Raw genomic sequence first — 56916 nt, forward strand, 5'->3', positions numbered from 1 at the left:
CGGGGACGGCGAGCTGGAGCGCATGAACCGGGCGGCGCAGATCAACACCTTCGGGGGCGGGGTGAGCGAGGTGCAGCGGGAGATCGTCGCGACGGCCCGGAATTCTCCGGGCGCCCACCCGACCGCAACCATCAATTGAGCAACCCCCGCGGCGAGCATCCAGGTCCGCGAGAGCGGCGGCGGTTCAGCCGCAAAGATCAGTCCCGCGCCTCGGCGAGCAGCTTCTGGATCCGCGAGACGCCCTCGACCAGGTCCTCGTCGCCCAGCGCGTAGGACAGCCGCAGGTAGCCCGGCGTGCCGAAGGCCTCGCCCGGCACCACCGCGACCTCGGACTCCTCCAGGATGAGAGCGGCGAGCTCCACGGAGTTCTGCGGGCGCTTGCCGCGGATCTCCTTGCCGATCAGGGCCTTCACCGACGGGTACGCGTAGAAGGCGCCCTCCGGCTCGGGGCACACGACGCCGTCGATCTCGTTGAGCATCCGCACGATGGTCTTGCGGCGCCGGTCGAAGGCCTCACGCATCTCCGCGACGGCCGTCAGATCGCCGGAGACGGCGGCGAGAGCCGCGGCCTGCGAGACGTTCGCGACGTTCGACGTGGCGTGCGACTGCAGGTTCGTCGCGGCCTTCACGACGTCCTTGGGGCCGATGATCCAGCCCACACGCCAGCCCGTCATCGCGTAGGTCTTCGCCACGCCGTTGACCACGACGCACTTGTCGCGCAGCTCGGGCAGCAGCGCGGGCAGGGACACGGACGACGCGTCACCGTAGACCAGGTGCTCGTAGATCTCGTCGGTCAGCACCCACAGGCCGTGCTCGAGGGCCCAGCGGCCGATCGCCTCGGTCTCGGCCTCGCTGTAGACGGCACCGGTCGGGTTCGAGGGCGACACGAACAGCACGACCTTCGTGCGCTCCGTGCGTGCGGCCTCCAGCTGCTCCACGGAGACGCGGTAGCCGGTCGTCTCGTCGGCGACGACGTCGACCGGCACACCACCGGCCAGCCGGATCGACTCCGGGTACGTCGTCCAGTACGGCGCCGGGACGATGACCTCGTCGCCCGGGTCGAGGATCGCGGCGAAGGCCTCGTAGATGGCCTGCTTGCCGCCGTTGGTGACGAGGATCTGCGAGACGTCGGGCTCCCAGCCGGAGTCGCGCAGCGTCTTCGCGGCGATCGCGGCCTTCAGCTCGGGCAGGCCGCCCGCCGGCGTGTAGCGGTGGTACTTGGGGTTCTTGCAGGCCTCGACGGCCGCCTCGACGATGTAGTCCGGGGTCGGGAAGTCGGGCTCGCCCGCGCCGAAACCGATCACCGGACGGCCGGCGGCCTTGAGGGCCTTGGCCTTGGCGTCGACGGCGAGGGTCGCGGACTCGGAGATCGCGCCGATGCGGGCGGAGACCCGGCGGTCGGTGGAAGGAGTTGCAGCGCTCATACACCCCATCGTTCCAGACCGGAAACCACCGCGGCACACGGGTTTCACACACCGGGCACCAAGGGACGGACCACCACGCTGAGTGGGCGACTGAGCGGGACCTGCCGCTTTCTGTTCGACGACCGGCTCCAGAACACGTACACTCTCTTCCCGTTGGCCTTCACCGGCCGTACTCGTCCCACGCACTCCGTGCATGTGGATGAATGCGGTACGTTGGGGGAACCAAAGGGTCGTAGCTCAATTGGTAGAGCACTGGTCTCCAAAACCAGCGGTTGGGGGTTCAAGTCCCTCCGGCCCTGCTACACACACCTTCGCCAGGATGTGTGCGCATGTACGTACTGCAATGCACCGCCGTGCGGCTCCACCGGGCGCGGCACGGCCACGACCCGGAATCAGGTGAGGACGAGTGACGGACGCCGTGGGCTCCATCGACATGCCTGATGCCCAGGACGAGGCGCTGGAGTCCAGGAAGAAGACCCGTAAGGGCGGCAAGCGCGGCAAGAAGGGCCCGCTGAAGCGGCTCGCGCTCTTCTACCGCCAGGTCATCGCGGAACTCCGCAAGGTCGTCTGGCCGACTCGCAGCCAGCTGACGACATACACCACAGTGGTGATTGTCTTCGTCGTCATCATGATCGCTCTGGTGACCGTGATTGACTATGGGTTCAACCAGGCAGTCAAGTACGTCTTCGGCTGAGCCGAGAGCGGAGGGCGCCGTACCCGGCGCCCATTTCGCGTGTTCCACCCCTATGTATCCAGGAAGAAGCAGCCACAGTGTCTGACCCGAACCTGAACGAGGCGATCGAGCCGGTCGAGTCCGCTGAGGACGAGCTCGACATCGTCGAGGCGGCGGACGCCGTGGACCCGGACCAGGCCGAGGCTGCCGACGCCGCCGCCGGAGAGCCCGCCGAAGAGGCCGCCGTCCACGTCGTGGACGAAGACGAGGCCGAGGACGAGGACGCCGAGGCTGAGACTGAGGCCGAGGAGGAGACCGAGCCGGTCGACCCGGTCACCGCACTCCGTGAGGAACTGCGCACCCTCCCCGGCGAGTGGTACGTGATCCACACCTACGCGGGTTACGAGAACCGCGTGAAGACCAACCTCGAGCAGCGAGCCGTCTCGCTGAACGTCGAGGACTACATCTTCCAGGCCGAGGTGCCGCAGGAAGAGGTCGTCCAGATCAAGAACGGCGACCGCAAGACCATCAAGCAGAACAAGCTCCCGGGCTACGTCCTCGTCCGCATGGACCTGACGAACGAGTCCTGGGGCGTCGTCCGCAACACCCCCGGCGTCACCGGCTTCGTGGGCAACGCCTACGACCCGTACCCGCTGACCCTGGACGAGATCGTCAAGATGCTCGCCCCGGAGGCCGAGGAGAAGGCCGCTCGCGAGGCCGCCGAGGCCGAGGGCAAGCCCGCTCCGCAGCGCAAGGTCGAGGTCCAGGTGCTGGACTTCGAGGTCGGCGACTCGGTCACCGTCACCGACGGCCCGTTCGCGACGCTGCAGGCCACCATCAACGAGATCAACGCCGACTCGAAGAAGGTCAAGGGCCTCGTCGAGATCTTCGGCCGCGAGACCCCGGTCGAGCTCTCCTTCGACCAGATCCAGAAGAACTAGCGAATTCTGGACCAACCGCTTCCGACCAGGTCAGGCGAGCTGCCAAAGCTTGTCTGACCTGCTCGGTTTCAGGCCGCGCGGCTATACCCGTTATCGTTGTGCGGTATGCCTGGTGCCCGGGGCCAATCGGGCACAAGGAAGATCAGAAGAGGACAGGACCCGGAATGCCTCCCAAGAAGAAGAAGGTCACGGGGCTTATCAAGCTCCAGATCAACGCCGGTGCGGCGAACCCGGCCCCGCCGGTCGGCCCCGCGCTCGGTCAGCACGGCGTCAACATCATGGAGTTCTGCAAGGCCTACAACGCCGCGACCGAGTCGCAGCGTGGCTGGGTGATCCCGGTGGAGATCACGGTCTACGAAGACCGCTCCTTCACCTTCATCACCAAGACTCCGCCGGCCGCCAAGATGATCCTGAAGGCCGCGGGCGTGGAGAAGGGCTCCGGCGAGCCGCACAAGACCAAGGTCGCGAAGCTGACGCGTGACCAGGTCCGCGAGATCGCCACCACCAAGATGCCCGACCTCAACGCCAACGACCTGGACGCCGCCGAGAAGATCATCGCCGGCACCGCCCGTTCCATGGGCATCACGGTCGAGGGCTGAACCCAGCCGTAGTAACCGTGGCAGGGCCTGCTCGGCCCGCACCACGACTCCTTCAGAACACACAGGAGCAGCAGTGAGCAAGCGCAGCAAGTCTCTCCGCGCTGCGGACGCCAAGGTCGACCGGGAGAAGCTTTACGCCCCGCTCGAGGCCGTCCGTCTCGCCAAGGAGACCTCCACCACCAAGTTCGACGGCACCGTCGAGGTGGCCTTCCGTCTGGGCGTTGACCCGCGCAAGGCCGACCAGATGGTCCGTGGCACCGTGAACCTTCCGCACGGCACCGGTAAGACCGCCCGGGTCCTGGTCTTCGCGACCGGTGACCGTGCCGAGGCCGCGCGTGCCGCGGGCGCCGACATCGTCGGCTCCGACGAGCTGATCGACGAGGTCTCGAAGGGTCGCCTGGACTTCGACGCCGTCGTCGCCACCCCGGACCTCATGGGCAAGGTCGGCCGCCTCGGCCGCGTGCTCGGTCCCCGTGGTCTGATGCCGAACCCGAAGACCGGCACCGTCACCCCCGACGTCGTCAAGGCTGTCAACGACATCAAGGGCGGCAAGATCGAGTTCCGCGTCGACAAGCACTCGAACCTGCACTTCATCATCGGCAAGACCTCCTTCGAGGAGGCCAAGCTGGTGGAGAACTACGGCGCCGCGCTGGAGGAGATCCTCCGTCTGAAGCCGTCCGCCGCCAAGGGTCGCTACATCAAGAAGGCCGCCATCAGCACCACGATGGGCCCCGGCATTCCGCTCGACCCGAACCGCACCCGCAACCTCCTCGTCGAGGAGGACCCGGCCGCCGTCTGAGCCTGAAGCGCTCACGGCAGCCGCGTCGCGCACGGGCTGAGTCGGACGGGCCCCGCACCCTTCGAGGTGCGGGGCCCGTCTGCGTTTTCGACCCTGACCTGCCAGTTTCGCCTTTGGCCTGTTTCGCTCGTCCCTGTTTTGCCCGTCCGCATTTCCGGACATGGGTGTCAGCAGCCTGCGCTAGCGTGCGGTCAGGAGCGTCGGAGGGGCGGGACGGATGAAGAGCACGACTGCGCGGTGCTTAGCCCTCTCGATCACGTTGACCGCCGCCCTGGCCACGGTGGGCTGCGACCCCTCGGGGGACTCGGACACGGACGACAGAGCATCCGGGCACAGCGGCGCCGGCCCGCACCCGGGCTCCGTCGCCGCGCTGCGCACCGCGGCGAGAACCACCGACCGGGCCGACTCCGTCAAGGTCGAGTCGACGACGGTCATGGGCACGATGCTGTCCCTGAAGGCGGACGGCGTGCTCGGCTGGGCCGACGGCCTCCAGGGCGATCTGACGATCACATACACCGGCGGCCGGCTGGCCGACACGATGCGTCAGCTGGGCAGCACCTCGATGGAGGCCCGGTATCTGCACGACGCCTATTACGCGAGGATGAGCGACAAGTTCGCGGCAAGGGCGGGCGGCAAGCACTGGATCAAGTACGAGTACGAGGCCCTTGCGGATCTCGCCGGGGGCTCGGGCGCGTATCTGGAGGACCAGATGCGGAACACCACCCCGAACCAGTCCGTGAAGCTCCTGCTGGCCTCCTCGGACGTGCGGAAGGTCGGCGAGGAGAAGGTCCGCGGCGCCACGACCACGCACTACTCGGGCACCGTCGACGTCGCCGACCTGGCGGCCGGGCACGCGTACCTCGGCGAGGACCAGCTGGCCGGCCTGAAGAGGCAGCTCGAGCAGGCCGGTATCACCACGGAGAAGGTCGACATCTGGGTCGACGACGAGGACCTGCTGGTGAAGAAGACGGAGAAGGCCGTGACGGCGACCGGCACCATCTCCTCCACCGCCTACTACAGCGACTACGGCACCCCGCTCTCGGCGCAGGAGCCGCCCGCCGCCGACACCGCCGACTTCCGGGATCTCGTCGACCAGGAAGAGCCCGCGAGCTGAGTGCCGGGAGCGATCCCCGCCCGCCACCAGGACCGGGACGATCCCCACCGTCGCGGTCGGATTTGCTAGACGCGGAACCGTTCGCGTAGTCTTCCCCAGAAGCCAAAGACCGCTGGTCGTTGCCGTGCCCTCGTAAGAGAGCGCGGTGGCCGAAGGATCCGCTGAACAGCGGACGACCCGCGTAGGTGACAGTGGAAGTGCTCCCGGACCGACGGATTCCCTCGTGGATGAGGTTCCCGGTCGAGCTCACGCCCCGTGCGCCTGCGCCGGGGCGTTTCGTTTTCCCCAGTCCTCCTTCGGGTCCGCGCGGTCCGAATCACCCGGAAGGAGGCCGAGGCTCTATGGCGAGGCCCGACAAGGCTGCCGCGGTTGCCGAGCTGACGGACAAGTTCCGCAACTCGAGCGCCGCCGTGCTGACCGAATACCGCGGTCTCACCGTGGCGCAGCTCAAGACGCTGCGCCGTTCTCTCGGTGAGAACGCGTCCTACGCCGTGGTGAAGAACACGCTGACCAAGATTGCGGCCAACGAGGCCGGGATCAACACGCTGGACGACCTGTTCAACGGTCCGACGGCGGTTGCCTTCGTCACCGGTGACCCGGTGGAGTCGGCGAAGGGTCTTCGTGACTTCGCCAAGGACAACCCGAATCTCATCATCAAGGGCGGTGTCCTTGACGGCAAGGCGCTGTCCGCCGATGAGATCAAGAAGCTTGCGGACCTCGAGTCCCGCGAGGTTCTGCTCAGCAAGCTGGCCGGTGCCATGAAGGGCAAGCAGTCGCAGGCTGCCGCGCTCTTCCAGGCGCTGCCGTCGAAGCTCGTCCGCACCGTGGACGCGCTTCGCGCCAAGCAGGCCGAGCAGGGCGGTGCCGAGTAATTCGGCTCGCACATTGACCGCCGCCTGAGGCAGCCCGCCTGAGGCAACGGTCGAAGCGGGCCCAACGTACGCCCGCCGACATGTACATCCGGCACCAGCCGAATTAGTGGAAGGATCGCCCATCATGGCGAAGCTCAGCCAGGAAGACCTGCTCGCGCAGTTCGAGGAGATGACCCTCATCGAGCTCTCCGAGTTCGTGAAGGCGTTCGAGGAGAAGTTCGACGTCACCGCCGCCGCTCCGGTCGCCGTTGCCGCCGCCGGTGCCCCGGGCGCCCCGGCCGCCGCCGCCGAGGAGGAGAAGGACGAGTTCGACGTCATCCTCACCGGCGCCGGCGACAAGAAGATCCAGGTCATCAAGGTCGTGCGCGAGCTGACCTCCCTGGGCCTGAAGGAGGCCAAGGACCTCGTGGACGGCGCTCCGAAGCCGGTCCTCGAGAAGGTCGCCAAGGACGCCGCCGAGAAGGCCGCCGAGTCCCTCAAGGGCGCCGGCGCCTCCGTCGAGGTCAAGTGACCCGACGAGTCGTGACCGGGCGCCGCTAGGCGGGGACCGGCTCGGCTCTCGCGTGCGGGCGCTGTCAAAGCGCTGTTGACGCATACGCACTGAAGGGCGATCACCCATCCGGGTGGTCGCCCTTCGGCGTTCCCGGCCTCCCGCGAGGGCTGCCTTGCACTGTCGGCCGCGACGAGTATGGTGATCTTCGTTGCGCCTCCGGGCGCCGGGTGACGGGCTCCACGTGACAATCGCAGCACCCGGTCAGTGCTTGGAAGGCCTTGACGAACTGCACGCAGCGCGCAATTCTCAGGACGCGTCGTCACAACGATCCGTATCCGAGGCATGGATCGACGACGAAGAGGGCAGTATCGATGTGCACTGAGGGCGTGGCTTGCCGCAGGTGTTGAGAACAATGAGGGTCTCCCAAAACCCGCACTGGACATCAGTGGGCCGAGTGGCTACACTGACCCTTTGCGCTGCCTGTTAGCTGCCTCCTGCCCGTCACCAGGGGCATGCCCATGTATGAGCACAGTGGACCGAAGCGACCCCACCTGGGGTTCTCTGTCCCTGTACCCAGCCTGGGACCGGCACGCGCGTAGTGAGTCCGAGCCCTCGGAAGGACCCCCTCTTGGCCGCCTCGCGCAACGCCTCGACCGCGAATACGAACAACGGCGCCAGCACCGCCCCGCTGCGCATCTCCTTTGCAAAGATCAAGGAGCCCCTCGAGGTTCCGAACCTTCTTGCTCTGCAGACCGAGAGCTTTGACTGGCTGCTCGGCAATGACGCGTGGAAGGCTCGTGTCGAGGCGGCCCTGGAAAGCGGACAGGACGTCCCCACCAAGTCCGGTCTGGAGGAGATCTTCGAGGAGATCTCCCCGATCGAGGACTTCTCCGGGTCGATGTCGCTGACCTTCCGCGACCACCGCTTCGAGCCTCCGAAGAACTCCATCGACGAGTGCAAGGAGCGCGACTTCACGTACGCGGCTCCGCTGTTCGTCACTGCGGAATTCACCAACAACGAGACCGGTGAGATCAAGTCTCAGACGGTCTTCATGGGTGACTTCCCCCTCATGACCAACAAGGGCACCTTCGTCATCAACGGCACCGAGCGTGTCGTGGTGTCGCAGCTTGTCCGTTCGCCCGGTGTCTACTTCGACTCCTCCATCGACAAGACGTCCGACAAGGACATCTTCTCGGCCAAGGTCATCCCGTCCCGTGGTGCCTGGCTGGAGATGGAGATCGACAAGCGCGACATGGTCGGTGTCCGCATCGACCGCAAGCGCAAGCAGTCCGTGACCGTTCTGCTCAAGGCGCTCGGCTGGACCACCGAGCAGATCCTCGAGGAGTTCGGCGAGTACGAGTCCATGCGCGCCACCCTGGAGAAGGACCACACCCAGGGCCAGGACGACGCGCTGCTCGACATCTACCGCAAGCTGCGCCCGGGCGAGCCCCCGACCCGTGAGGCCGCGCAGACGCTGCTCGAGAACCTCTACTTCAACCCGAAGCGCTACGACCTCGCGAAGGTCGGCCGCTACAAGGTCAACAAGAAGCTGGGCGGCGACGCTCCGCTGGACGCCGGGATCCTGACCGTCGAGGACATCATCTCGACGATCAAGTACCTGGTGAAGCTGCACGCCGGTGAGACCGAGACCGTTGGCGACAACGGCACGTCGATGGTCGTCGAGACCGACGACATCGACCACTTCGGCAACCGTCGTCTGCGCAACGTCGGAGAGCTCATCCAGAACCAGGTCCGCACCGGTCTGGCTCGTATGGAGCGCGTCGTCCGCGAGCGCATGACGACCCAGGACGTCGAGGCGATCACGCCGCAGACGCTGATCAACATCCGGCCGGTCGTCGCCTCCATCAAGGAGTTCTTCGGCACCAGCCAGCTGTCCCAGTTCATGGACCAGAACAACCCGCTGTCGGGTCTCACCCACAAGCGCCGTCTGTCGGCTCTTGGTCCGGGTGGTCTGTCCCGTGAGCGGGCCGGCTTCGAGGTCCGTGACGTGCACCCGTCCCACTACGGACGCATGTGCCCGATCGAGACCCCTGAAGGCCCGAACATCGGTCTGATCGGTTCGCTCGCCTCGTACGGCCGGGTCAACGCGTTCGGCTTCGTCGAGACGCCGTACCGCAAGGTCACCGACGGCCAGGTCACCGACGAGGTCGACTACCTGACCGCCGACGAGGAGGACCGCTTCGTCATCGCGCAGGCCAACGCGCCGCTGACCGACGAGCTCCGGTTCGCCGAGTCCCGCGTGCTGGTCCGCCGCCGTGGCGGCGAGGTCGACTACGTCGCGCCCGACGACGTGGACTACATGGACGTCTCGCCGCGCCAGATGGTGTCGGTCGCGACCGCCATGATCCCGTTCCTCGAGCACGACGACGCCAACCGTGCCCTCATGGGCGCGAACATGATGCGTCAGGCCGTGCCGCTCATCAAGTCCGAGGCACCGCTCGTCGGCACCGGCATGGAGTACCGCTGTGCGGTCGACGCCGGGGACGTGCTGAAGGCCGAGAAGGACGGTGTGGTCCAGGAGGTCTCCGCGGACTACATCACCACCGCCAACGACGACGGCACGTACACCACGTACCGCCTCGCCAAGTTCTCCCGCTCCAACCAGGGCACCTCTGTCAACCAGAAGGTCGTCGTGGACGAGGGCGACCGGGTTGTCGCCAGCCAGGTGCTGGCCGACGGTCCGGCGACCGAGAACGGCGAGATGGCGCTCGGCAAGAACCTGCTCGTGGCGTTCATGCCGTGGGAGGGTCACAACTACGAGGACGCGATCATCCTGTCGCAGCGCCTCGTGCAGGACGACGTCCTCTCCTCGATCCACATCGAGGAGCACGAGGTCGACGCCCGTGACACCAAGCTCGGCCCCGAGGAGATCACCCGGGACATCCCGAACGTCTCCGAGGAGGTCCTCGCCGACCTCGACGAGCGCGGCATCATCCGTATCGGTGCCGAGGTCATCGCCGGCGACATCCTCGTCGGCAAGGTGACCCCGAAGGGTGAGACCGAGCTGACCCCCGAGGAGCGCCTGCTGCGCGCGATCTTCGGTGAGAAGGCCCGTGAGGTCCGTGACACCTCGCTGAAGGTGCCGCACGGCGAGACCGGCAAGGTCATCGGCGTCCGCGTCTTCGACCGCGAGGAGGGCGACGAGCTTCCCCCGGGTGTGAACCAGCTTGTGCGCGTGTACGTGGCGCAGAAGCGCAAGATCACCGACGGTGACAAGCTCGCCGGCCGGCACGGCAACAAGGGTGTCATCTCGAAGATCCTTCCCATCGAGGACATGCCGTTCCTCGAGGACGGAACTCCGGTCGACATCATCCTCAACCCGCTGGGTGTGCCGTCCCGAATGAACCCGGGACAGGTCCTGGAGATCCACCTCGGCTGGCTCGCCAGCCGCGGCTGGGACGTCTCCGGCCTCGCGGACGAATGGGCGCAGCGCCTGCAGGCCATCGGTGCCGACCAGGTCGACCCGGGCACGAACGTCGCGACCCCCGTCTTCGACGGTGCGCGCGAGGACGAGCTCGCGGGTCTGCTGCAGCACACCATCCCGAACCGCGACGGCGAGCGCATGGTGCTCCCGACCGGTAAGGCGCGGCTGTTCGACGGCCGTAGCGGTGAGCCCTTCCCGGACCCGATCTCGGTCGGGTACATGTACATCCTCAAGCTCCACCACCTGGTCGACGACAAGCTGCACGCCCGTTCGACCGGTCCGTACTCGATGATCACCCAGCAGCCGCTGGGTGGTAAGGCCCAGTTCGGTGGCCAGCGCTTCGGTGAGATGGAGGTGTGGGCCCTCGAGGCCTACGGTGCCGCCTACGCACTGCAGGAACTGCTGACCATCAAGTCCGACGACGTCACCGGCCGCGTGAAGGTCTACGAGGCCATCGTCAAGGGCGAGAACATCCCCGAGCCTGGCATCCCCGAGTCCTTCAAGGTGCTCATCAAGGAGATGCAGTCCCTGTGCCTCAACGTGGAGGTGCTGTCCTCGGACGGCATGTCCATCGAGATGCGCGACACGGACGAGGACGTCTTCCGCGCCGCGGAGGAGCTCGGTATCGACCTGTCCCGGCGCGAGCCGAGCAGCGTCGAAGAGGTCTGACGGGTCTGGCGGGGGCTCGAGCCCCTTGAGCCCCCGCCGTCCCCGGACCCGTACAGACCATGATTGAGACACGACCCCGAAAGAGGGATTGACGACAAAGTGCTCGACGTCAACTTCTTCGACGAGCTGCGGATCGGCCTCGCGACCGCGGACGACATCCGACAGTGGTCCCACGGTGAGGTCAAGAAGCCGGAGACCATCAACTACCGCACCCTGAAGCCCGAAAAGGACGGACTCTTCTGCGAGAAGATCTTCGGTCCGACCCGGGACTGGGAGTGCTACTGCGGCAAGTACAAGCGTGTCCGCTTCAAGGGCATCATCTGTGAGCGTTGTGGCGTCGAGGTCACGCGCGCCAAGGTGCGCCGTGAGCGGATGGGCCACATCGAGCTTGCCGCTCCCGTCACCCACATCTGGTACTTCAAGGGCGTCCCGTCGCGTCTGGGCTACCTGCTCGACCTCGCCCCGAAGGACCTCGAGAAGGTCATCTACTTCGCCGCGTACATGATCACGTACGTGGACGAGGAGCGCCGTACGCGCGACCTGCCGTCGCTGGAGGCCCACGTCTCCGTCGAGCGCCAGCAGATCGAGAACCGCCGCGACGCCGACCTCGAGGGCCGCGCCAAGAAGCTCGAGACCGACCTGGCCGAGCTCGAGGCCGAGGGCGCCAAGGCCGACGTGCGCCGCAAGGTGCGCGAGGGTGCCGAGCGCGAGATGAAGCAGCTGCGCGACCGCGCCCAGCGCGAGATCGACCGTCTCGACGAGGTGTGGACCCGCTTCAAGAACCTCAAGGTCCAGGACCTCGAGGGCGACGAGCTGCTCTACCGCGAGCTGCGGGACCGCTTCGGCACGTACTTCGATGGTTCGATGGGTGCCGCGGCGCTGCAGAAGCGCCTGGAGTCCTTCGACCTCGACGAGGAGGCCGAGAAGCTCCGCGAGATCATCCGTACCGGCAAGGGCCAGAAGAAGACCCGTGCGCTCAAGCGCCTGAAGGTCGTCTCCGCGTTCCTGCAGACCAGCAACAGCCCCAAGGGCATGGTGCTCGACTGCGTGCCGGTCATCCCGCCGGACCTTCGCCCGATGGTGCAGCTGGACGGTGGCCGCTTCGCGACCTCCGACCTGAACGACCTGTACCGCCGTGTGATCAACCGCAACAACCGTCTGAAGCGGCTCCTGGACCTCGGCGCCCCGGAGATCATCGTCAACAACGAGAAGCGCATGCTTCAGGAGGCTGTTGACGCCCTCTTCGACAACGGTCGTCGCGGCCGCCCGGTGACCGGTCCCGGTAACCGCCCGCTGAAGTCCCTCAGCGACATGCTGAAGGGTAAGCAGGGTCGATTCCGTCAGAACCTGCTCGGTAAGCGTGTGGACTACTCCGCGCGTTCCGTGATCGTCGTCGGTCCGCAGCTGAAGCTGCACCAGTGCGGTCTGCCGAAGGCGATGGCGCTGGAGCTCTTCAAGCCGTTCGTGATGAAGCGCCTGGTCGACCTGAACCATGCGCAGAACATCAAGTCGGCGAAGCGCATGGTCGAGCGCGGCCGCACGGTCGTGTACGACGTCCTCGAAGAGGTCATCGCCGAGCACCCGGTTCTGCTGAACCGTGCGCCGACCCTGCACCGCCTCGGCATCCAGGCCTTCGAGCCGCAGCTGGTCGAGGGCAAGGCCATCCAGATCCACCCGCTCGTCTGCACCGCGTTCAACGCGGACTTCGACGGTGACCAGATGGCCGTGCACCTGCCGCTGTCCGCGGAGGCGCAGGCCGAGGCCCGCATCCTGATGCTGTCCTCGAACAACATCCTCAAGCCGGCCGACGGCCGCCCGGTCACGATGCCGACCCAGGACATGGTCCTCGGTCTGTTCTTCCTGACCACGGACGGCGAGCTGCGTGACGTCAAGGGCGAGGGCCGGTCCTTCGGCTCCACGGCCGAGGCGATCATGGCGTTCGACGCCGGTGAGCTCGCGCTCCAGTCGGCCGTCGACATCCGCTTCCCGGTGGGCACCATCCCGCCGCGCGGCTGGACCCCGCCGGCCCGCGAAGAGGGCGAGCCGGAGTGGCAGCAGGGTGACACCTTCCGCCTGCGCACCACCCTGGGCCGCGCGCTCTTCAACGAGCTGCTGCCCGAGGACTACCCGTTCGTCGACTACTCGGTGGGCAAGAAGCAGCTCTCCGAGATCGTCAACGACCTGGCCGAGCGCTACCCCAAGGTCATCGTGGCGGCGACGCTCGACAACCTGAAGGCGGCCGGCTTCTACTGGGCGACCCGTTCCGGTGTCACCGTGGCCATCTCCGACGTCGTCGTTCCCGAGGCGAAGAAGGAGATCGTCAAGGGTTACGAGGCGCAGGACGAGAAGGTCCAGAAGCAGTACGAGCGCGGTCTGATCACCAAGGAAGAGCGCACTCAGGAGCTCATCGCGATCTGGACCAAGGCGACCAACGAGGTCGCCGAGGCGATGAACGCGAACTTCCCGAAGACGAACCCCATCTTCATGATGGTTGACTCGGGTGCCCGAGGAAACATGATGCAGATGCGTCAGATCGCCGGTATGCGTGGTCTGGTGTCGAACGCGAAGAACGAGACCATCCCGCGGCCGATTAAGGCGTCGTTCCGTGAGGGTCTGTCCGTGCTGGAGTACTTCATCTCCACGCACGGTGCCCGTAAGGGTCTCGCGGACACCGCTCTGCGTACCGCCGACTCGGGTTACCTCACCCGTCGTCTGGTCGACGTCTCCCAGGACGTCATCATCCGCGAGGAGGACTGCGGAACCGAGCGCGGTCTGAAGCTGCGGATCGCCTCGCGCGGCGCCGATGGTGTCCTGCGCAAGGCGGACGACGTCGAGACCAGCGTCTACGCCCGCATGCTCGCCGAGGACGTCGTCATCGACGGCAAGGTGATCGCGCCGGCCAACGTGGACCTGGGCGACGTGCTCATCGACCAGCTCGTGCACCACGGTGTCGAGGAGGTCAAGACCCGCTCGATCCTGACCTGCGAGTCGCACGTCGGTACCTGCGCCATGTGCTACGGCCGCTCGCTGGCCACCGGCAAGCTGGTCGACATCGGTGAGGCGGTCGGCATCATCGCCGCCCAGTCCATCGGTGAGCCCGGTACCCAGCTGACGATGCGTACCTTCCACACCGGTGGTGTGGCCGGTGACGACATCACCCAGGGTCTGCCGCGTGTCGTCGAGCTCTTCGAGGCCCGTACCCCGAAGGGTGTCGCCCCGATCTCCGAGGCCCAGGGCCGCGTGCGGATCGAGGAGACCGAGAAGACCAAGAAGATCGTCATCACGCCGGACGACGGCAGCGACGAGACGGCGTTCCCGATCTCGAAGCGCGCCCGACTCCTGGTCAGCGAGGGCGAGCACGTCGAGGTGGGCCAGAAGCTCACCGTGGGTGCCACCAACCCGCACGACGTGCTGCGCATCCTGGGCCAGCGTGCCGTCCAGGTCCACCTGGTCGGCGAGGTCCAGAAGGTCTACAACTCGCAGGGTGTGTCGATCCACGACAAGCACATCGAGATCATCATCCGGCAGATGCTGCGCCGCGTGACGATCATCGAGTCCGGCGACGCCGAGCTGCTGCCCGGCGAGCTGGTCGAGCGCTCGAAGTTCGAGACCGAGAACCGTCGTGTGGTCCAGGAGGGCGGTCACCCCGCCTCCGGCCGTCCGCAGCTGATGGGTATCACCAAGGCCTCGCTGGCGACCGAGTCGTGGCTGTCTGCGGCGTCCTTCCAGGAGACGACCAGGGTCCTCACGGACGCGGCGATCAACGCCAAGTCCGACTCCCTGATCGGCCTCAAGGAGAACGTCATCATCGGTAAGCTCATCCCGGCCGGTACGGGCCTGTCCCGCTACCGCAACATCCGGGTCGAGCCGACCGAGGAGGCCAAGGCCGCGATGTACTCGGCCGTCGGCTACGACGACATCGACTACTCGCCGTTCGGCACGGGCTCCGGCCAGGCCGTTCCGCTGGAGGACTACGACTACGGTCCGTACAACCAGTAGGCGTACGCCCCGCTAGTACGACAGAGGCCCCCGCACTTCGGTGCGGGGGCCTCTGTCGTATTGAGGAAAGCTGTCATCGAGCATGGGGCTGTGTGGCGCTGGTGCCGGGGGCGCCGGGTGAACGCGCGTTGCACGGGGCGCAGTGCCGTACGACGTGGAGGCCGGCAGGCCCATAGGGCGACTGTCGGAGCAGGTTCCAGCCGATTCGCGGCGGAAGGGCCGACGCGGAGCGCACCGGCGCCGCCTGGTGACCCACGGTGCGTCCACCCGGCTCGGCACCATAGTCGTCCTCCCCGCGCGCAACGAGGAGGAGGGCATCCTCCTCGCCCTGGACTCCCTCGCCGCGCAGAGCGAGCAGCCGGACACGATGTGCCGCAGACGCTCGTCTTCAACCTGCCGAACAATCCGCACAAGAAGGCCGGCGCCCTCAATCACGCGTTCCACTGGCTGCACTCCCAGCCCGGCGGACTCGCCGCGGCCGCCCGGTACGTGATGGTCATGGACGCGGACACCGTCCTGCATCCCGAGTTCCTGATCCGGGCGCGCCGGGTGATGGAAGCCGACCGCCGGCTCGGCGGCCTCAGCGCCACCTGCCTGGGCCGCACCGGGCTGTGGCGCACGGCCTGGCAGCGCTATCTGCTGGGCATGCAGATCATGGAGTACGGGCGCTACGCCCGCGGTCGCTACCGCAGCGACATACACAGCATGTCCGGGGCCGGGTCCTTCTACCGGACGGAGGCGCTGACGGCAACTGCTCTACTGGCGCGGCGAGGTGTTCTGGCAGGACGACGGCAACCTGGTCGAGGACTACGAGACGACGCTCGCCCTCAAGGAGTCGGGCTGGAAGGTCACGGCCAACGAACACTGCATCGCGTACACGGATCTGATGCCCAGTCTGCGGCAGTCGATCGGCCAGCGCGAGCGCTGGGGCCGGGGAACCGTGGACACGCTGCGCCGCCGCGGCTGGACCAGTTCTGTGAACTACACGAGCGGTATCGGTGCGGGGGCGGTCGCCGGCGGTGGCACTTTTGCCGCCACCGGTGCCGGGAGCACCACGAGCCTGATCATCGCCGCGAGCGTGGCGCTCGCCCTCGGGGGCCTCGCCTCCTGGGGGGCCTCGACGCTGCGCCGCGACGCGCCCGACATAGCCGGCTGACACGGCCGCGGTCGAGCATCCCGCGAAGCCGCAGTGGTAGGGCGGTCACCCCGAGACGATCGGAAGTGGCCGCCCTGACGCGTTTCCTCCGGTGAATCGACGGTGCCTTCCCTGCTCGTCCCCCCGTCCGTATGACAGGCGTGAAGCGACAGCGTGAAGATCGCGAAATGCGCTCCGAGGTGCGCGGATCGCCAATTCGAAGATCGTCGGCGAGGTATGGGCTTGACATGCACGGCACGGTGATGCGGGCGCGGCGCATTTGTTTTGACCACAGCGAATGAGGTAGGTACGCTCAGACCTTGTGCCTGGGGTGTGCCCTGGCTCCCGTGCGTGCCTGTAACCGTATGGGAAGCCGTAAGCGCCGCACCGCAATCTGCCGCCCTTTCCGCCTCGCAGCGGGGGTCTGCAGCATTCGACACACCCGACCGCGTGGGTCGGCGAAGTTCCAGGTTAGCTGTACCCGATCGGCACACAGAAACCGGAGAAGTAGTGCCTACGATCCAGCAGCTGGTCCGCAAGGGCCGGCAGGACAAGGTCGAGAAGAACAAGACGCCCGCACTCGAGGGTTCCCCTCAGCGTCGTGGCGTCTGCACGCGTGTGTTCACGACCACCCCGAAGAAGCCGAACTCGGCCCTGCGTAAGGTCGCGCGTGTGCGCCTGACCAGCGGGATCGAGGTCACCGCTTACATTCCGGGTGAGGGACACAACCTGCAGGAGCACTCCATCGTGCTCGTGCGCGGCGGCCGTGTGAAGGACCTGCCGGGTGTTCGCTACAAGATCATCCGCGGCTCCCTCGACACCCAGGGTGTCAAGAACCGCAAGCAGGCCCGCAGCCGTTACGGCGCCAAGAAGGAGAAGTAAGAATGCCTCGTAAGGGCCCCGCCCCGAAGCGCCCGGTCATCATCGACCCGGTCTACGGTTCTCCTCTGGTGACCTCCCTCATCAACAAGGTGCTGCTGAACGGCAAGCGCTCCACCGCTGAGCGCATCGTCTACGGCGCCATGGAGGGTCTGCGCGAGAAGACCGGCAACGACCCGATCATCACCCTGAAGCGTGCGCTTGAGAACATCAAGCCCACCCTCGAGGTCAAGTCCCGCCGTGTCGGTGGTGCGACCTACCAGGTGCCGATCGAGGTCAAGCCCGGCCGCGCCAACACTCTCGCGCTGCGCTGGCTCGTCGGTTACTCCCGCGCCCGTCGCGAGAAGACCATGACCGAGCGTCTGCTGAACGAGCTGCTCGACGCCTCCAACGGCCTCGGCGCTGCCGTGAAGAAGCGCGAGGACACCCACAAGATGGCCGAGTCCAACAAGGCCTTCGCGCACTACCGCTGGTAGTCGCTACCCCATCGAGAACCGAGAGAAGACTGAAGCCTTATGGCTACCACTTCACTTGACCTGGCCAGGGTCCGCAACATCGGGATCATGGCCCACATCGACGCGGGCAAGACGACGACCACCGAGCGGATCCTGTACTACACCGGTGTCTCGTACAAGATCGGTGAGGTCCACGACGGCGCTGCCACGATGGACTGGATGGAGCAGGAGCAGGAGCGTGGCATCACGATCACGTCTGCTGCCACCACCTGTCACTGGCCGCTCGAGGACGTCGACCACACGATCAACATCATCGACACCCCGGGCCACGTCGACTTCACCGTCGAGGTGGAGCGCTCGCTGCGCGTGCTCGACGGTGCGGTGACGGTGTTCGACGGCGTCGCCGGTGTGGAGCCGCAGTCCGAGACCGTGTGGCGTCAGGCGGACCGCTACGGCGTCCCGCGTATCTGCTTCGTCAACAAGCTCGACCGTACGGGTGCCGAGTTCCACCGCTGCGTCGACATGATCACGGACCGCCTCGGTGCGACCCCGATCGTGATGCAGCTGCCGATCGGTGCCGAGGCCGACTTCAAGGGCGTCGTGGACCTGGTCCGCATGAAGGCGCTCGTGTGGTCCGCCGAGACCGCCCTTGGCGAGGCGTACGACGTCGTCGAGATCCCGGACACCCACCGGGAAGCCGCCGACGAATGGCGCGGCACCCTGCTCGAGACCGTCGCCGAGAACGACGAAGAGATGATGGAGCTGTACCTGGAGGGCGAGGAGCCCACCGAGGAGCAGCTGTACGCGGCGATCCGTCGCATCACCATCAACTCCGGCAAGGGCGGCGGCACCACCGTCACTCCGGTGTTCTGTGGTACGGCCTTCAAGAACAAGGGTGTCCAGCCGCTGCTCGACGCCGTTGTCCGCTACCTTCCGTCGCCGCTCGACATCGAGGCGATCGAGGGCCACGCGGTCAGCGACCCGGAGGAGATCGTCAAGCGCAAGCCCTCCGAGGACGAGCCGCTGTCGGCGCTGGCGTTCAAGATCGCGAGCGACCCGCACCTCGGTAAGCTGACCTTCGTCCGCGTGTACTCCGGCCGCCTCGAGTCGGGTTCTCAGGTGCAGAACTCGGTCAAGGGCAAGAAGGAGCGCATCGGCAAGATCTACCGGATGCACGCCAACAAGCGTGAGGAGATCGAGTCGGTGGGCGCCGGCGACATCGTCGCCGTCATGGGTCTGAAGCAGACCACCACCGGTGAGACCCTCTGCGACCCGGCGAACCCGGTGATCCTCGAGTCGATGGACTTCCCGGCGCCGGTCATCCAGGTCGCCATCGAGCCCAAGTCGAAGGGCGACCAGGAGAAGCTGGGCATCGCGATCCAGCGTCTGGCCGAGGAAGACCCCTCCTTCAAGGTGCACACCGACGAGGAGACCGGCCAGACCATCATCGCGGGCATGGGCGAGCTGCACCTGGACGTGCTGGTCGACCGCATGAAGCGCGAGTTCAAGGTCGAGGCCAACGTCGGCAAGCCGCAGGTCGCGTACCGCGAGACCCTCCGCAAGTCGGTCGACCGGTACGACTACACCCACAAGAAGCAGACCGGTGGTTCCGGTCAGTTCGCGAAGGTGCAGATCGCGCTCGAGCCTCTCGAGGGCGACGGCTACGAGTTCGTCAACAAGGTCACCGGTGGCCGTATCCCGAAGGAATACATTCCTTCCGTGGACGCGGGCTGCCAGGAGGCCATGGAGTTCGGCGTGCTCGCCGGCTACCCGCTCACGGGTGTCCGGGTGGTCCTCCTCGACGGTGCCTACCACGAGGTCGACTCCTCCGAGATGGCCTTCAAGGTCGCTGGTTCGATGGCCTTCAAGGAGGCCGCGCGCAAGGCCTCCCCGGCCCTGCTCGAGCCGATGATGAAGGTCGAGGTGACGACGCCCGAGGACTACATGGGTGACGTCATCGGTGACATCAACTCCCGTCGCGGTCAGATCCAGTCCATGGAGGACCGCCATGGTGCCAAGCTCGTCACGGGCCTGGTGCCGCTGTCGGAGATGTTCGGCTACGTCGGCGATCTCCGCAGCAAGACGTCGGGTCGCGCCAGCTACTCGATGCAGTTCGACTCCTACGCCGAGGTTCCGAAGAACGTCGCCGAGGAGATCATCGCAAAGGCCAAGGGCGAGTAACTCACCCCCCGAGTTCACGCTCTAGGCTTGACTCCGGAGCCTGCTGGGGCATTCCGTCGCAACCGCGAAGGAATGCCCCGGGCTCCGGGATTTCCAGCAAAGATCACCTGGCGCCGATGAAGTAAGGCGTACAGAACCACTCCACAGGAGGACCCCAGTGGCGAAGGCGAAGTTCGAGCGGACTAAGCCGCACGTCAACATCGGCACCATCGGTCACATCGACCACGGTAAGACGACCCTCACGGCCGCCATTACCAAGGTGCTGCACGACGCGTTCCCGGACCTGAACGAGGCCTCGGCGTTCGACCAGATCGACAAGGCTCCTGAGGAGCGCCAGCGCGGTATCACCATCTCCATCGCGCACGTCGAGTACCAGACGGAGACCCGTCACTACGCCCACGTCGACTGCCCCGGTCACGCGGACTACATCAAGAACATGATCACCGGTGCTGCCCAGATGGACGGCGCCATCCTCGTGGTCGCCGCCACCGACGGCCCGATGCCGCAGACCAAGGAGCACGTGCTCCTGGCCCGCCAGGTCGGCGTTCCGTACATCGTCGTCGCCCTGAACAAGGCCGACATGGTGGACGACGAGGAGATCCTGGAGCTCGTCGAGCTCGAGGTCCGTGAGCTCCTCTCCGAGTACGAGTTCCCGGGCGACGACCTGCCGGTCGTCCGTGTCTCCGCGCTCAAGGCCCTCGAGGGCGACAAGGAGTGGGGCCAGTCCGTCCTCAACCTGATGCAGGCCGTGGACGAGAACATCCCCGAGCCCGAGCGTGACGTCGACAAGCCGTTCCTGATGCCGATCGAGGACGTCTTCACGATCACCGGTCGTGGCACCGTCGTCACCGGTCGTATCGAGCGTGGTGTCCTCAAGGTCAACGAGACCGTCGACATCATCGGCATCAAGACCGAGAAGACCACCACCACGGTCACCGGCATCGAGATGTTCCGCAAGCTGCTCGACGAGGGCCAGGCCGGTGAGAACGTCGGTCTGCTGCTCCGCGGCATCAAGCGCGAGGACGTCGAGCGCGGCCAGGTCATCATCAAGCCGGGCTCGGTCACCCCGCACACCGAGTTCGAGGCGCAGGCCTACATCCTGTCCAAGGACGAGGGTGGCCGCCACACGCCGTTCTTCAACAACTACCGTCCGCAGTTCTACTTCCGTACGACGGACGTGACCGGCGTTGTGACCCTCCCCGAGGGCACCGAGATGGTCATGCCGGGTGACAACACCGAGATGAAGGTGGAGCTCATCCAGCCCGTCGCCATGGAGGAGGGCCTGAAGTTCGCCATCCGTGAGGGTGGCCGGACCGTGGGCGCCGGCCAGGTCACCAAGATCACGAAGTAAGTTTCTTACTTCTTGATCGGGGAGACCCGGCGCTCCTAGGGGCATCGAGAAGGGCCCGTACGACTTCGGTCGTGCGGGCCCTTTCGCGTTCCCGCAGAGGCGGTGCCGCTGGTGGGTCGCAGGCATGAAAAATTTTCGGTTCTGTAGACCCATTGTTTCCGGGAAATTATCGCTCCACCATGTGGCTCGGCAGTCGACGCACGTATCTGCCGCCACAACTCCGGAGGAGCGTTTCATGGAGAGGTCTGTCCCGCCACGGCCGAGCCGCAGAGCCGTACTGGGGACGGGCGCGGGTGCCGGTCTCGGCGCCCTGGCGCTGACCGCGCTCGGTGGAACGCTTCCGGGGCTTTCCGGCGTCGCGCAGGCCGCCACCGCGGGGCCTGCGGGGGCCGACGGGACCCGGCCGACGGATGCGGGCTCCTACATCTCCTTCACGGCGAAGGCGGGCGCCTTTCCGCTCGTACGCGACGGGCAGGCCGTGCCGCTCGTGGTGAGCGCCGACGACCACACCGGGGTCGTGCGCGTGGCGGCCGATCTGCGGGACGACATCGAGCGCGTCACGGGCGTGCGCCCGCGCCTGGTGAAGGGCGACGTGCCGAGCGGCTCCCGTGAGATCACCCTGATCGGCACCATCGGCCGCAGTCCGCTGATCGACCGCCTCGTGGAGTCGGGCAAGCTCGCGGTCGACGGCATCAAGGGCACGTGGGAGACGTCTCTGCAGACCGTCGTCGAGCACCCGCTGCCGGGAGTGGAGCGCGCACTTGTCATCGCGGGCAGCGACCCGCGCGGCACGATCTTCGGTGCGTACGACGTCTCGCTCGGGATCGGAGTCTCGCCCTGGTACTGGTGGGACGACGTCCGCCCGGTCCACCGCGACGCGCTGTACGTCCTGCCGGGCCGCCACACCCAGGGAACCCCGGCCGTGAAGTACCGCGGCATCTTCATCAACGACGAGAACCCGGCCCTCGGCACCTGGGCGCCCGCCTACTTCGGCACGGGCAAGGCCGCAGGGTTCCCGGGCGGCTTCAACGCCGACTTCTACGCCAAGGTCTTCGAGCTCCTGCTGCGCCTGAAGGCGAACTACCTGTGGCCGGCGGTGTGGGGGCGCGCCTTCGCCGAGGACGACCCGCAGAACCACGCGCGCGCCAAGGAGTACGGGATTGTCATGGGCACCTCTCACGAGGCGCCCATGATGCGCGGCATCGAGGAGTGGAACCGGCACGCCGTCGCCGCCAAGCGTGACAGCAGCGGGGCCATCACGACCCCGGGCCACGACCCGTACGGCGGCACCGGCGAATGGTCCTTCCGGCGCAACGCCGAGGCCCTCAAGGCGTACTGGACCGACGGCATCCGCCGCATGGCCGACCAGGACTTCGAGGGCGTGGTCACCCTCGGCATGCGCGGCAACGGCGACACCAGCCTGCCCGACGGCGACGGCATCGAGCTGATGCAGGAGATCATCGCCGCCCAGCGCGAGATCATCGCCGAGGTCACCGGCAAGGACCCCGCCTCGATCCCGCAGGTGTGGACCCTCTACAAGGAGGTCCAGCGCTACTGGGACCGCGGCCTGCGAGCCCCCGAGGACGTCACGGTCGTCCTCACCGACGACAACTGGGGCAACATCCGCAAGCACCCCGACCTGTCCGAGCCCGCCCGCAGCGGCGGTTACGGCCTCTATTACCACTTCGACTACGTGGGCGGCGGCCGCAACTACAAGTGGGTGGACACCACCTCACTGCCGAACATGTGGGACCAGCTGCGCCAAGCCGTCGCGTACGGCAACCACGGCCTGTGGGTCACCAACGTCGGCGACCTCAAGGGCAACGAACTGCCCACCCAGTTCTTCCTCGACTACGCCTGGAATCCGGGGCGTTGGGATCTGGAGAACATCCCCGAGTGGGAGCGCCGCTACGCCCGGCAGAACTTCGGCGAGGCCCAGACCTCCGCGATCGCCGAGGTGCTCGCCACGTACGCCCAGCTCCAGTCGCGCCGCAAGCCCGAGCTGCTCAACCGCCGCATCACCCTGAACCCGGCGAAGGACCCGGCCAAGGACTCCTCGGCGATCGTCAACGACGACAAGGCCACGCCGTTCTCGGTCACCGGCCACCGGGAGCTGGAGCGGGTCACCGACGAGTGGCGGAAGCTCGCCAGGGACGCCGACCGGATCGCCCGGCATCTGCCGGAGGCCGACCAGGACGCCTGGTTCGAGCTCGTCGGGTACGAGGTGCAGGCCACCGCGAACGTGTACGCCCTGCGCGAGGCGGAGTTCACCAACCTGCACTACGCGCGGCAGGGACGCGCCGCCACCAACGACCTGGCGGCCACCGCCGAGGCCCGGCTCGCCGAGGACTTCGCGCTGGCCGACCGCTTCAACTCCCAGGTGGCGGGCGGCAAGTGGAAGGGCTTCCAGACCCAGCCGCACATCGGCTACGGCGACGTGGCGCGCTACGGACCGAACGCCTCCTGGCAGCAGCCCGAGCTGAACAACGTCGCCCTCCCCGACGAGATCTTCCCCGCCGTCCAGCGCATCGAGGTGCCGGACGCGGCGGAGCTGGGCGTGGCGGTCGACGGCTCGGACGAGTGGTGGCCTGCGGCCCAGGACCCGGCGGTGCTGCCCGCCTTCAGCCCGTACCAGACCCGCCCCGACCAGTACATCGAGGTCTTCAACCGGGGCCGGGAGCCCTTCGACTACCGCATCACGCCGTCCGTGCCGTGGATCACGGTCGACCGGCCGGAGGGCCGGGTCGAGCAGCAGGTGCGGGCGACGGTGACCGTGGACTGGTCGAAGGCGCCGCGCGGCCGGACCGAGGCGGACATCACCGTGCACGGTCCTGACGGCGCCGCGGTCACCGTCACGGCGATCGCCGAGCACACGTCCGCCCGCGGCCTCAGCGGATTCGTCGAGGCCGGCGGCTATGTCGCGATCGACGCGGAGCACTGCACGCGCGCCGTCGGTGCCGACGACATCGGCTGGCAGCGCATCGACCGCATCGGCCGTACGGGCGCCGGCATGACGCCCGTCCCCGTCACCGCGGCCCGCCGGACGCCGGGCGGCGCCTCGCCCCGCCTGGAGTACGAGGTGAGCCTGCTCGCTCCCCGCACGGTCACGGTGTGGGCCTACCTCTCGCCGCGCAACCCGGCCCTGCCCACCGGCGGCCTGCGCTACGCCGTCTCCTTCGACGACGACGCGCCGCAGACCGTCGACATCACCGCGGTGACCGGCGCCGACGACGGCGTCATGAACGCCCAGTGGGCCCGGAACACCTCCGACAACGTCAACCTCACCGCCACCCGGCACACCCTCGACCGCGCCGGAGTGCACCGCCTGAACTTCTGGATGGTCGACCCGACCGTCGTCCTCCAGCGCCTGGTGATCGACACCGGCGGCCTCACGCCCACGTACCTCGGGCCCCTGGAGAGCCGCCGCGTGCGCTGACCGGCACGCCGCACGACCGCTGCCTGCCGGTCCCCGCATCACCACCAGCACCACCAGCACCCCTGAATCCGTACAACCCATACCGACTAAGGAAGAACATGACGCGTTTCCGCACGCCCATCACCGCCCTCGCGCTGCTCGGCGCGACTCTCGTGGTCACGGGGGCACCGACGGCCGCTGTCGCTTCGGAGTCCGCCGCCACCACGACGGGCACCCCGCTCCGGTCGTACGCCGACCGTGCGGACGTGCGCATCGGCACTGCCGTGGACATGACGGCCCTGGCCCAGGACAAGCAGTACCGAAGGACGACCGCGCGGGAGTTCAGCTCGGTCACCGCCGAGAACGTCATGAAGTGGGAGTCCGTCGAGCCGCAGCGCGGCGTGTACGACTGGTCCAAGGCCGACGCCCTCGTGGACTTCGCCAAGGAGAACGGCCAGGCCGTGCGCGGCCACACCCTCATCTGGCACAACCAGCTGCCGAAGTGGCTGACCTCCGGTGTCGCCGACGGCTCGATCGGCTCGGACGAGCTGCGCGCCATCCTGAAGAACCACATCACCACCGAGGTCGAGCACTTCAAGGGCAAGATCTACCAGTGGGACGTCGTCAACGAGGTCTTCAACGACGACGGCACCCTGCGCAACTCGATCTGGCTGCAGCAGCTCGGCCCGGACTACATCGCCGACGCCTTCCGCTGGGCCCACGAGGCCGACCCCAAGGCGAAGCTGTTCGTGAACGACTACAACGTCGAGGGCGTCAACGCGAAGTCGACGGCCTACTACAACCTGGTCAAGGAGCTGCTTGCCGAGGGCGTCCCGGTCCAGGGCTTCGGCATCCAGGGCCACCTCGGCGTCCAGTACGGCTTCCCGGGCGACGTCGCCGCCAACCTGCAGCGCTTCGCGGACCTCGGCCTGGAGACGGCCTTCACGGAGGTCGACATCCGCATGGTCATGCCCGCGGACGACACGAAGCTCGCGAAGCAGGCCGACTACTACCGCGGCCTGCTCGACGCCTGCCTCGGCGCGACCAGCTGCAAGTCCTTCACGGTCTGGGGCTACACCGACAAGTACAGCTGGGTCCCCGGCACCTTCTCCGGTCAGGGCGCGGCGAACCTGCTGGACGAGAACTACGTCGAGAAGCCGGCGTTCTACGCGGTCCGCGAGGAGCTTGCCTCGGGCCGCTGACCCCACCCGCCAGGCATCGGTGCCCCGGCCGCTCGGCCGGGGCACCCGCATGTCTGCCCCCCGAAGGTTTGACCTGAGCTCGGCACGGGGTACTCTCTTCGGCCCGATTGGCGATGGCCCCGTCCCGTATGGCAGACTATCGGGGTTGCTCGGTTGAGTGCCGATGCTGCGCGCCTCCCGCCGGGAGGACCGGAAGCGAGTCCCACAGTACTCGTCGCCCCTTCTCAGGGGCGGAAGTACGGGAATCTTCCGGGAAGTGTCAGCGGGGTACCGGCCAGGCACCCGGTGGGTGAGCTCATCTCCCGGCCGCGGTCGACGATCGCACCCCCTAGTAGGGAAATCCTTTCCGGATATCTCTGTCAGCGGGGGCGCGACACGCCCGACCGCGTGGGTCGGAGAAGAGGCCCGGCTTTCACGAGCCGGCCGCCGGGTTCCAGAGCGTTTACGAGAGACAGGACTACGAAGTAGCCATGGCGGGACAGAAGATCCGCATCCGGCTCAAGGCCTACGACCACGAGGTCATCGACTCCTCGGCGAAGAAGATCGTCGAGACGGTGACCCGCACTGGTGCGTCGGTCGCGGGCCCGGTGCCGCTGCCCACTGAGAAGAACGTGTACTGCGTCATCAAGTCGCCGCACAAGTACAAGGACTCGCGCGAGCACTTCGAGATGCGTACGCACAAGCGCCTGATCGACATCCTCGACCCGACGCCCAAGACCGTTGACTCTCTGATGCGACTCGACCTTCCGGCCGGTGTCGACATCGAGATCAAGCTCTGAGGGCCGGTGATCTGAGAATGGCTAAGCAGATCAAGGGCATCCTGGGCGAGAAGCTCGGCATGACGCAGGTGTGGGACGAGAACAACCGTGTTGTTCCGGTCACCGTCGTCAAGGCCGGCCCCAACGTCGTCACCCAGGTCCGTACGAACGACACCGACGGCTACGAGTCGGTCCAGATCGCCTTCGGCGAGATCGACCCGCGCAAGGTGAACAAGCCCCTCAAGGGCCACTTCGCCAAGGCCGACGTCACCCCCCGTCGTCACCTCGTCGAGATCCGTACCGCTGACGCCAGCGAGTACACCCTCGGCCAGGAGATCACCGCCGAGACCTTCGAGGCCGGCGTCAAGGTGGACGTGACCGGCAAGAGCAAGGGCAAGGGCTTCGCCGGTGTCATGAAGCGTCACAACTTCAAGGGCCTCGGCGCCGGACACGGCACCCAGCGCAAGCACCGCTCTCCCGGTTCCATCGGTGGCTGCGCCACCCCGGGCCGCGTGTTCAAGGGCCTCCGCATGGCGGGCCGCATGGGCAACGAGCGGGTCACCACCCAGAACCTGACCGTCCACGCCGTTGACGCGGAGAAGGGTCTGCTGCTCATCAAGGGCGCGGTTCCCGGTCCGAACGGCGGCCTCGTCCTGGTCCGCACCGCGGCCAAGGGGGCCTGAGGTAACCGATGAGCACTGTTGACATCCTTTCGCCGGCAGGCGACAAGGCCGGTACCGTCGAGCTCCCCGCGGAGATCTTCGACGCCAAGGTCAGCATTCCGCTGATCCACCAGGTCGTCGTCGCCCAGCTGGCCGCTGCCCGCCAGGGCACGCACAAGACCAAGACGCGCGGCGAGGTCCGCGGCGGTGGCAAGAAGCCGTACCGCCAGAAGGGCACCGGCCGCGCCCGTCAGGGTTCGACCCGTGCGCCGCAGTTCGCCGGCGGTGGCGTCGTCCACGGTCCCGTGCCGCGTGACTACTCGCAGCGGACCCCGAAGAAGATGAAGGCCGCCGCGCTGCGCGGTGCCCTCACCGACCGGGCCCGCAACAGCCGTATCCACGTCGTCACCGGCGTGGTCGAGGGCGAGATCTCCACCAAGGCCGCGAAGAACCTGCTCGGCAAGATCTCGGAGCGCAAGAACGTGCTCCTGGTCATCGAGCGGAACGACGAGGCTGCGCTGCTCTCCGCCCGCAACCTGCCCCAGGTGCACATCCTGGAGCCGGGCCAGCTGAACACGTACGACGTGCTCGTCTCGGACGACGTGGTCTTCACCCAGGCCGCCTTCGAGTCCTTCGTGTCTGGCCCCAAGGCCGATGAGACCGAAGGGAGCGAGGCCTGATGGCTACGCGTCACCCGAGCATTGCCCCCAAGGCCGCCAAGGCCGCGAAGGCCGCGCGCCTCGCCAAGGCGAAGCGCCACGCCACCGAGGGCAAGAACACCGTTGAGACCCCGCTGAGCAAGAGCTTCACGGACCCCCGTGACGTCCTCCTCAAGCCGGTCGTCTCCGAGAAGAGCTACGCGCTGCTCGACGAGGGCAAGTACACCTTCATCGTCGACCCGCGTGCCAACAAGACCCAGATCAAGCAGGCCGTCCAGGCGGTCTTCTCGGTCAAGGTCACCGGGGTCAACACGATCAACCGCCAGGGCAAGCGCAAGCGGACCCGCACGGGCTTCGGCAAGCGTGCCGACAGCAAGCGCGCGATCGTGACCCTCGCCGAGGGCGACCGTATCGACATCTTCGGCCAGGCCTCCTAACGGAGCGCCCTGGTCCGATATCGGACGAGGACTGAGAAATGGGTATCCGCAAGTACAAGCCGACGACTCCGGGCCGTCGTGGCTCCAGCGTCGCCGACTTCGTCGAGGTCACGCGGTCCACGCCGGAGAAGTCGCTGGTCCGCCCGCTGCACAGCAAGGGCGGCCGTAACAACGCCGGTCGTGTGACCGTTCGCCACCAGGGTGGCGGACACAAGCGCGCCTACCGAGTGATCGACTTCCGTCGTCACGACAAGGACGGCGTGCCGGCGAAGGTCGCGCACATCGAGTACGACCCCAACCGCACCGCGCGCATCGCGCTGCTGCACTACGCGGACGGCGAGAAGCGCTACATCCTCGCCCCGCGCAACCTGTCGCAGGGCGACCGGGTCGAGAACGGCCCCGGTGCCGACATCAAGCCGGGCAACAACCTGGCGCTCCGCAACATCCCGGTCGGTACCACGATCCACGCGATCGAGCTCCGTCCCGGTGGCGGCGCCAAGTTCGCCCGCTCCGCCGGTGCCTCCGTGCAGCTGCTGGCGAAGGAGGGCCAGATGGCCCACCTTCGTATGCCGTCCGGTGAGATCCGCCTGGTCGACGTGCGCTGCCGCGCCACCGTCGGCGAGGTCGGCAACGCCGAGCAGTCGAACATCAACTGGGGCAAGGCCGGCCGTAAGCGCTGGCTGGGCGTCCGCCCGACCGTTCGCGGTGTGGCGATGAACCCGGTTGACCACCCGCACGGTGGTGGTGAGGGCAAGACCTCCGGTGGTCGCCACCCGGTCTCCCCGTGGGGTCAGAAGGAGGGTCGTACTCGTTCGCCGAAGAAGGCTTCGAACAAGTACATCGTCCGCCGCCGCAAGACGAACAAGAAGCGCTAGGAGCGGGTTTAGATGCCGCGCAGTCTCAAGAAGGGGCCCTTCGTCGACGACCACCTGATCAAGAAGGTGGACGCCCAGAACGAAGCCGGCACCAAGAACGTCATCAAGACCTGGTCCCGTCGCTCGATGATCATCCCGGCCATGCTCGGCCACACGATCGCGGTGCACAACGGCAAGACCCACATCCCGGTGTTTGTCACCGAGTCGATGGTCGGCCACAAGCTCGGCGAGTTCTCGCCGACGCGCACCTTCCGGGGCCACGTGAAGGAAGACCGGAAGTCGAAGCGCCGCTAGTAGCGGGGTGGAATGACCATGACAGACACTGGAAGGACAACCATGGAAGCCAGGGCCCAGGCGCGGTACATCCGCGTCACGCCCATGAAGGCCCGCCGCGTGGTGGACCTTATCCGTGGCATGGATGCCGCGGAGGCTCAGGCGGTCCTGCGTTTCGCCCCGCAGGCCGCGAGCGTGCCGGTCGGCAAGGTGCTTGACAGCGCCATCGCCAACGCCGCGCACAACTACGACCACACCGATGTCGACAGCCTCTTCATCTCCGAGGCCTACGTCGACGAGGGCCCGACCCTGAAGCGGTTCCGTCCGCGCGCCCAGGGCCGTGCCTACCGGATCCGCAAGCGGACCAGCCACATCACCGTGGTCGTCAGCAGCAAGGAAGGAACCCGGTAATGGGCCAGAAGGTTAACCCGCATGGGTTCCGGCTCGGCATCACCACGGACTTCAAGTCCCGCTGGTACGCCGACAAGCTGTACAAGGACTACGTCAAGGAAGACGTCGCCATCCGTCGGATGATGACGTCCGGCATGGAGCGCGCCGGCATCTCCAAGGTCGAGATCGAGCGCACCCGTGACCGCGTGCGGGTGGACATCCACACCGCGCGTCCCGGCATCGTCATCGGCCGCCGTGGCGCCGAGGCCGACCGCATCCGCGGCGACCTCGAGAAGCTCACGGGCAAGCAGGTCCAGCTGAACATCCTCGAGGTCAAGAGCCCCGAGACCGACGCTCAGCTGGTGGCTCAGGCCGTTGCCGAGCAGCTGTCCTCCCGCGTCTCCTTCCGTCGCGCCATGCGTAAGAGCATGCAGGGCACGATGAAGGCCGGCGCCAAGGGCATCAAGATCCAGTGTGGTGGCCGTCTCGGCGGCGCCGAGATGTCCCGCTCGGAGTTCTACCGCGAGGGCCGTGTGCCCCTGCACACGCTCCGCGCGAACGTCGACTACGGCTTCTTCGAGGCCAAGACGACCTTCGGCCGCATCGGTGTGAAGGTCTGGATCTACAAGGGCGACGTCAAGAACATCGCCGAGGTCCGCGCCGAGAACGCCGCTGCCCGCGCCGGCAACCGCCCGGCCCGTGGCGGCGCCGACCGCCCGGCCCGTGGTGGCCGCGGTGGCGAGCGTGGCGGTCGCGGTCGTAAGCCGCAGCAGCAGTCGGCTCCGGCTGCCGAGGCCCCCAAGGCCGAGGCTCCCGCCGCTGCTCCGGCTGAGAGCACCGGAACGGAGGCCTGACCGACATGCTGATCCCCCGTAGGGTCAAGCACCGCAAGCAGCACCACCCGAAGCGCCGCGGTCAGGCCAAGGGTGGTACGACGGTTGCGTTCGGCGAGTACGGCATCCAGGCCCTCACGCCGGCGTACGTGACCAACCGCCAGATCGAGGCGGCTCGTATCGCGATGACCCGCCACATCAAGCGTGGCGGCAAGGTCTGGATCAACATCTACCCGGACCGCCCGCTGACCAAGAAGCCCGCCGAGACCCGCATGGGTTCCGGTAAGGGTTCGCCGGAGTGGTGGGTCGCGAACGTTCACCCGGGCCGGGTGATGTTCGAGCTGTCCTACCCGAACGAGAAGATTGCGCGTGAGGCGCTTACCCGCGCTGCTCACAAGCTTCCGATGAAGTGCCGCATCGTGCGGCGCGAGGCAGGTGAAGCGTGATGTCGGCCGGCACCAAGGCGTCCGAGCTGCGCGAGCTGGGCAACGAGGAGCTTCTTGGCAAGCTCCGCGAGGCCAAGGAAGAGCTGTTCAACCTCCGCTTCCAGGCGGCGACCGGTCAGCTCGAGAACCACGGCCGTCTCAAGGCGGTCCGTAAGGACATCGCCCGGATCTACACCCTGATGCGTGAGCGCGAGCTCGGCATCGAGACGGTGGAGAGCGCCTGATGAGCGAGAGCAACGTGACTGAGAACAAGAGCACCGAGCGCGGCTTCCGCAAGACCGCCCAGGGCCTCGTCGTCAGCGACAAGATGGACAAGACCGTCGTCGTCGCCGTCGAGGACCGCGTCAAGCACGCGCTGTACGGCAAGGTCATCCGCCGTACGAGCAAGCTCAAGGCGCACGACGAGCAGAACGCTGCGGGCGTCGGCGACCGCGTCCTCCTCATGGAGACCCGGCCGCTGTCCGCGACGAAGCGCTGGCGCGTCGTCGAGATCCTCGAGAAGGCCAAGTAACCCCTTCCGAGGGGCATTCCCCTCGGACCAGTTCCGCCAGGCTCCGGGGGCTGCGACCAAGCAGCCCCCGGGGAACCGGCAGACGATCAGGAGATAGACGTGATCCAGCAGGAGTCGCGACTGCGCGTCGCCGACAACACTGGTGCGAAGGAGATCCTTTGCATCCGTGTTCTCGGTGGCTCCGGTCGCCGCTACGCGGGCATCGGTGACGTCATCGTCGCCACCGTCAAGGACGCGATCCCCGGTGGCAACGTGAAGAAGGGTGACGTCGTCAAGGCGGTCATCGTTCGCACCGTCAAGGAGCGCCGCCGCCAGGACGGCTCGTACATCCGCTTCGACGAGAACGCCGCTGTCATTCTGAAGAACGACGGCGACCCTCGTGGCACCCGTATCTTCGGCCCGGTGGGCCGTGAGCTGCGCGAGAAGAAGTTCATGAAGATCATCTCGCTCGCGCCGGAGGTGCTGTAAGCATGAAGATCAAGAAGGGTGACCTGGTCCAGGTCATCACCGGCAAGGACAAGGGCAAGCAGGGCAAGGTCATTGCCGCTTACCCGCGCGACGAGCGTGTCCTGGTCGAGGGTGTCAACCGGGTCAAGAAGCACACCAAGGCCGGCCCGACGGCCCGCGGCTCCCAGGCCGGCGGCATCGTCACGACCGAGGCCCCGATCCACGTGAGCAACGTTCAGCTCGTTGTGGAGAAGGACGGCAACAAGGTCGTCACTCGCGTCGGCTACCGCTTCGACGACGAGGGCAACAAGATCCGCGTTGCCAAGCGGACGGGTGAGGACATCTGATGGCTACCACCACCACTCCGCGTCTCAAGACGAAGTACCGCGAGGAGATCGCGGGCAAGCTGCGTGAGGAGTTCTCGTACGAGAACGTCATGCAGGTTCCCGGCCTCGTCAAGATCGTGGTCAACATGGGTGTGGGCGACGCCGCCCGCGACTCCAAGCTGATCGAGGGCGCCATCCGCGACCTCACCACGATCACGGGTCAGAAGCCGGCCGTCACCAAGGCCCGCAAGTCCATCGCGCAGTTCAAGCTGCGTGAGGGCCAGCCGATCGGTGCCCACGTCACGCTCCGTGGCGACCGCATGTGGGAGTTCCTGGACCGCACCCTGTCGCTCGCGCTGCCGCGCATCCGCGACTTCCGTGGTCTGTCCCCCAAGCAGTTCGACGGCCGTGGCAACTACACCTTCGGTCTCACCGAGCAGGTCATGTTCCACGAGATCGACCAGGACAAGATCGACCGCACCCGGGGTATGGACATCACCGTGGTGACCACGGCGACCAACGACGCTGAGGGCCGTGCGCTCCTTCGTCACCTCGGCTTCCCCTTCAAGGAGGCGTGAGCGAGATGGCGAAGAAGGCTCTGATTGCCAAGGCTGCTCGCAAGCCCAAGTTCGGTGTGCGTGCGTACACCCGCTGCCAGCGCTGCGGCCGTCCGCACTCCGTGTACCGCAAGTTCGGCCTCTGCCGCGTGTGCCTTCGTGAGATGGCTCACCGTGGCGAGCTGCCGGGCGTGACCAAGAGCTCCTGGTAATCCCCTAGTTCAGGGGAGACCGGAGTCTCTCGGTAAGCAGAGGGTCGTCGGGTGCCCTGCCTTCCATGGCTTAGGCTAGGAGGGTTGGGCGCCCGTCGCCCGTACGACTTACTACGCCGTAGGTCCCCGCGCCGCACCCGTCCCGCCCATGAGTGGGGAGAGGGATGGCGCATACAGGAAACCCCGGCGAGAGAGGCCGAAGGCCAATTCATGACCATGACTGATCCGATCGCAGACATGCTTACGCGTCTGCGGAACGCGAACTCGGCATACCACGACTCGGTGTCGATGCCGCACAGCAAGATCAAGTCGCACATCGCGGAGATCCTCCAGCAGGAGGGCTTCATCACGGGCTGGCGCGTCGAGGACGCCGAGGTGGGCAAGAACCTCGTCCTCGAGCTGAAGTTCGGCCCGAACCGTGAGCGCTCCATCGCGGGCATCAAGCGGATCTCCAAGCCCGGTCTCCGGGTGTACGCGAAGTCCACCAACCTGCCGAAGGTGCTCGGCGGCCTGGGCGTGGCGATCATCTCCACGTCCCACGGGCTCCTCACCGACAAGCAGGCCGGCAAGAAGGGCGTGGGTGGGGAAGTCCTCGCCTACGTCTGGTAGCGGAAGGGAACGGAGGAAACAGCTATGTCGCGTATTGGCAAGCTCCCCATCACGGTTCCCGCCGGCGTGGACGTCACCATCGACGGCCGTACGGTCCAGGTGAAGGGCCCCAAGGGCGCCCTCTCTCACACCGTTGCCGCGCCGATCGACATCGTTAAGGGCGAGGACGGCGTTCTGAACGTCACCCGTCCGAACGACGAGCGTCAGAACAAGGCCCTGCACGGCCTGTCCCGCACGCTGGTGGCGAACATGATCACCGGCGTGACCCAGGGTTACGTGAAGAAGCTCGAGATCAGCGGTGTCGGTTACCGCGTCGTGGCGAAGGGCTCGAACCTCGAGTTCTCGCTCGGCTACAGCCACCCGATCCTGATCGAGGCCCCCGAGGGCATCTCGTTCAAGGTCGAGTCGCCGACCAGGTTCTCGGTCGAGGGCATCGACAAGCAGAAGGTCGGCGAGGTTGCGGCCAACATCCGCAAGCTGCGCAAGCCCGACCCGTACAAGGCCAAGGGCGTCAAGTACGAGGGCGAAGTCATCCGCCGCAAGGTCGGAAAGGCGGGTAAGTAAGCCATGGCATACGGTGTGAAGATCGCCAAGGGCAATGCCTACAAGGCGACTGCCATCAAGCGCCGCCACATCCGCATCCGCAAGAGGATCTCGGGTACGGCCGAGCGTCCGCGCCTGGTCGTGACGCGCTCGAACCGCCACATCGTGGCCCAGGTCATCGACGACATCCAGGGTCACACCCTGGCGTCGGCGTCGACCCTGGACACGTCGATCCGCGGTGGCGAGGGCGACAAGTCCGCGGCTGCCGGCAAGGTCGGCGCCCTGGTCGCCGAGCGTGCCAAGGCCGCGGGTGTCGAGGCCGTCGTGTTCGACCGTGGTGGCAACAAGTACGCCGGGCGCATCGCCGCCCTGGCGGACGCCGCCCGCGAAGCCGGGCTCAAGTTCTGAGCCGCTTGTAGCTAGCGGAAAGAGAGAGGTAATCCAATGGCTGGACCCCAGCGCCGCGGAAGCGGTGCCGGTGGCGGCGAGCGGCGGGACCGGAAGGGCCGTGACGGCGGCGCTGCTGCCGCCGAGAAGACCGCGTACGTTGAGCGCGTCGTCGCGATCAACCGCGTCGCCAAGGTTGTGAAGGGTGGTCGTCGCTTCAGCTTCACCGCGCTGGTCGTGGTGGGCGACGGTGACGGCACCGTGGGTGTCGGTTACGGCAAGGCCAAGGAGGTGCCGGCCGCCATCGCCAAGGGCGTTGAGGAGGCCAAGAAGCACTTCTTCAAGGTCCCCCGTATCCAGGGCACCATCCCGCACCCGATCCAGGGTGAGAAGGCTGCCGGCGTCGTGCTGCTCAAGCCCGCGTCCCCGGGTACCGGCGTTATCGCCGGTGGTCCGGTGCGTGCCGTGCTCGAGTGCGCCGGTATCCACGACATCCTGTCGAAGTCGCTCGGCTCCGACAACGCGATCAACATCGTGCACGCGACCGTGGAGGCCCTGAAGGGCCTGCAGCGTCCCGAGGAGGTCGCGGCCCGCCGTGGTCTGCCCCTCGAGGACGTCGCCCCTGCGGCTCTGCTCCGTGCGCGTGCCGGGGCGGGTGTGTGATGGCTCGCCTCAAGATCACGCAGACGAAGTCGTACATCGGCAGCAAGCAGAACCACCGTGACACCCTGCGGACCCTGGGCCTCAAGCGCCTGGGCGACGTGGTTGTCAAGGAGGACCGCCCCGAGTTCCGCGGCATGGTGCGCCATGTCCGTCACCTCGTGACGGTCGAGGAGGTCGACTGATCATGGCGGAGCAGAACCCGCTCAAGATCCACAACCTCCGTCCCGCCCCGGGCGCCAAGACCGCCAAGACCCGTGTCGGTCGTGGTGAGGCGTCGAAGGGTAAGACGGCCGGTCGTGGTACCAAGGGCACCAAGGCCCGCTACCAGGTTCCGGAGCGCTTCGAGGGTGGCCAGATGCCGCTGCACATGCGCCTCCCGAAGCTGAAGGGCTTCAAGAACCCGTTCAAGACCGAGTACCAGGTCGTGAACCTCGACAAGCTGACCGCGCTCTACCCCGAGGGTGGCGAGGTCACCGTCGAGGGCCTGGTCGCCAAGGGTGCCGTTCGCAAGAACAGCCTCGTCAAGGTCCTCGGCCAGGGCGAGGTCTCCGTGGCGCTGCAGGTGACGGTCGACGCCGTCTCCGGCTCCGCCAAGGAGAAGATCACCGCCGCCGGCGGTACCGTCACCGAGCTCGTCTGAACCTTCAGAGAACGAGCCCGATGATCTGAACGATCCCACCGGGGATGCTCCACAAATGGGGTATCCCCGGTTGGTCGTTCCAGGGGAGCACGGTCGCCGGTAAGGTGGCCTTCACTGTTAACTTTTCGTCTGGTGTGCCTTCAGGGGCGCCAGGCGGCTTGACCGATACGTATTCGTCGAACCTCAAGACCGTCACCTCTGACGCATGTGCGCGGGGGTCGCAGGAGGCACCGTGCTCACCGCGTTCGCCCGGGCGTTCAGGACGCCCGACCTGCGCAAGAAGCTGCTCTTCACGCTCGGCATCATCGTGGTCTACCGGGTCGGGGCGCACATTCCGATCCCGGGCGTCAGCTATCAGAACGTCCAGACATGTATGGACCAGGCGAACGCCAACCAGGGTCTCTTCGGCCTGGTGAACATGTTCAGCGGCGGCGCCCTGCTGCAGATCACGGTCTTCGCGCTCGGCATCATGCCGTACATCACGGCGAGCATCATTCTCCAGCTGCTGACCGTGGTGATCCCGCGCCTTGAGGCCCTGAAGAAGGAGGGCCAGGCGGGCACGACGAAGATCACGCAGTACACGCGCTATCTGACCGTGGCGCTCGCCATCCTGCAGGGCACGGGCCTGGTCGCGACCGCGCGCAGCGGCGCGCTCTTCTCCGGTTGCCCGGTGGCCAGCGAGATCGTTCCCGACCAGTCGATCTTCGTGACCATCACCATGGTCATCACCATGACCGCGGGCACCGCAGTCGTCATGTGGCTCGGTGAGCTCATCACCGACCGCGGCATCGGCAACGGCATGTCCATCCTGATGTTCATCTCGATCGCCGCCACCTTCCCGAGCGCCATGTGGGCCATCAAGAAGCAGGGCAAGCTGGCGGACGGCTGGATCGAGTTCGGCGTCGTGATCCTCGTCGGCCTGGTCATGGTCGCCTTGGTGGTCTTCGTCGAGCAGGCCCAGCGCCGCATCCCGGTGCAGTACGCGAAGCGCATGATCGGCCGTCGTTCGTACGGCGGCACGTCGACCTACATCCCGCTCAAGGTCAACCAGGCGGGTGTGATTCCTGTCATCTTCGCGTCGTCGCTGCTCTACATTCCGGCGCTGGTCGCCCAGTTCGCCGGGGGCAATTCGGGATGGAAGACCTGGATCGACCAGAACCTGACCAAGGGCACTCACCCGTACTACATCGTCAGTTACTTCCTCTTGATCGTGTTTTTCGCCTTCTTCTATGTGGCGATCTCGTTCAACCCCGAGGAAGTTGCAGACAACATGAAGAAGTATGGTGGCTTCATCCCGGGCATCCGGGCTGGCCGACCGACCGCTGAGTATCTGAGCTACGTACTCAACCGGATCACCTGGCCGGGCTCGCTGTATCTGGGCCTGATCGCTCTCGTACCGACGATGGCATTGGCCGGCTTCAACGCGAACCAGAATTTCCCGTTCGGCGGGACGAGCATCCTCATCATCGTGGGTGTCGGTCTGGAGACCGTGAAGCAGATCGAGAGCCAGCTCCAGCAGCGCAATTACGAAGGGTTCCTCCGCTGATGCGTATCGTCCTCGTCGGGCCGCCTGGTGCGGGTAAGGGAACGCAGGCCGCGTTCCTCGCCAAGAACCTGTCGATCCCGCACATCTCCACGGGCGACCTGTTCCGAGCCAACATCAGCCAGGGCACGGAGCTGGGCAAGAGGGCGAAGGCGTACATGGACGCCGGCAACCTGGTGCCGGACGAGGTCACCATCGGGATGGCCAAGGACCGTATGTCGCAGCCGGACGCCGAGAACGGCTTCCTGCTCGACGGCTTCCCGCGCAACGTGTCCCAGGCCGAGGCGCTCGACGAGACGCTCAAGGCGGAGGGCATGAAGCTCGACGCCGTGCTGGACCTCGAGGTCCCCGAGGACGAGGTGGTCAAGCGGATCGCCGGCCGCCGGGTCTGCCGCAAGGACTCCAGCCACGTCTTCCACGCCACGTACAGCCCGCCGCAGCAGGACGGCGTCTGCGACGTCTGCGGTGGCGAGCTCTACCAGCGTGACGACGACAGCGAGGAGACCGTCCGCAAGCGGCTCGAGGTCTACCACACGCAGACCGAGCCGATCATCGACTACTACCGGAACCAGGGGCTGCTGATCACGATCTCGGCGCTGGGGAAGGTGGACGAGGTCACCAAGCGCGCGATGGGCGCGCTCGCGCGCGAGAGCGCGTAACGGTTCCTTCACGTCGGCCGCGGCGCCCCCTTCGGGGTGCCGCGGCCGACGTGTTTGTCTGGGGGACGGCTCCGCCGACGGGGGCCTTATCGTTGACCTAGCCCGTGCTTCCCGTACAGAAAGGCGTCAGCCGCAGATGGTGCAGATCAAGACCCCCGAGCAGATCGCCAAAATGCGGGCGGCGGGCCTTGTCGTCGCCGCCATCCACGCGGCCACCCGGGAGGCCGCGGTGCCGGGTGCCACCACCCGTGACCTGGACGAGGTCGCGCGCAAGGTGCTCGACGAGCACGGCGCCAAGTCGAACTTCCTGGGCTACGGCGGCTTCCCCGCCACGATCTGCACCTCGGTGAACGAGGTCGTCGTCCACGGCATCCCCGACGACAGGACCGTCCTCAAGGACGGCGACATCATCTCCATCGACTGCGGCGCCATCGTCGACGGCTGGCACGGCGACGCGGCGTACACGGCGTTCGTGGGCGGCGGTCACGCTCCGGAGCTCATCGAGCTCTCGCGGGTGACCGAGGAGTCGATGTGGGCGGGCATCGCCGCGATGAAGAACGGCAACCGGCTCGTCGACATCTCCCGCGCCATCGAGACGTACATCCGGCGCCAGCCCAAGCCCGGCGGCGGCAAGTACGGAATCGTCGAGGACTACGGCGGCCACGGCATCGGCACCGAGATGCACATGGACCCGCACCTGCTCAACTACGTCGAGCGCCGGCGCGGCAAGGGCCCCAAGCTGGTCCCCGGCTTCTGCCTCGCGATCGAGCCCATGGTGAGCCTCGGCACGCCGAGGACCCGGGTCCTCGAGGACGACTGGACGGTCATCACGACGGACGGCACCTGGTCGTCGCACTGGGAGCACTCCGTCGCTCTCACGGAGGACGGCCCGCTGGTTCTCACGGCTCCGGACGGCGGCAAGGCGAAGCTGGCGGAGTACGGGATCACGGCGGCGCCGGACCCGCTGGCATAACGATCAGCCGATGCGGGCATTCTTTGTCGATTCGTCTTTCAGAGGGCACTGACGTAGACTGACTCGTCGGCTCTCGTGTACCCGCATGTCCGCATGCGGTCGTGCGGAGTCGATCAAGGTAGTCGATTCGAAGGGCGAAGCGTGGCCAAGAAGCAAGGTGCCATCGAGATCGAGGGCACTGTCGTCGAGTCTCTGCCGAACGCCATGTTCAAGGTCGAGCTCCAGAACGGCCACCAGGTCCTGGCACACATCAGCGGCAAGATGCGTATGCACTACATCCGTATCCTCCCTGACGACCGGGTCGTGGTGGAGCTGTCTCCGTACGACCTGACGCGTGGCCGGATCGTTTACCGCTACAAGTAGATCTTGCCTGTGCTCCGCTCCCTGGTTCCTCCCGGTGCCGGGGCGGGGTGGTGGCACTGACCCGGAGAACCTCACATCCCATGAAGGTCAAGCCGAGCGTCAAGAAGATCTGCGACAAGTGCAGGGTGATCCGCCGTCACGGCCGGGTCATGGTCATCTGCGACAACCCGCGCCACAAGCAGCGCCAGGGCTGACGCACGACCGCACCCTCTGCACCCGCAGATCTCGCGCGACGCAAGCACATATGTACATACGCAGGTCCCGGATCCGAGTGATCCGATACCCCCGGTCGGAGGCCGGGGACCCGGTTCGTACCTCGTACGGCGGCTGGGAAGCGGTCCTGTGGAAGACCTCCGACAGACAACTGGAGCCATTGAATGGCACGCGTTTCCGGTGTTGACATCCCGCGCGACAAGCGCGTGGAGGTCGCCCTCACCTACGTGTTCGGCATCGGCCGGACCCTTTCCCAGCAGACGCTGGCCGAGACCGGCGTGAACCCGAACACCCGCGTTCGTGACCTCTCCGAGGAGGAGCTGGTCAAGATCCGCGAGTACGTGGACGCCAACCTCAAGACCGAGGGTGACCTCCGTCGTGAGATCCAGGCCGACATCCGCCGCAAGGTCGAGATCGGCTGCTACCAGGGCCTGCGCCACCGCCGTGGCCTGCCCGTCCACGGTCAGCGCACCAGCACCAACGCCCGCACCCGCAAGGGCCCGCGTCGCGCTATCGCCGGTAAGAAGAAGCCGGGCAAGAAGTAGTCCTCAGCGGACAACGCTTCATCAGCGGTCTTCGCTGTAGGACCGACCACCTCCCCGTAGGAGTAATAGATGCCCCCCAAGGGTCGTCAGGGCGCTGCCAAGAAGGTGCGCCGCAAGGAAAAGAAGAACGTCGCTCACGGCCACGCGCACATCAAGAGCACGTTCAACAACACCATCGTTTCGATCACCGACCCGACCGGCAACGTGATCTCCTGGGCCTCCGCCGGCCACGTCGGCTTCAAGGGCTCGCGCAAGTCCACCCCCTTCGCCGCGCAGATGGCCGCCGAGTCGGCTGCCCGCCGCGCGCAGGAGCACGGCATGCGCAAGGTCGACGTCTTCGTCAAGGGCCCGGGCTCGGGTCGTGAGACGGCCATCCGCTCGCTGCAGGCGACGGGTCTCGAGGTCGGCTCCATCCAGGACGTCACCCCCACCCCGCACAACGGCTGCCGTCCGTCGAAGCGCCGCCGCGTCTGAGGTCTGGTTGTCTTGAGGATTCGGGCGGTACGTCCCCTTCGGGGCCGTGCCGCCCGTACCCTTGCAGTACCCCGCCGGGTGACCGTGCGGGTTCCGTCGGGTGTCAAATAGCGGGCATCCACGACTGAAGGATCTGATCCACACATGCTGATCGCTCAGCGTCCCTCGTTGACCGAAGAGGTCGTCGACGAGTTCCGCTCCCGGTTCGTGATCGAGCCGCTGGAGCCGGGCTTCGGCTACACCCTCGGCAACTCCCTGCGTCGTACGCTCCTGTCCTCGATCCCGGGTGCGGCGGTCACGTCCATCCGTATCGACGGCGTTCTGCACGAGTTCACCACCGTGCCGGGCGTCAAGGAGGACGTCACCGACCTGATCCTCAACATCAAGCAGCTGGTCGTCTCCTCCGAGCACGACGAGCCGGTCGTGATGTACCTGCGCAAGCAGGGTCCGGGTCTGGTCACCGCCGCCGACATCGCGCCCCCGGCCGGTGTCGAGGTGCACAACCCCGACCTCGTCCTCGCCACGCTCAACGGCAAGGGCAAGCTGGAGATGGAGCTGACCGTCGAGCGCGGTCGCGGCTACGTCTCCGCCGTGCAGAACAAGCAGGTGGGCCAGGAGATCGGCCGTATCCCGGTCGACTCCATCTACTCGCCGGTGCTCAAGGTCACGTACAAGGTCGAGGCGACCCGTGTCGAGCAGCGCACCGACTTCGACAAGCTGATCGTCGACGTCGAGACCAAGCAGGCCATGCGTCCGCGTGACGCCATGGCGTCGGCCGGTAAGACCCTGGTCGAGCTGTTCGGTCTGGCGCGCGAGCTCAACATCGACGCCGAGGGCATCGACATGGGCCCGTCCCCGACGGACGCCGCGCTCGCTGCCGACCTGGCGCTGCCGATCGAGGAGCTCGAGCTCACCGTTCGCTCGTACAACTGCCTGAAGCGCGAGGGCATCCACTCCGTGGGTGAGCTCGTGGCTCGTTCCGAGGCCGACCTGCTCGACATCCGCAACTTCGGTGCGAAGTCGATCGACGAGGTCAAGGCGAAGCTGGCCGGTATGGGCCTGGCGCTCAAGGACAGCCCGCCCGGATTCGACCCGACCGCTGCGGCGGACGCCTTCGGCGCCGACGACGACGCGGACGCCGGGTTCGTCGAGACCGAGCAGTACTGAGCGCTCCGCGAGGACCGTTCTTGGGTGCGGGTGCGCTGTGGCTTGTCGCGCAGTTCCCCGCGCCCCTTCCGGGAGCGACCCTTCGGGGCTGCTCCCGGATCTCCGACGGGCGACCGCCCGCTCGGATACTGACTCCGGTACCTGATACGGCCGGGGCAGACACCTAGGAGAAACACAATGCCGAAGCCCACCAAGGGTGCCCGTCTGGGCGGCAGCGCCGCGCACGAGAAGCTTCTGCTGGCGAACCTCGCCACCTCGCTGTTCGAGCACGGCCGTATCACCACCACCGAGGCGAAGGCCCGCCGTCTGCGGCCGTACGCCGAGCGTCTGATCACCAAGGCGAAGAAGGGCGACCTTCACAACCGCCGTCAGGTGCTCCAGGTCATCACGGACAAGGGCATCGTCCACACGCTCTTCACCGAGATCGGCCCGCGGTACGAGAACCGCCCGGGTGGCTACACCCGGATCACCAAGATCGGTAACCGCCGTGGCGACAACGCGCCCATGGCTGTCATCGAGCTGGTCGAGGCGCTGACGGTGCAGCAGAAGGCCGTGGGCGAGGCCGAGGCCGCCACCAAGCGTGCGGTCAAGGAGGCCGAGGAGACCAAGGTCGAGGAGACCAAGGTCGACGAGGTCGTCGAGGACGCCAAGCCGGAGGAGGCCGCCGAGGCCGCCGCCGAGGAGTCCAAGGACGCCTGAGGCTCTGCCTGGTGCTGGAAAGCGGGTCCGTCCCCCGGGGCGGGCCCGCTTTCGCGTCCCCGAGTACTTGAGAGGATCCAGGGGTGAGTGACGAAGTACAGCCCGGTTACGTCCGCATCCGCCTCGACGTCTCCTACGACGGCAGCGACTTCCACGGCTGGGCCAAGCAGGCCGGCGGGAAGCGGACCGTCCAGGGGGAGATCGAGGACGCGCTGCGTACGGTGACGCGGTCCGGGGAGACGTACGAGCTGACCGTCGCCGGACGCACCGATGCCGGGGTGCACGCCCGGGGGCAGGTGGCTCATGTCGATCTGCCCCGGGAGGTCTGGGCCGAGCAGAGCGGCAAGCTGCTGAAACGTCTCGCAGGGCGCCTGCCCAGGGACGTACGGGTGTGGGCGCTCAGGGAGGCGCCCAGCGGCTTCAACGCCCGCTTCGCCGCGCTCTGGCGGCGCTACGTGTATCGCGTCACCGACAACCCCGGCGGCGTGGATCCGTTGCTGCGCAACCACGTGCTGTGGCACGACTGGCCCCTGGACGTCGTCGTGATGGACGCCGCCGCCAAGTCCCTGGTGGGGGAGCACGACTTCGCGGCGTACGCGAAGAAGCGCGAGGGGGCGTCGACGGTCCGTGAGATCTTCGACTTCGGGGTGCGGCGGGGAGCGGACGGGATCGTCGAGATCGAGGTCCGCGCGGACGCCTTCTGCCACAACCAGGTGCGCTCCATGGTCGGGGCGCTGCTGTTCGTGGGGGACGGGCACCGGGGTGTGGAGTGGCCGCGGAAGGTGCTGGACGCGGGGGTGCGGGACAGTGCCGTGCATGTCGTACGGGCGCACGGGCTGACGCTGGAGGAGGTCGCCTATCCGGCCGATGAGCTGCTCATGGAGCGGCAGCGGCAGGCTCGGCGGGTGCGGGGGCAGGTGCACTGAAGGGGGAACTCCGCGGCTCGGTGCCGCGGAGCTCCCCCTTCGTTCGGCGGGACCGCGGGGTCAGCCGGCCAGGATCCTCTTGAAGGACGGCTGCAGATAGGGGGCCAGGGATCGCGAGTAGCTGCCCGACATGTGGCTGTAGTCCCAGTAGACGACGTGCCCGCCGATCACCGCCGGACAGTATCCGTCGGCGCAGAACGCGGGAATCGTGTCGATGACCTTGAAGCCGTACTTTTCGGCTACTTCGCGTTCCATCAGACGGAATTCCGCGCGGTCGATGACGACCTCGGACTTCGGGGTACAGGCGCCGATGTCGTCGGACTTCTCTGCCAGGCAGTCGGGCACGCTGAAGTTCGGATACGGCGTGTCCGTCAGGTAGACCAGCTTCGCGCCAGTGGCCTTGAGCCGTGCGAACGTCTGCTGGGCGCCGGCGCGCGTGGTGGTCGCCTGGGCGCGGTTCGTGACGACGATGACGTCCGGATCGATCTGGTCGATCTTGTCGAGGGCGGTCTTCCGCCAGCTGGTGCATTCGGTGTACTCACGCCCGAGGTCCTCACGGGTGATCTTGTAGACCTCGGGGGTGCAGCCGCTCTTGATCACCGTGATGACCTTGACGTGCAGCTTGAGGCCGAGCGCGTTGAACGCGTTGCCCCACTGGTAGGCGTGCGAGTCGCCCATCAGCACCATCGTCTTCTTGGCGGTCTTGTCGCCCATGACGCAGTCGTCCCGCTGGGTGTAGCCGGTGATCAGCAGGTCGTCGATGCAGCCGTGGTCGCCCCGGTCGTCGGGCGCTTCGAGCAGCGCTTTCTGGGTGATCTGGGGGTGGTTCCGTTCGCTCACCGCCTTCTTGACCGACGCGGTGCCCGCGTAGCCGGAGGCCGCGGCGCCGGCGGTGGTTTCGACCGACAGGTTGAGCGGCACCTGCAGGGCGAGGGTCGTTGCGAGGGCGGCGGCAGCCGTCATCGTCGCGCCGGCGAGGATGCCCCGCCAGGGGATCTGTACGAGCTTCACGTTGTTCTTGAACCGCCGCTCGACGACGTAGTGCATGACAACGGCCAGCAGGAAGGAGCCCGTCGCCACCCGGAACCGGTCGGAGTAGGTGAACTCCCGGTCGATGATCTGGGGCCAGAGTATGAGAAACGGCCAGTGCAAGAGGTACCAGCTGTAGCTGGCGTTTCCGATGAAGTTGAAGACGGGATTGTCGAGGAGCTTCTCGGCGCCGAAGCGGGGAGCGGCACAACCCCCGGCGATGATCAGCGCGGCGCCCAGCACGGGGCCGCCCACCGCGTACCCCGGCAGCGGGGTCTCCTCCGTGATGAGGAGGGCGGTGACGAGAGTGGTCCCGAGCCCGACCCAGGAGAGGAAGGCCGCCAGGCCCAGGTTCATGCGGGAGAGGAGCGAGGCGTTGAGGGCGACGAAGACGCCGAGCGCCAGTTCCCAGATGCGGGTCGGGGTGCCGAAATAGGCGAGGGGCTGGTTCGTCTGGGTCTCCGTGACCGACAGATAGAGCGATCCGGCGATCAGCGCCGCGAGGAACAGTCCCACAAGGAACCGGTTGCGGAAGATGAGGCGGCTGAGCCAGGCGACGACGACGAGTGCGATCGGGGCGACCACGTAGAACTGCTCTTCGATGCCCAGCGACCAGAAGTGCTGGTACGGGGACTGGCTGCCGTCGTTGGCGAAGTAGTCGGTGCCGTTCTCGGCGAGGCGCCAGTTGATGAAGCTCAGCGAGGCGCTGAAGCCGTCCGACATGTAGTCGCGGAACGTGAACGGGCTCGCGTAGATCCAGGACAGGACGGCCGTGGCGATGATGGTGATCGCGGCGCCCGGCGCGAGTCGCCGGAAGCGGCGCGCCCAGAACTTGCCCAGCGACACCTTCTTCGTCTTGTTGATCTCGGCGAAAAGCTGGCTGCCGATGAGGAAGCCGCTGAGCACGAAGCTGACATCCACGCCGCCGTGGATGTCGAGTATGCCGCAGTGCATGGCGACGACCATCATGATGGCGACGGCACGCAGGCCCTGAATGTCCGGCCGGTACTTGCGCAGGCGGTCTTCCCTCGGGGCTCTGCGGCGGTGCTGCTCCGACGGGTGCCCGAGCGGCTGCGTCGGGTCGCCTACCGCGGTGGCTTGATGGGTGGTCACGGTTCTCCAGTAACTGTCCGGTCAGGCCGGCGACTTCAGTGGACCGTCGGGCAGGCGGCAGCCGTACCGCTGACGCGCACCCCCTGGGCGGGAATGCGGATGCCGCACGACAGCCGCAACTGGGCGGGCAGCTCGTTCTCCGCGCCGATGTGTGCATGGCAGCCCACCACAACCTCGCGCAGGAGGCAGCCGCTGCCGATCGAGGAGTCGTGGTCCACCACGGACTCGTAGATCTGAGCGCCCTGCGCCAGGGTGACGTTCCCGGCGATGATGGAGCGCTCGACGATCACGTCCGGGCCGATGACGGCGTGAGGGCCGATCGTCGAGCCTCCCATGATGCGGGCGGTCGGGTCGACGGTGGCCGTGGTATGGATCAGGGCCTCGGCCGGCCGCTCCACGAGGGGAGAGGTCGCCTTGCCGGTGACCAGGTCGGCGGAACCCTGGACGAAGGCCAGCGGTGTGCCGAGGTCACGCCAGTAGTCGTCCGTGGTGTGGCCGAAGACGCGCCGGCCCTGGGCGACGAGCTCCGGGAAGGTCTCTTGTTCGACGGAGACCTCGCGGCCGGCCGGGATGGCGTCCAGCACGGACCGGCGGAAGACGTAGCAACCGGCGTTGATCTGGTCGGTGACGCACTCTTGCGGGGTCTTGGGCTTCTCGAGGAAGGACAGCACCCTTCCGGCCTCGTCGGTGGGCACGAGGCCGAAAGCGCGAGGGTCGGGAACGCGGGTGAGGTGCAGGGTCACATCCGCTTCCTGTGCCTCGTGCCGCACCAGGATGGCGCGCAGGTCGACGCCGGACAGGATGTCGCCGTTGAGGATGAGTACGGGCGCATCCGCCGAACTGCGCAGCAGACGCGCGGCGTTGCGGATCGCTCCCCCCGTGCCGAGCGGAACCTCCTCGACGGCGTAGGAGATCTCCAGATCCTGGGTGAAGCCCTTGAACTCCTCCTCGAAGAGGCTGGCGAGATACGAGGTGGCGAACACCACGTGTTCGACCCCCGCGTCCATCAGTTTGGCCACCTGGTGCCGGATGAAGGAGGAGCCCGCGACGCTGAGCAGCGGTTTCGGGGTGTGGTTCGTCAACGGGCGCAAGCGGGTTCCCTTGCCGCCCACCAGGATGATGGCTTCTTGCATGATTGCCTCGCTCGATCAGCTCGCGGAGTCGTTCCCGGGGCCTGCGTAGTCGGAGGTGAAGCAGGACTTGATTGCCTTCTCGCTGAGGGGGCGTCCGGCGAAGTTGAGCCGGGAGACAACCTTGTCGTCGGGCTTCTTGTTCGGGTCGTCGTCGAAGTAGATCGACCACCAGTAGACGCCGGACATCTTGCGTTCCTGGACGACCTTGCAGACGGCGGTGTACCAGTTGGCCTGCACCCGGGGGTTGACGGCGCGTTTGGTGTAGAAGTCGCCGGGTGCGTGGTACGCGCCGTTCATGGCGCCGATGCCGGCCTCAGCGATGGTGATCTTCGGCAGCGGGCCGGTGGCCTTCTTGTCCAGCCATGTGTTCCAGCCGTCGACAAGGGTCTGCACCGAGGCGTTGTCCGGGACCTTGACCGGGAAGTATGCGTCGACTCCGAGGCTGGTGACGGGCATGTCGACCGGGCCGCTGACATAGGCGTCCCAGTTCGAGTCGTAGGCGACGTCGCCCGAGAACAGCTTCTCGGCCCGGTCCACGAGCCCCTCCCAGCGGGCGTCCCCCTCCATGGAGTTCAGCTCTGTTCCGATGACGAAGGTGGCCGCCTTCTGGGAGTTCGCCGCCTTCAGATACGGAGTCATGAACTTCTCGTACGAGGTGAACCAGGCCTTGCGATCGGTCGGCCGGATATTGCCGCGCCAGTCCCCATCGGCGACATCGAGGGACGTCTCGTCCAGCAGGGGCCGTACCGTGGTGCGCAGTCCGGCCTTGTGGAAGATCTCCAAGACGTCGGCAAGCCGCTCGGGGGCGGGGGTCTTGCTGCTCGCGCTGATATTCGTCGAGTCGCGGCCACCGGTGATGAACGGGAAGGACACGCTGACGGAGTTGGCGTGCAGTCCGACCAGGTAGTTCGCTTGCAGACGGGCCTGCTTCTCGACGTACTCGAGGGGGTGCTTGGGGTTGTCCTCCCAGTAGAACTGGACGCCCCACTGCGGCATGCCCTTCTTCCACTCCTTGTCCACCTTGGCGATCTCCGCGGTGGCCGGAGTCGAGGTGCTCGGTCCGGTGGTGCCGTCGTCGGCCGACGAGCCCTTCGACGGTCCGGTGTCCTCTCCCTTGAGTACGAGGTTCGGCAGGAGTGAGCCCGACTCCCAGCGCACCGGATGGTCACCGGCGACGAAGGGCACCGCGACCACGAAGGAGATGACGGTTACGGGCAGCACGGCAAGCAGAGGCAAGCGGGCGCGCTTCATGACGTGTCGTTCTCTTCCGGGTCAGGCGGGCTTGGCGATGACGACGAACTTGTTCTCCTCGCGGCGGATGAACTTCCACAGGCCCTTGATGCCGCCGGCCCCTTCGATGAGGGAGAAGAAGGGGAGCATGGCCATGACCGCGATGGGCTCCCACCACTTGCGCCTGCCGTTCACCGAGGCGATGGCGTTGAGCCGCAGTCCTTCCCAGTACGCCCAGATCACATAGGCGAAGCTGATCGACCACAGCAGGACGACCGACTGGGTCACGGGCGAGGTGTTCATGTCGCCGATGAACCAGCCCACGAACAGAATGGTGCCGACGTGCTGCAGCGGGCCCAGGATCCAGCTCGTCACACACATGGTCAGGAACCAGCGGTAACGGAGCGGCACCTTGCGGTTGAAGCAGAGGGCGACCAGGCCCCAGGCCCAGCGCTCACGCTGCTTGATGAAGTCCTTGGTGTTGGCCGGCGAGGCGCCGTAGCAGCGGCCGTTGAACCAGTCGCTGCGGCCCGGGTAGAGGCGGCAGAAGGTCAGGGCCAGCCGGGCGTCCTCGACGATCTCCTTGGGGCCGAAGTCCCAGCCGATCTCGGCCTCTATGGACGCGCGGATGACGAGGAGTTCGCCGTGCACGCCGGCGGCCGGCGTGCCGAGTCCCGTGAAGGCGCGGAACCGCGCGATGTCGTCCGCCGGGCGGATGGCGTCGGCGAACCAGGTGAGCATGGACACCGCGTTCTCGCGCGGGTAGGCCAGGATGCCCTGCGCCATGTGCTTGACCTCTTCGGGGGTCGCACGGCGCTGACGGTTGATGAACTGGGCCAGGGACGCGGAGGTGTCGGGTCCGACGCCGGTGTCGTCGTCCATGTGCAGGACCCAGACGTTCTCCAGGGCCTCGCCCTCCGCGATGCGCAGCTCGTGGGCGTAGTTGTTCGCGCGGGCCTTGAAGCGCGTGCCGTTCCTGGTCTGGTAGGCCTTCGGGACCGTGACCACGCGGATCAGCGGGCTGGTCGCCGCCAGGTCGTCGATCCGTTCGGCGGCCTCGCAGCCCTCCTCGGTGAGGACGTCGACGCGCATGTACGGGAACCACTCCGGGAGGTGTTCCACGTAGGAGAGGACGGAGCGCTCCAGGGCGGGGTACGTGTCGTGCCGGCCGATCGTCGGCACCAGCACGATCAGGAAGTCCTGCGTTACCGGGGCGGGTGGTGTCATCAGATGCGCCTTGCGGACCCGACGGCGGATCAGCAGGAAGCCCTGGAGGGACACGAGGGCGCCCGGTACGGGCAAGGCCCAGGCGATGGTGATCAGCCAGGCCAGCGGCGAGCGGCTGGGTGTGTACGACCACAGGCTGAAAAAGAGCAGGCACACCAGGGGGATGAGGAAGGGCAGGATGCCCGGCTTCCAGGCCGCGGTGCGCTTCGCCAGTTTCTGATTGTGCCGCGAATGCGGCACACCCCCTTCGACCAGTGTCGATGCCATGCGGCCCAGCTCTCCCCTGAGATCAGCGGTGCGTTGAGCTGCGTTTTCGCGGCGCCGCTGAGTACGCGCCCATGCGTCTCACGGTTGACCTCGTGCCCCCAACGCTTCTTCGACGTTCCGGCCTCTCAGATGCCCCCCCAGGCGTCTAGAACCACTGGCCGAACAGGAATACGATACTCGCACGTAGATCACAGTGAGTGTTGCCTGTACGCAAAATGTGCGTGAACCATGAATCAACTCAGGCTTTGTGGAGCAATCTCCAATCAAAATCTGCCTCCTGATCGCCCGATCCGCCCGTGATGACCAGTGATGACCCGTACGTCCGCTTCACATCGTCATTGGTGTTCTTGCCCCGCGGTGAAGACACGTTGTCGTACGAAAGCGCCTGGCCCCACACGGTCCACAGCACCCATGGCGTCGCCGAAAGGGTGTGCGGCTGTGCCGCGTTGAGCGGAACATGGAAGGACTCGGCAAGGATCCGGGGCTTGGTGTACTGCTCCAGGCCGCGGTACCAGACCTCGGTCCACGTCTTTCCGTGGAAGGGCCGGGACGGGGTGTCGCTGTAGTCGTCGACGCCCACGATGTCCACGTACCGGCTGCCCGGGTAGTAGTCCCGCGGCTCCTGCCCGTAGGTGCCGTCCCAGGAGTTGGGCGCCCAGACGAAGATCAGGTTGTGCAGGCCGCGACTGCCCACGAGGTAGTCGTACATGATGCGCCACAGCTTCCGGTACGCGGCCGGATCCTGCCCCGCCCACCAGAAACCGCCCTTGTGGGCGGCGGTGTTCATCTCGTGGTAAGGGCGGAGAAGTACCGGTACCCCGAGACTCGCGAGGTACTGGAGGTGGTCGGCGAGATAACTCAGGTCCAGCAGCAGGTCCTTGTGCTCATCGCTGCCCGGGGTGACCACCCGGCCGAACCAGCCGGGGTCCTTCGACGCGGGCGAGTTGCGGCGCAGTGTCTGCTGATACCCCTTCACGGCACTGCCCGGGTACGGCTGATGGAAGGAGAAACCGACGATGCCCGCCGGGCCGCCGCCGTTGTGCGGCAGGCTGACCCGGGTGCCGGACGCGCAGTCCTCACGGGTGCCGGACGGGTGGTACGAACCGTCCGCCTTGCGCGGCAGGCCCGCCCACACCCCGACGGCCAGGTCCACCGCGTCCTCGACGTATCCCCAGTGCGGGCGGCAACTCGGCCATGACGACCGCGAGTAGGAGCGCGGCTCGCCCACGGCCCAGCCCTGCCCGCCGTAGCCGGGTCCGAGGTCCACTTCCACGAAGCCGGGCAGCCGGCCCGTGATGTCCCGGGCCTTGCGGTAGTAGTAGCCCGGCTGCTTGACGCCCCGGTAGTCGCCGTACTCCGCGTTGTACCGCTCGTTCTGGAGCTCGACGTGCTGGCCGATCACGGTGCGCGTCGGCCGCCCGCGGCGTGCGTCGTTCTCGAGACCGGCCAGCATCGCGTAGACCCTGCGCGCGGCGGGCGTCGCGTGCGGATCCCGGTCCCGCAGGTCGACCGGGACCAGTCCCGGCCGGCGCTCGGCGGCCTCCGGCCACGCCCACACCGTCAACGGCGTCAGCAGCGCGGCACCGGCCGCGGCCCCGATGAGCTGAACTCGCCTTCGCATCCGCATGGTTCCAGCCCTCTCCGGTGATCCGCGAGGTGATTCTGCCCCGTTTGCGGATGAGACAGGAGGATCTCTCAGGCCGCCGGAGAGTTGGCCGCCGCTGACGCCTGCGCCACGCCGCGGCGGCGGATCTGCCGGAACGCGAACTCGGCGAGGTCGTCGCCCGTGGTGAAGACCGCGCTGTCCTTCTGCGTCACGTCCTTGCCGCTCGTGAAACCGGCGTTGGTGAGGTACAGGTAGCGCCCGTACGAGTTGGTCGTGGTGCGGCAGATCGTCGTACGGCAGAAGGCCGGGACGCCGGAGCCGGGCAGGGAGAGGACGTTGCCCTTGGTGTACTCGCTCTTGGCCTTGGTGGCCTTGGCCTTGGTGTCGAACACGGCGACACCGACCGTGACCGCGACGCCGTTCCTGGCGTAGGTGGCGCGGATCAGGCGGGTGCAGCCGTTGCCGGTGAGGACCTTGGCGACGTCGCCCTGGACGCCCGTGGCGCACTTGGCCGTGCTGCTCGTGGCGCCCTTCTTGTAGACGGTCTCGCCCACCGTCAGGGTGCTCCCGGGGAAGAGGGTGTCGGCGCTGAGCGGCGCGGTGTCCTTCCCGGCGCTGGAGACGAAGTCCTCGGGGTCCAGCGGGGGCGGGGGAGTGGTCTCCGCGAAGGACGGGCCGGGCTGTGTCGTGTCGCTCGGGATGTCCGCGGAGGTGGGGAGTTTGTCCGGGGGCTGGTTCGACGCGGAGTCGCCGTTGTTGGCGGAGACGATCGCCATGGCCACGATCGCCCCGACCACGACCGTGGCCAGGGCGCTGCCGCCTATCCACAGCCATCTGCGGCGGCGGGTGCGTGTCTCCGACGCTTCGGCGAGCGCCGCCCAGTCGGGTGTGTCCGAACCCGAACCCCAGTTGGGAGAACCCGAATCCGGCCCCCCGGGACCCCACTGAGGCCCCCCTTGCCCAAAGCTCATGGGGCGCATCTTAGACGTGGGCCGATCGCCCCAGGACCCGGGCGGGGACACGATCCCGGCACGCCGTGGCACGTTCCGGGAACGGGGATCGGCGGGCCCTAGCGTGATCTGTATGAACAAGGACGAGGGCGGCATGTCCGGTGTACCGGACGAGAGGGACACTGTTCCGTCATGCCGGGCCCGTGACTGGTTGCTGCAGCCCGCCGGACCGCTCGCCGGCGCTCTGCTCCCCTTCCTGCTGGTGGGCCGCGCGGTATATGTGGCCATGGTCTCGGCGGGCGGAGGCATGGACAACGCCTTCGTCGTGCACGCCGCGGCGTCCTGGCTGCACGGTGGGGCGCCCTACGCGGACCGCCGCTTCCTCTATCTCCCCAGTGCCGTGATCGCCGCCGCACCCCAGGCGATGCTGCCCTCGTCGGTGGTACGGATCGTCGTGCCGCTGCTGGTCGTCGCAGCCCTGGCCGCCGGGTGGGCCTGCGCACTGCGGATCTTCCACGTGCCCTGGCGCAGCCGCTTCGCCGTGCTCGGGCTGCTCGGGATCTTCTTGGTCTGGGCACCGTTCGAGCACCTCATCCACCTCGGCAACTGGACCGTGACGGCCGCCCTCGCCCTGCCCCTCGCCCTGCTCCTCGCCGACCGGGGGCGCTGGTCCGCCGCGGGCGCGGTCGTCGGCGCGGCCATCGCCCTGAAGCCGCTGCTCGCGCCGATCGTGTTGCTGTTCGTCTTCGCGCGGCAGTGGCGGGCCCTGGGCTGGATGGTGGGGGTGCCTGCGGTGGCATCGGTGTGCGCGGGGCTGGTGATGCCGGACCCGAGCGGCTTCCTGACGCGGACGCTGCCCTTTCTGCTGCGCGGCGGGGACGCCCTCATGCGGCCCTACGACGCGTCGGCGGTCGCGGTGCTGCCGCGGCTCGGAGTGCCGCAGACGGTGGCGCTGCTGGTGGGGGCGGCGGCCGCGGTGGCGGGCGTGGTGTGTGCGTGGCGGCGCTGGCGGCGTGGCGATCCGGGGCCCGCCCGGCTGGTCGAGACCGCCGTGATGCTGATGCTGGCGGCCTTTGTCGTCTCCAGGCCCTCGTACGACCACTATCTGGTCGTCGTCGTGCCGCTGCTGGTCGCCGGGGTGCTGCAGCCGGGGGCCGTGGCCCGGTCCCCGTGGTTCTGGGTCGCGCTCGTTCCCCAGGTCCAGGGGCTCACCCTGCCATATCTCGAGGGGGCGACCCGCAGGGCCTTCAAGGACTTCATCACGCTCTGCGTCCTGGCCGCGACCGTCGGCGTCCACTGCGCGCGGGCCCGGCCGTCCAGGGCGCCGGGGTACCCTGAAACACAGCAGGCGGTCCTGTGCGACCGGTCGTTTTGACCCGTCCGCGTCGGCGCAGGTATCCTGCCTGTTCGTTATGTGTATTGGCTTGCTCATTCTCACGTGAGGGGCCCTTACACCGGTCCACCGGGCCGATGACCAGCGGCAAGCACTCGGTTTGCGTCACCGATGTGCGGCCAGGGCTGTCGTGATCGTCTTCGGTGACCTTGTCAGGACCACACTCACTGAAGAAGCGAAGGCTACGAACCGTGCGTACGTACAGCCCCAAGCCCGGCGATGTGACGCGCCAGTGGCACGTCATCGACGCTCAGGACGTCGTCCTGGGCCGTCTGGCCTCCACTGCGGCCTCCATCCTGCGCGGCAAGCACAAGCCGATCTACGCGCCCCACGTTGACACGGGTGACTTCGTCATCATCATCAACGCCGACAAGGTGCACCTCTCCGGCAACAAGCGGACCCAGAAGATGGCCTACCGCCACTCCGGCTACCCGGGCGGTCTGCGCTCGATCCGCTACGACGAGCTGCTCGACAAGAACCCGGAGAAGGCCATCGAGAAGGCCGTCAAGGGCATGCTCCCCAAGAACACCCTGGGCCGTCAGATGCTCTCGAAGCTGAAGGTCTACTCGGGCGACCAGCACCCGCACGCTGCCCAGCAGCCGGTGCCGTTCGAGATCACCCAGGTCGCGCAGTAAGTCCGGCCACCCCCTAAGACTGAAGAGAATCTGAGGAGCATCGTGGCCGAGACCACTGCCGAGCAGCCGCTCGAAGAGATCGACATCGAGAGCTACACCACCGAGACCGAGGTTCCCCTCGAGGGCGAGTACACCTCCGAGTCTCTGGCGTCCCGCTTCGGCGAGCCCCAGCCGGCCGCCGGCCTGGGCCGTCGCAAGAACGCCATCGCCCGCGTCCGGATCGTTCCGGGCACCGGCAAGTGGAAGATCAACGGTCGCACCCTTGAGGACTACTTCCCGAACAAGGTGCACCAGCAGGAAGTCAACGAGCCCTTCAAGGTGCTCGAGCTCGAGGGCCGCTACGACGTCATCGCCCGTATCGCGGGTGGCGGCGTCTCCGGTCAGGCCGGTGCCCTGCGCCTCGGCGTGGCCCGCGCCCTGAACGAGGCCGACGTGGACAACAACCGCGGCCCGCTGAAGAAGGCCGGCTTCCTGCGCCGCGACGACCGCGCGGTCGAGCGGAAGAAGGCCGGTCTGAAGAAGGCCCGCAAGGCTCCGCAGTACAGCAAGCGCTAATCGCTGCTTGTACAGCACGTTCGCCCCGGCGGCACGCAGTGTGTGCTGCCGGGGCGTTCGTTTATCACAGATTCGCGGCGTATAACGGCATAAGAGCAAAGTCTGCAAAGGCGTTCGGCCGTTAGTGAGTTCGGACTCTTTCCGAAGCTTCTGAGCCTCCCCCCACTGCTGAATGCGTGGGACGGCCCCCAAGGATTTGCATAAGTTCGGAGGACACCAGTGGGACGACTCTTCGGCACGGACGGCGTGCGCGGTGTCGCAAACGCGGATCTGACGGCTGAGCTCGCGCTCGGTCTGTCGGTCGCGGCGGCACACGTGCTCGCCGAGGCGGGTACCTTCGAGGGCCACCGGCCGGTGGCGGTGGTCGGTCGGGATCCGCGCGCGTCCGGGGAGTTCCTGGAGGCCGCGGTGGTCGCGGGCCTGGCCAGCGCCGGTGTCGACGTCCTGCGTGTCGGCGTGCTGCCCACCCCCGCCGTGGCGTATCTCACCGGCGAGCTGGGTGCCGACCTCGGCGTGATGCTCTCCGCCAGCCACAACGCGATGCCCGACAACGGCATCAAGTTCCTCGCGCGCGGCGGGCACAAGCTCGACGACGAGCTCGAGGACAAGATCGAGGCCGTGTACGAGGAGCACCGCACCGGCGCCCCCTGGGACCGCCCCACGGGTGCGGGCGTCGGCCGCGTGAAGTCGTACGACGAGGGCTTCGAGAGTTACGTCGCGCACCTCCTCGGCGTCCTGCCGAACCGGCTCGACGGGCTGAAGATCGTCCTCGACGAGGCGCACGGCGCGGCCGCCGCCGCCTCGCCCGAGGCGTTCCGGCGGGCCGGTGCCGAGGTCGTCACGATCGGCGCCGACCCAGACGGGCTGAACATCAACGACGGCTGCGGCTCCACGCACCTCGATCTGCTGAAGGCCGCCGTCGTCGAGCACGGCGCCGACCTCGGTATCGCGCACGACGGCGACGCCGACCGCTGCCTCGCCGTGGACCACACGGGTGCCGAGGTCGACGGCGACCAGATCCTCGCCGTGCTGGCCCTGGCGATGCGCGAGCGCGGCGTGCTGCGCGAGGACACCGTCGTCGCGACCGTCATGTCCAACCTGGGCTTCAAGCTCGCCATGGAGCGCGAGGGCCTGTTCCTCGTGCAGACCGCCGTCGGCGACCGCTATGTGCTCGAGGAGATGAAGGAGAACGGCTACGCGCTCGGCGGCGAGCAGTCCGGGCACGTGATCGTCCTCGACCACGCCACGACCGGCGACGGCACGCTGACCGGCCTGTTGCTTGCGGCGCGGGTCGCCGAGACGGGACGTACGCTCGCGGACCTGGCCGCCGTCATGGAGCGGCTGCCGCAGGTGCTCGTCAACGTTCCGGACGTCGACAAGTCCCAGGTGCACACCTCCACCGAGCTGACCGCCGCGATCGCCGACGCGGAGCGTGAACTGGGCTCCACGGGGCGCGTGCTGCTGCGCCCGTCGGGCACCGAGCCGCTGGTACGCGTCATGGTGGAGGCCGCCGACATCGACCAGGCACGGTCGGTCGCCGGGCGGCTGGCCGACGTGGTGAAGTCGGTGCTCGGTTAGATCTGTTGACGGAGCGGCCACCCGCGGGGGTGGCCGCTCTGCTGTTGCGGCTGGTGTTTTGTCGGGGCGTCACCTGGGGCTTGGGCACCCCCTGTGTCCGGTCACAGCTTCCGCAGGCTCAGCCGCTGCACCTTGTGGTCCGGGCCCTTGCGCAGGACGAGCGTGGCGCGGCCGCGCGTGGGCGCCACGTTCTGCAGCAGATTGGGCTTGTTGATGGTCCGCCAGGTCATGCGTGCGTAGTCGAGGGCCTCCTCCTCGGACACCTGCGTGTACTTGCGGAAGTACGAGGACGGGTTCTGGAAGGCGGTCTCGCGCAGCTTGCGGAAGCGGTTCAGGTACCAGCGCTCGATGTCCTCGGTGCGCGCGTCCACGTACACGCTGAAGTCGAAGTAGTCGGCGAGGCCGACCCGGGTGCGGCCGTCCTGGCCGGGCAGCGCGGGCTGCAGGACGTTGAGGCCCTCGACGATGAGGATGTCGGGGCGGCGGACGGTGAGCTTCTGGCCGGGCACGATGTCGTAGATCAGGTGCGAGTAGACGGGGGCCGTCACCTCGTCCTTGCCGGCCTTGATGTCCGCGACGAAACGGGTGAGCGCACGGCGGTCGTACGACTCGGGGAAGCCCTTGCGCGACATCATGCCGCGCGTCTCGAGCTCCTTGGTGGGCAGCAGGAAACCGTCCGTGGTCACCAACTCCACGCGCGGGTGCTCGGGCCAGCGGGAGAGCAGCGCCTGCAGCAGACGCGCGACGGTGGACTTGCCGACCGC

Annotated in this window: 60 protein-coding genes, 1 tRNA gene and 1 pseudogene (1 of these 62 only partly in view); 54 read left to right on the forward strand and 8 right to left on the reverse strand. The window is 67.2% G+C overall.

The features are described from left to right. On the forward strand, positions 1-139 hold a 139-nt coding region (locus ACWD4J_RS25590; protein WP_451397863.1), incomplete at its 5' end, for an acyl-CoA dehydrogenase family protein. 58 nt (positions 140-197) lie between these two features. On the opposite strand, the gene ACWD4J_RS25595 is transcribed toward ACWD4J_RS25590, so the two are convergent. Further along, entirely contained in the window at positions 198-1424 is a 1227-nt protein-coding gene (locus tag ACWD4J_RS25595; protein WP_451397772.1) for a pyridoxal phosphate-dependent aminotransferase, read from the reverse strand. Positions 1425-1650: 226 nt separating this feature from the next. On the opposite strand from ACWD4J_RS25595, the gene ACWD4J_RS25600 reads away from it, so the two are divergent. From ACWD4J_RS25600 to truA, 49 genes and pseudogenes are all read left to right on the forward strand, one after another. After that, positions 1651-1723, forward strand: a tRNA-Trp gene (locus ACWD4J_RS25600). Between the two features lie 107 nt (positions 1724-1830). Continuing rightward, complete coding sequence (gene secE, locus ACWD4J_RS25605; protein WP_451397773.1) at positions 1831-2118, forward strand: preprotein translocase subunit SecE; 288 nt, start codon at positions 1831-1833, stop codon at positions 2116-2118. A 77-nt stretch (positions 2119-2195) separates the two neighbouring features. After that, positions 2196-3038: a transcription termination/antitermination protein NusG gene (gene nusG, locus ACWD4J_RS25610; RefSeq protein ID WP_451397774.1), complete on the forward strand. Its 843-nt coding sequence runs from the start codon at positions 2196-2198 to the stop codon at positions 3036-3038. A gap of 164 nt (positions 3039-3202) precedes the next feature. Next, positions 3203-3637, forward strand: a complete 435-nt coding sequence (gene rplK, locus ACWD4J_RS25615; RefSeq protein WP_345038997.1) for a 50S ribosomal protein L11 — start codon at positions 3203-3205, stop codon at positions 3635-3637. 73 nt (positions 3638-3710) lie between these two features. After that, positions 3711-4436 (forward strand): 50S ribosomal protein L1, encoded by a 726-nt coding sequence (rplA, locus tag ACWD4J_RS25620; RefSeq protein ID WP_451397775.1) that lies wholly within the window; start codon positions 3711-3713, stop codon positions 4434-4436. A 217-nt stretch (positions 4437-4653) separates the two neighbouring features. Then, a complete protein-coding gene (locus ACWD4J_RS25625; protein ID WP_451397776.1) occupies positions 4654-5550 on the forward strand; it encodes a hypothetical protein in 897 nt (298 codons plus the stop codon). A gap of 341 nt (positions 5551-5891) precedes the next feature. Next, positions 5892-6422: a 50S ribosomal protein L10 gene (gene rplJ, locus ACWD4J_RS25630; protein WP_451397777.1), complete on the forward strand. Its 531-nt coding sequence runs from the start codon at positions 5892-5894 to the stop codon at positions 6420-6422. A gap of 124 nt (positions 6423-6546) precedes the next feature. Then, positions 6547-6933 carry a 50S ribosomal protein L7/L12 gene (gene rplL / locus ACWD4J_RS25635; protein WP_451397778.1) on the forward strand — a complete coding sequence of 129 codons (387 nt, stop codon included), beginning with the start codon at positions 6547-6549 and terminating at the stop codon, positions 6931-6933. A 610-nt stretch (positions 6934-7543) separates the two neighbouring features. After that, positions 7544-11029: a DNA-directed RNA polymerase subunit beta gene (gene rpoB / locus ACWD4J_RS25640; protein ID WP_451397779.1), complete on the forward strand. Its 3486-nt coding sequence runs from the start codon at positions 7544-7546 to the stop codon at positions 11027-11029. A gap of 99 nt (positions 11030-11128) precedes the next feature. Further along, a complete protein-coding gene (locus tag ACWD4J_RS25645; protein ID WP_451397780.1) occupies positions 11129-15028 on the forward strand; it encodes a DNA-directed RNA polymerase subunit beta' in 3900 nt (1299 codons plus the stop codon). 369 nt (positions 15029-15397) lie between these two features. Continuing rightward, positions 15398-15784 (forward strand): annotated as a pseudogene (locus ACWD4J_RS25650) (glycosyltransferase); the annotation flags it as partial. A gap of 16 nt (positions 15785-15800) precedes the next feature. Continuing rightward, positions 15801-16184: a glycosyltransferase gene (locus ACWD4J_RS25655; RefSeq protein ID WP_451397781.1), complete on the forward strand. Its 384-nt coding sequence runs from the start codon at positions 15801-15803 to the stop codon at positions 16182-16184. Positions 16185-16673: 489 nt separating this feature from the next. Further along, on the forward strand, positions 16674-17045 hold the full coding sequence (gene rpsL / locus ACWD4J_RS25660; protein WP_003948652.1) for a 30S ribosomal protein S12: 372 nt from the start codon (positions 16674-16676) through the stop codon (positions 17043-17045). A 2-nt stretch (positions 17046-17047) separates the two neighbouring features. Then, entirely contained in the window at positions 17048-17518 is a 471-nt protein-coding gene (gene rpsG, locus ACWD4J_RS25665) for a 30S ribosomal protein S7 (RefSeq protein WP_003992340.1), read from the forward strand. A gap of 39 nt (positions 17519-17557) precedes the next feature. Then, complete coding sequence (fusA, locus tag ACWD4J_RS25670; protein ID WP_451397782.1) at positions 17558-19678, forward strand: elongation factor G; 2121 nt, start codon at positions 17558-17560, stop codon at positions 19676-19678. Between the two features lie 157 nt (positions 19679-19835). Next, positions 19836-21029, forward strand: coding sequence for an elongation factor Tu (tuf, locus tag ACWD4J_RS25675; RefSeq protein WP_451397783.1), 1194 nt, complete (start codon positions 19836-19838; stop codon positions 21027-21029). A 235-nt stretch (positions 21030-21264) separates the two neighbouring features. Further along, complete coding sequence (locus ACWD4J_RS25680) at positions 21265-24465, forward strand: glycosyl hydrolase 115 family protein (RefSeq protein ID WP_451397784.1); 3201 nt, start codon at positions 21265-21267, stop codon at positions 24463-24465. 98 nt (positions 24466-24563) lie between these two features. After that, complete coding sequence (locus ACWD4J_RS25685; RefSeq protein ID WP_451397785.1) at positions 24564-25646, forward strand: endo-1,4-beta-xylanase; 1083 nt, start codon at positions 24564-24566, stop codon at positions 25644-25646. A gap of 470 nt (positions 25647-26116) precedes the next feature. Continuing rightward, positions 26117-26425 (forward strand): 30S ribosomal protein S10, encoded by a 309-nt coding sequence (gene rpsJ, locus ACWD4J_RS25690; protein ID WP_003948644.1) that lies wholly within the window; start codon positions 26117-26119, stop codon positions 26423-26425. 17 nt (positions 26426-26442) lie between these two features. Continuing rightward, complete coding sequence (gene rplC / locus ACWD4J_RS25695) at positions 26443-27087, forward strand: 50S ribosomal protein L3 (protein WP_355782961.1); 645 nt, start codon at positions 26443-26445, stop codon at positions 27085-27087. An 8-nt stretch (positions 27088-27095) separates the two neighbouring features. Next, positions 27096-27746 (forward strand): 50S ribosomal protein L4, encoded by a 651-nt coding sequence (rplD, locus tag ACWD4J_RS25700; protein ID WP_451397786.1) that lies wholly within the window; start codon positions 27096-27098, stop codon positions 27744-27746. Then, positions 27746-28162 (forward strand): 50S ribosomal protein L23, encoded by a 417-nt coding sequence (rplW, locus tag ACWD4J_RS25705; protein ID WP_451397787.1) that lies wholly within the window; start codon positions 27746-27748, stop codon positions 28160-28162. Before rplD ends, rplW begins: the two co-directional genes overlap by 1 nt. Positions 28163-28200: 38 nt before the next feature. Continuing rightward, positions 28201-29037 (forward strand): 50S ribosomal protein L2, encoded by an 837-nt coding sequence (rplB, locus tag ACWD4J_RS25710; protein ID WP_028805741.1) that lies wholly within the window; start codon positions 28201-28203, stop codon positions 29035-29037. A 12-nt stretch (positions 29038-29049) separates the two neighbouring features. After that, on the forward strand, positions 29050-29331 hold the full coding sequence (gene rpsS / locus ACWD4J_RS25715; RefSeq protein WP_137303156.1) for a 30S ribosomal protein S19: 282 nt from the start codon (positions 29050-29052) through the stop codon (positions 29329-29331). A 42-nt stretch (positions 29332-29373) separates the two neighbouring features. Further along, positions 29374-29721, forward strand: a complete 348-nt coding sequence (gene rplV / locus ACWD4J_RS25720) for a 50S ribosomal protein L22 (protein ID WP_030420835.1) — start codon at positions 29374-29376, stop codon at positions 29719-29721. After that, positions 29721-30554 (forward strand): 30S ribosomal protein S3, encoded by an 834-nt coding sequence (gene rpsC, locus ACWD4J_RS25725; RefSeq protein WP_451397788.1) that lies wholly within the window; start codon positions 29721-29723, stop codon positions 30552-30554. The genes rplV and rpsC overlap by 1 nt, the downstream gene beginning before the upstream one ends. A gap of 5 nt (positions 30555-30559) precedes the next feature. Continuing rightward, positions 30560-30979, forward strand: coding sequence for a 50S ribosomal protein L16 (rplP, locus tag ACWD4J_RS25730; protein WP_033319640.1), 420 nt, complete (start codon positions 30560-30562; stop codon positions 30977-30979). Continuing rightward, entirely contained in the window at positions 30979-31203 is a 225-nt protein-coding gene (gene rpmC, locus ACWD4J_RS25735) for a 50S ribosomal protein L29 (RefSeq protein WP_030174543.1), read from the forward strand. The genes rplP and rpmC overlap by 1 nt, the downstream gene beginning before the upstream one ends. Further along, positions 31203-31490 (forward strand): 30S ribosomal protein S17, encoded by a 288-nt coding sequence (rpsQ, locus tag ACWD4J_RS25740; protein ID WP_451397789.1) that lies wholly within the window; start codon positions 31203-31205, stop codon positions 31488-31490. The genes rpmC and rpsQ overlap by 1 nt, the downstream gene beginning before the upstream one ends. A gap of 99 nt (positions 31491-31589) precedes the next feature. Next, positions 31590-31958 (forward strand): 50S ribosomal protein L14, encoded by a 369-nt coding sequence (gene rplN, locus ACWD4J_RS25745; RefSeq protein ID WP_003956455.1) that lies wholly within the window; start codon positions 31590-31592, stop codon positions 31956-31958. 2 nt (positions 31959-31960) lie between these two features. Beyond that, entirely contained in the window at positions 31961-32284 is a 324-nt protein-coding gene (gene rplX, locus ACWD4J_RS25750) for a 50S ribosomal protein L24 (protein ID WP_053674523.1), read from the forward strand. Further along, positions 32284-32841 carry a 50S ribosomal protein L5 gene (gene rplE, locus ACWD4J_RS25755; RefSeq protein ID WP_077796752.1) on the forward strand — a complete coding sequence of 186 codons (558 nt, stop codon included), beginning with the start codon at positions 32284-32286 and terminating at the stop codon, positions 32839-32841. The genes rplX and rplE overlap by 1 nt, the downstream gene beginning before the upstream one ends. Before the next feature lie 5 nt (positions 32842-32846). Then, positions 32847-33032: a type Z 30S ribosomal protein S14 gene (locus ACWD4J_RS25760; RefSeq protein ID WP_003956452.1), complete on the forward strand. Its 186-nt coding sequence runs from the start codon at positions 32847-32849 to the stop codon at positions 33030-33032. 210 nt (positions 33033-33242) lie between these two features. Then, positions 33243-33641 (forward strand): 30S ribosomal protein S8, encoded by a 399-nt coding sequence (gene rpsH, locus ACWD4J_RS25765; RefSeq protein ID WP_055706474.1) that lies wholly within the window; start codon positions 33243-33245, stop codon positions 33639-33641. 24 nt (positions 33642-33665) lie between these two features. Next, positions 33666-34205 (forward strand): 50S ribosomal protein L6, encoded by a 540-nt coding sequence (gene rplF / locus ACWD4J_RS25770; RefSeq protein WP_451397790.1) that lies wholly within the window; start codon positions 33666-33668, stop codon positions 34203-34205. 3 nt (positions 34206-34208) lie between these two features. After that, complete coding sequence (gene rplR, locus ACWD4J_RS25775) at positions 34209-34592, forward strand: 50S ribosomal protein L18 (RefSeq protein ID WP_451397791.1); 384 nt, start codon at positions 34209-34211, stop codon at positions 34590-34592. A 36-nt stretch (positions 34593-34628) separates the two neighbouring features. Beyond that, on the forward strand, positions 34629-35234 hold the full coding sequence (gene rpsE / locus ACWD4J_RS25780; RefSeq protein ID WP_142141939.1) for a 30S ribosomal protein S5: 606 nt from the start codon (positions 34629-34631) through the stop codon (positions 35232-35234). Then, a complete protein-coding gene (gene rpmD / locus ACWD4J_RS25785) occupies positions 35234-35416 on the forward strand; it encodes a 50S ribosomal protein L30 (RefSeq protein WP_181659089.1) in 183 nt (60 codons plus the stop codon). The genes rpsE and rpmD overlap by 1 nt, the downstream gene beginning before the upstream one ends. Before the next feature lie 2 nt (positions 35417-35418). After that, positions 35419-35874: a 50S ribosomal protein L15 gene (gene rplO, locus ACWD4J_RS25790; protein ID WP_451397792.1), complete on the forward strand. Its 456-nt coding sequence runs from the start codon at positions 35419-35421 to the stop codon at positions 35872-35874. A 232-nt stretch (positions 35875-36106) separates the two neighbouring features. Beyond that, complete coding sequence (gene secY / locus ACWD4J_RS25795; RefSeq protein WP_451397793.1) at positions 36107-37420, forward strand: preprotein translocase subunit SecY; 1314 nt, start codon at positions 36107-36109, stop codon at positions 37418-37420. Beyond that, a complete protein-coding gene (locus tag ACWD4J_RS25800) occupies positions 37420-38076 on the forward strand; it encodes an adenylate kinase (RefSeq protein WP_451397794.1) in 657 nt (218 codons plus the stop codon). The genes secY and ACWD4J_RS25800 overlap by 1 nt, the downstream gene beginning before the upstream one ends. A gap of 136 nt (positions 38077-38212) precedes the next feature. Next, positions 38213-39049, forward strand: coding sequence for a type I methionyl aminopeptidase (gene map, locus ACWD4J_RS25805; protein WP_451397795.1), 837 nt, complete (start codon positions 38213-38215; stop codon positions 39047-39049). 141 nt (positions 39050-39190) lie between these two features. Beyond that, entirely contained in the window at positions 39191-39412 is a 222-nt protein-coding gene (gene infA, locus ACWD4J_RS25810) for a translation initiation factor IF-1 (protein ID WP_003948620.1), read from the forward strand. 80 nt (positions 39413-39492) lie between these two features. Next, positions 39493-39606, forward strand: a complete 114-nt coding sequence (rpmJ, locus tag ACWD4J_RS25815; protein WP_003974245.1) for a 50S ribosomal protein L36 — start codon at positions 39493-39495, stop codon at positions 39604-39606. A 183-nt stretch (positions 39607-39789) separates the two neighbouring features. After that, positions 39790-40170, forward strand: a complete 381-nt coding sequence (rpsM, locus tag ACWD4J_RS25820) for a 30S ribosomal protein S13 (protein WP_028805755.1) — start codon at positions 39790-39792, stop codon at positions 40168-40170. 69 nt (positions 40171-40239) lie between these two features. Next, positions 40240-40644, forward strand: coding sequence for a 30S ribosomal protein S11 (rpsK, locus tag ACWD4J_RS25825; RefSeq protein WP_451397796.1), 405 nt, complete (start codon positions 40240-40242; stop codon positions 40642-40644). A 144-nt stretch (positions 40645-40788) separates the two neighbouring features. Further along, the gene (locus ACWD4J_RS25830; protein WP_003966937.1) at positions 40789-41811 is read left to right on the forward strand and encodes a DNA-directed RNA polymerase subunit alpha; all 1023 of its coding nucleotides are present in this window, start codon (positions 40789-40791) and stop codon (positions 41809-41811) included. Positions 41812-41988: 177 nt separating this feature from the next. Next, positions 41989-42510 carry a 50S ribosomal protein L17 gene (gene rplQ / locus ACWD4J_RS25835; protein WP_451397797.1) on the forward strand — a complete coding sequence of 174 codons (522 nt, stop codon included), beginning with the start codon at positions 41989-41991 and terminating at the stop codon, positions 42508-42510. Between the two features lie 83 nt (positions 42511-42593). Beyond that, positions 42594-43436 carry a tRNA pseudouridine(38-40) synthase TruA gene (gene truA / locus ACWD4J_RS25840; protein ID WP_451397798.1) on the forward strand — a complete coding sequence of 281 codons (843 nt, stop codon included), beginning with the start codon at positions 42594-42596 and terminating at the stop codon, positions 43434-43436. A 60-nt stretch (positions 43437-43496) separates the two neighbouring features. Here truA and ACWD4J_RS25845 read toward each other — a convergent pair whose 3' ends face one another. The 6 genes from ACWD4J_RS25845 to ACWD4J_RS25870 all read right to left on the reverse strand — a co-directional run bounded on the left by ACWD4J_RS25845 (position 43497) and on the right by ACWD4J_RS25870 (position 52012). Next, a complete protein-coding gene (locus ACWD4J_RS25845; RefSeq protein ID WP_451397799.1) occupies positions 43497-45578 on the reverse strand; it encodes an acyltransferase family protein in 2082 nt (693 codons plus the stop codon). 35 nt (positions 45579-45613) lie between these two features. Then, a complete protein-coding gene (locus tag ACWD4J_RS25850) occupies positions 45614-46711 on the reverse strand; it encodes a sugar phosphate nucleotidyltransferase (RefSeq protein ID WP_451397800.1) in 1098 nt (365 codons plus the stop codon). Positions 46712-46726: 15 nt separating this feature from the next. Beyond that, positions 46727-47962, reverse strand: a complete 1236-nt coding sequence (locus ACWD4J_RS25855; RefSeq protein ID WP_451397801.1) for a glycoside hydrolase family 113 — start codon at positions 47960-47962, stop codon at positions 46727-46729. A 21-nt stretch (positions 47963-47983) separates the two neighbouring features. Continuing rightward, positions 47984-49435 carry a glycosyltransferase family 2 protein gene (locus tag ACWD4J_RS25860; protein WP_451397802.1) on the reverse strand — a complete coding sequence of 484 codons (1452 nt, stop codon included), beginning with the start codon at positions 49433-49435 and terminating at the stop codon, positions 47984-47986. Positions 49436-49673: 238 nt separating this feature from the next. Beyond that, positions 49674-51056, reverse strand: coding sequence for a glycoside hydrolase family 26 protein (locus tag ACWD4J_RS25865; RefSeq protein ID WP_451397803.1), 1383 nt, complete (start codon positions 51054-51056; stop codon positions 49674-49676). 74 nt (positions 51057-51130) lie between these two features. Next, positions 51131-52012 (reverse strand): hypothetical protein, encoded by an 882-nt coding sequence (locus ACWD4J_RS25870; RefSeq protein WP_451397804.1) that lies wholly within the window; start codon positions 52010-52012, stop codon positions 51131-51133. Positions 52013-52124: 112 nt separating this feature from the next. On the opposite strand from ACWD4J_RS25870, the gene ACWD4J_RS25875 reads away from it, so the two are divergent. From ACWD4J_RS25875 to glmM, 4 genes are all read left to right on the forward strand, one after another. Next, entirely contained in the window at positions 52125-53366 is a 1242-nt protein-coding gene (locus ACWD4J_RS25875) for a glycosyltransferase family 87 protein (protein WP_451397805.1), read from the forward strand. A 209-nt stretch (positions 53367-53575) separates the two neighbouring features. Beyond that, on the forward strand, positions 53576-54019 hold the full coding sequence (gene rplM / locus ACWD4J_RS25880) for a 50S ribosomal protein L13 (protein WP_451397806.1): 444 nt from the start codon (positions 53576-53578) through the stop codon (positions 54017-54019). A 42-nt stretch (positions 54020-54061) separates the two neighbouring features. Beyond that, complete coding sequence (gene rpsI, locus ACWD4J_RS25885; protein WP_451397807.1) at positions 54062-54574, forward strand: 30S ribosomal protein S9; 513 nt, start codon at positions 54062-54064, stop codon at positions 54572-54574. Positions 54575-54793: 219 nt separating this feature from the next. Next, a complete protein-coding gene (gene glmM, locus ACWD4J_RS25890; RefSeq protein ID WP_451397808.1) occupies positions 54794-56152 on the forward strand; it encodes a phosphoglucosamine mutase in 1359 nt (452 codons plus the stop codon). Positions 56153-56253: 101 nt separating this feature from the next. On the opposite strand, the gene coaA is transcribed toward glmM, so the two are convergent. Continuing rightward, a protein-coding gene (coaA, locus tag ACWD4J_RS25895; protein WP_451397809.1) for a type I pantothenate kinase crosses the window boundary here: on the reverse strand, positions 56254-56916 show its 3' portion. 327 nt of this gene lie beyond the right edge of the window; the window shows 663 of its 990 coding nt (coding positions 328-990); its start codon lies off the right edge, out of view; it ends in the stop codon at positions 56254-56256.

Source organism: Streptomyces sp. NPDC002577 (genome assembly GCF_053594815.1).

Coding starts and splice junctions, on each gene's coding strand:
- ACWD4J_RS25860 (WP_451397802.1), bottom strand. CDS start 49,435: ATGGCATCGACACTGGTCGAAGGGGGTGTGCCGCATTCGCGGCACAAT.
- ACWD4J_RS25800 (WP_451397794.1), top strand. CDS start 37,420: ATGCGTATCGTCCTCGTCGGGCCGCCTGGTGCGGGTAAGGGAACGCAG.
- rpsJ (WP_003948644.1), top strand. CDS start 26,117: ATGGCGGGACAGAAGATCCGCATCCGGCTCAAGGCCTACGACCACGAG.
- rpmD (WP_181659089.1), top strand. CDS start 35,234: ATGGCTCGCCTCAAGATCACGCAGACGAAGTCGTACATCGGCAGCAAG.
- rpmJ (WP_003974245.1), top strand. CDS start 39,493: ATGAAGGTCAAGCCGAGCGTCAAGAAGATCTGCGACAAGTGCAGGGTG.
- rplP (WP_033319640.1), top strand. CDS start 30,560: ATGCTGATCCCCCGTAGGGTCAAGCACCGCAAGCAGCACCACCCGAAG.
- ACWD4J_RS25830 (WP_003966937.1), top strand. CDS start 40,789: ATGCTGATCGCTCAGCGTCCCTCGTTGACCGAAGAGGTCGTCGACGAG.
- rplW (WP_451397787.1), top strand. CDS start 27,746: ATGGCTACGCGTCACCCGAGCATTGCCCCCAAGGCCGCCAAGGCCGCG.
- rplV (WP_030420835.1), top strand. CDS start 29,374: ATGGAAGCCAGGGCCCAGGCGCGGTACATCCGCGTCACGCCCATGAAG.
- rplO (WP_451397792.1), top strand. CDS start 35,419: ATGGCGGAGCAGAACCCGCTCAAGATCCACAACCTCCGTCCCGCCCCG.
- ACWD4J_RS25870 (WP_451397804.1), bottom strand. CDS start 52,012: ATGAGCTTTGGGCAAGGGGGGCCTCAGTGGGGTCCCGGGGGGCCGGAT.
- ACWD4J_RS25850 (WP_451397800.1), bottom strand. CDS start 46,711: ATGCAAGAAGCCATCATCCTGGTGGGCGGCAAGGGAACCCGCTTGCGC.
- rplC (WP_355782961.1), top strand. CDS start 26,443: ATGGCTAAGCAGATCAAGGGCATCCTGGGCGAGAAGCTCGGCATGACG.
- rplD (WP_451397786.1), top strand. CDS start 27,096: ATGAGCACTGTTGACATCCTTTCGCCGGCAGGCGACAAGGCCGGTACC.
- rpsH (WP_055706474.1), top strand. CDS start 33,243: ATGACCATGACTGATCCGATCGCAGACATGCTTACGCGTCTGCGGAAC.
- rpsK (WP_451397796.1), top strand. CDS start 40,240: ATGCCCCCCAAGGGTCGTCAGGGCGCTGCCAAGAAGGTGCGCCGCAAG.
- fusA (WP_451397782.1), top strand. CDS start 17,558: ATGGCTACCACTTCACTTGACCTGGCCAGGGTCCGCAACATCGGGATC.
- rplJ (WP_451397777.1), top strand. CDS start 5,892: ATGGCGAGGCCCGACAAGGCTGCCGCGGTTGCCGAGCTGACGGACAAG.
- rplB (WP_028805741.1), top strand. CDS start 28,201: ATGGGTATCCGCAAGTACAAGCCGACGACTCCGGGCCGTCGTGGCTCC.
- rplQ (WP_451397797.1), top strand. CDS start 41,989: ATGCCGAAGCCCACCAAGGGTGCCCGTCTGGGCGGCAGCGCCGCGCAC.
- map (WP_451397795.1), top strand. CDS start 38,213: ATGGTGCAGATCAAGACCCCCGAGCAGATCGCCAAAATGCGGGCGGCG.
- rpsM (WP_028805755.1), top strand. CDS start 39,790: ATGGCACGCGTTTCCGGTGTTGACATCCCGCGCGACAAGCGCGTGGAG.
- rpsG (WP_003992340.1), top strand. CDS start 17,048: ATGCCTCGTAAGGGCCCCGCCCCGAAGCGCCCGGTCATCATCGACCCG.
- ACWD4J_RS25855 (WP_451397801.1), bottom strand. CDS start 47,962: ATGAAGCGCGCCCGCTTGCCTCTGCTTGCCGTGCTGCCCGTAACCGTC.
- rplK (WP_345038997.1), top strand. CDS start 3,203: ATGCCTCCCAAGAAGAAGAAGGTCACGGGGCTTATCAAGCTCCAGATC.
- rplL (WP_451397778.1), top strand. CDS start 6,547: ATGGCGAAGCTCAGCCAGGAAGACCTGCTCGCGCAGTTCGAGGAGATG.
- rpsE (WP_142141939.1), top strand. CDS start 34,629: ATGGCTGGACCCCAGCGCCGCGGAAGCGGTGCCGGTGGCGGCGAGCGG.
- rplF (WP_451397790.1), top strand. CDS start 33,666: ATGTCGCGTATTGGCAAGCTCCCCATCACGGTTCCCGCCGGCGTGGAC.
- rplE (WP_077796752.1), top strand. CDS start 32,284: ATGGCTACCACCACCACTCCGCGTCTCAAGACGAAGTACCGCGAGGAG.
- rpsC (WP_451397788.1), top strand. CDS start 29,721: ATGGGCCAGAAGGTTAACCCGCATGGGTTCCGGCTCGGCATCACCACG.
- ACWD4J_RS25680 (WP_451397784.1), top strand. CDS start 21,265: ATGGAGAGGTCTGTCCCGCCACGGCCGAGCCGCAGAGCCGTACTGGGG.
- rpmC (WP_030174543.1), top strand. CDS start 30,979: ATGTCGGCCGGCACCAAGGCGTCCGAGCTGCGCGAGCTGGGCAACGAG.
- rplX (WP_053674523.1), top strand. CDS start 31,961: ATGAAGATCAAGAAGGGTGACCTGGTCCAGGTCATCACCGGCAAGGAC.
- ACWD4J_RS25625 (WP_451397776.1), top strand. CDS start 4,654: ATGAAGAGCACGACTGCGCGGTGCTTAGCCCTCTCGATCACGTTGACC.
- ACWD4J_RS25595 (WP_451397772.1), bottom strand. CDS start 1,424: ATGAGCGCTGCAACTCCTTCCACCGACCGCCGGGTCTCCGCCCGCATC.
- ACWD4J_RS25865 (WP_451397803.1), bottom strand. CDS start 51,056: ATGCGAAGGCGAGTTCAGCTCATCGGGGCCGCGGCCGGTGCCGCGCTG.
- rplR (WP_451397791.1), top strand. CDS start 34,209: ATGGCATACGGTGTGAAGATCGCCAAGGGCAATGCCTACAAGGCGACT.
- ACWD4J_RS25685 (WP_451397785.1), top strand. CDS start 24,564: ATGACGCGTTTCCGCACGCCCATCACCGCCCTCGCGCTGCTCGGCGCG.
- ACWD4J_RS25760 (WP_003956452.1), top strand. CDS start 32,847: ATGGCGAAGAAGGCTCTGATTGCCAAGGCTGCTCGCAAGCCCAAGTTC.
- rpsQ (WP_451397789.1), top strand. CDS start 31,203: ATGAGCGAGAGCAACGTGACTGAGAACAAGAGCACCGAGCGCGGCTTC.
- rpsS (WP_137303156.1), top strand. CDS start 29,050: ATGCCGCGCAGTCTCAAGAAGGGGCCCTTCGTCGACGACCACCTGATC.
- ACWD4J_RS25875 (WP_451397805.1), top strand. CDS start 52,125: ATGAACAAGGACGAGGGCGGCATGTCCGGTGTACCGGACGAGAGGGAC.